General features: G+C 66.3%; 52 protein-coding genes (2 of these 52 only partly in view). 20 read left to right on the top strand and 32 right to left on the bottom strand.

The genetic code is table 11. From position 1 onward, the window contains the following. Both AC5WJ1_RS06760 and egtB read left to right on the top strand, forming a co-directional pair. Positions 1-342, top strand: partial view of an FMN-dependent NADH-azoreductase gene (locus tag AC5WJ1_RS06760; protein ID WP_494476436.1) — the 3' portion only. Its footprint begins 279 nt before the window's first position; 342 of the gene's 621 nt are visible here — the last part of the coding sequence; the start codon falls outside the window, past its left edge; it ends in the stop codon at positions 340-342. 206 nt (positions 343-548) lie between these two features. Further along, a complete protein-coding gene (gene egtB, locus AC5WJ1_RS06755) occupies positions 549-1838 on the top strand; it encodes an ergothioneine biosynthesis protein EgtB (protein WP_133096913.1) in 1290 nt (429 codons plus the stop codon). Positions 1839-1864: 26 nt separating this feature from the next. Here the strand turns inward: egtB and AC5WJ1_RS06750 are convergent, their stop codons facing one another. The 8 genes from AC5WJ1_RS06750 to mltG all read right to left on the bottom strand — a co-directional run bounded on the left by AC5WJ1_RS06750 (position 1865) and on the right by mltG (position 7577). Next, positions 1865-2272, bottom strand: a complete 408-nt coding sequence (locus AC5WJ1_RS06750; protein ID WP_135705076.1) for a YkvA family protein — start codon at positions 2270-2272, stop codon at positions 1865-1867. Positions 2273-2285: 13 nt separating this feature from the next. Further along, entirely contained in the window at positions 2286-3044 is a 759-nt protein-coding gene (locus tag AC5WJ1_RS06745; protein ID WP_494476435.1) for an ankyrin repeat domain-containing protein, read from the bottom strand. Further along, complete coding sequence (locus AC5WJ1_RS06740; RefSeq protein ID WP_494476434.1) at positions 3037-3831, bottom strand: TatD family hydrolase; 795 nt, start codon at positions 3829-3831, stop codon at positions 3037-3039. Before AC5WJ1_RS06740 ends, AC5WJ1_RS06745 begins: the two co-directional genes overlap by 8 nt. Before the next feature lie 24 nt (positions 3832-3855). Beyond that, positions 3856-4380 carry a GNAT family N-acetyltransferase gene (locus tag AC5WJ1_RS06735; protein ID WP_494476433.1) on the bottom strand — a complete coding sequence of 175 codons (525 nt, stop codon included), beginning with the start codon at positions 4378-4380 and terminating at the stop codon, positions 3856-3858. Positions 4381-4417: 37 nt separating this feature from the next. Further along, positions 4418-4822, bottom strand: coding sequence for a PilZ domain-containing protein (locus AC5WJ1_RS06730; RefSeq protein WP_135705072.1), 405 nt, complete (start codon positions 4820-4822; stop codon positions 4418-4420). A 98-nt stretch (positions 4823-4920) separates the two neighbouring features. Further along, positions 4921-5934, bottom strand: coding sequence for a DNA polymerase III subunit delta' (locus tag AC5WJ1_RS06725; RefSeq protein ID WP_135705071.1), 1014 nt, complete (start codon positions 5932-5934; stop codon positions 4921-4923). Positions 5935-5962: 28 nt separating this feature from the next. Further along, entirely contained in the window at positions 5963-6574 is a 612-nt protein-coding gene (tmk, locus tag AC5WJ1_RS06720; RefSeq protein WP_133096906.1) for a dTMP kinase, read from the bottom strand. Positions 6575-6581: 7 nt separating this feature from the next. Further along, positions 6582-7577 (bottom strand): endolytic transglycosylase MltG, encoded by a 996-nt coding sequence (mltG, locus tag AC5WJ1_RS06715; RefSeq protein ID WP_195431385.1) that lies wholly within the window; start codon positions 7575-7577, stop codon positions 6582-6584. Positions 7578-7759: 182 nt separating this feature from the next. Here mltG and ygfZ point away from each other — a divergent pair, with 182 nt between their 5' ends. The 3 genes from ygfZ to AC5WJ1_RS06700 all read left to right on the top strand — a co-directional run bounded on the left by ygfZ (position 7760) and on the right by AC5WJ1_RS06700 (position 9997). Then, positions 7760-8776: a CAF17-like 4Fe-4S cluster assembly/insertion protein YgfZ gene (gene ygfZ, locus AC5WJ1_RS06710; RefSeq protein WP_494476432.1), complete on the top strand. Its 1017-nt coding sequence runs from the start codon at positions 7760-7762 to the stop codon at positions 8774-8776. 23 nt (positions 8777-8799) lie between these two features. After that, complete coding sequence (locus AC5WJ1_RS06705) at positions 8800-9090, top strand: DUF4936 family protein (RefSeq protein ID WP_029048215.1); 291 nt, start codon at positions 8800-8802, stop codon at positions 9088-9090. A gap of 79 nt (positions 9091-9169) precedes the next feature. Further along, positions 9170-9997 carry an NRDE family protein gene (locus tag AC5WJ1_RS06700; protein WP_133096903.1) on the top strand — a complete coding sequence of 276 codons (828 nt, stop codon included), beginning with the start codon at positions 9170-9172 and terminating at the stop codon, positions 9995-9997. A 16-nt stretch (positions 9998-10013) separates the two neighbouring features. On the opposite strand, the gene AC5WJ1_RS06695 is transcribed toward AC5WJ1_RS06700, so the two are convergent. After that, positions 10014-10442 (bottom strand): GNAT family N-acetyltransferase, encoded by a 429-nt coding sequence (locus AC5WJ1_RS06695; RefSeq protein ID WP_133096902.1) that lies wholly within the window; start codon positions 10440-10442, stop codon positions 10014-10016. Positions 10443-10651: 209 nt separating this feature from the next. Here AC5WJ1_RS06695 and AC5WJ1_RS06690 point away from each other — a divergent pair, with 209 nt between their 5' ends. The 7 genes from AC5WJ1_RS06690 (at position 10652) to denD (ending at position 17652) form a co-directional block, all read left to right on the top strand. After that, complete coding sequence (locus AC5WJ1_RS06690) at positions 10652-11407, top strand: FadR/GntR family transcriptional regulator (protein WP_135705068.1); 756 nt, start codon at positions 10652-10654, stop codon at positions 11405-11407. Between the two features lie 50 nt (positions 11408-11457). Then, positions 11458-12351 carry an L-threonate dehydrogenase gene (gene ltnD / locus AC5WJ1_RS06685; protein ID WP_133096900.1) on the top strand — a complete coding sequence of 298 codons (894 nt, stop codon included), beginning with the start codon at positions 11458-11460 and terminating at the stop codon, positions 12349-12351. A gap of 12 nt (positions 12352-12363) precedes the next feature. Then, complete coding sequence (otnK, locus tag AC5WJ1_RS06680) at positions 12364-13635, top strand: 3-oxo-tetronate kinase (protein WP_494476431.1); 1272 nt, start codon at positions 12364-12366, stop codon at positions 13633-13635. Next, complete coding sequence (gene otnC, locus AC5WJ1_RS06675; protein ID WP_135706249.1) at positions 13635-14288, top strand: 3-oxo-tetronate 4-phosphate decarboxylase; 654 nt, start codon at positions 13635-13637, stop codon at positions 14286-14288. Before otnK ends, otnC begins: the two co-directional genes overlap by 1 nt. A 149-nt stretch (positions 14289-14437) precedes the next feature. Then, the gene (locus AC5WJ1_RS06670) at positions 14438-15802 is read left to right on the top strand and encodes an MFS transporter (protein WP_135705067.1); all 1365 of its coding nucleotides are present in this window, start codon (positions 14438-14440) and stop codon (positions 15800-15802) included. Positions 15803-15867: 65 nt separating this feature from the next. Beyond that, entirely contained in the window at positions 15868-16650 is a 783-nt protein-coding gene (otnI, locus tag AC5WJ1_RS06665; RefSeq protein ID WP_135705066.1) for a 2-oxo-tetronate isomerase, read from the top strand. A gap of 27 nt (positions 16651-16677) precedes the next feature. Further along, a complete protein-coding gene (denD, locus tag AC5WJ1_RS06660; protein ID WP_135705065.1) occupies positions 16678-17652 on the top strand; it encodes a D-erythronate dehydrogenase in 975 nt (324 codons plus the stop codon). Positions 17653-17767: 115 nt separating this feature from the next. Here denD and AC5WJ1_RS06655 read toward each other — a convergent pair whose 3' ends face one another. The 3 genes from AC5WJ1_RS06655 to AC5WJ1_RS06645 all read right to left on the bottom strand — a co-directional run bounded on the left by AC5WJ1_RS06655 (position 17768) and on the right by AC5WJ1_RS06645 (position 20370). Beyond that, the gene (locus tag AC5WJ1_RS06655) at positions 17768-18205 is read right to left on the bottom strand and encodes a YbgC/FadM family acyl-CoA thioesterase (RefSeq protein ID WP_063241858.1); all 438 of its coding nucleotides are present in this window, start codon (positions 18203-18205) and stop codon (positions 17768-17770) included. A gap of 111 nt (positions 18206-18316) precedes the next feature. Beyond that, the gene (locus AC5WJ1_RS06650; RefSeq protein WP_133096895.1) at positions 18317-19300 is read right to left on the bottom strand and encodes a tripartite tricarboxylate transporter substrate binding protein; all 984 of its coding nucleotides are present in this window, start codon (positions 19298-19300) and stop codon (positions 18317-18319) included. A 62-nt stretch (positions 19301-19362) separates the two neighbouring features. Then, positions 19363-20370, bottom strand: a complete 1008-nt coding sequence (locus AC5WJ1_RS06645; protein ID WP_135705064.1) for an alpha/beta hydrolase — start codon at positions 20368-20370, stop codon at positions 19363-19365. A gap of 305 nt (positions 20371-20675) precedes the next feature. Between AC5WJ1_RS06645 and gbd the strand changes: the two genes are divergently transcribed. Together gbd and AC5WJ1_RS06635 are read left to right on the top strand one after the other, a co-directional pair. Further along, on the top strand, positions 20676-21824 hold the full coding sequence (gene gbd / locus AC5WJ1_RS06640) for a 4-hydroxybutyrate dehydrogenase (protein WP_135705063.1): 1149 nt from the start codon (positions 20676-20678) through the stop codon (positions 21822-21824). 62 nt (positions 21825-21886) lie between these two features. Next, a complete protein-coding gene (locus AC5WJ1_RS06635; RefSeq protein ID WP_133096892.1) occupies positions 21887-22408 on the top strand; it encodes an O-acetyl-ADP-ribose deacetylase in 522 nt (173 codons plus the stop codon). A 63-nt stretch (positions 22409-22471) separates the two neighbouring features. Here the strand turns inward: AC5WJ1_RS06635 and AC5WJ1_RS06630 are convergent, their stop codons facing one another. The 19 genes from AC5WJ1_RS06630 to AC5WJ1_RS06540 all read right to left on the bottom strand — a co-directional run bounded on the left by AC5WJ1_RS06630 (position 22472) and on the right by AC5WJ1_RS06540 (position 47338). Further along, a complete protein-coding gene (locus tag AC5WJ1_RS06630; RefSeq protein WP_135705062.1) occupies positions 22472-23428 on the bottom strand; it encodes an alpha/beta fold hydrolase in 957 nt (318 codons plus the stop codon). Between the two features lie 32 nt (positions 23429-23460). Further along, complete coding sequence (locus AC5WJ1_RS06625; RefSeq protein ID WP_133096890.1) at positions 23461-24363, bottom strand: SDR family oxidoreductase; 903 nt, start codon at positions 24361-24363, stop codon at positions 23461-23463. A gap of 68 nt (positions 24364-24431) precedes the next feature. Continuing rightward, complete coding sequence (locus AC5WJ1_RS06620) at positions 24432-25367, bottom strand: glutathione S-transferase family protein (protein WP_133096889.1); 936 nt, start codon at positions 25365-25367, stop codon at positions 24432-24434. A gap of 81 nt (positions 25368-25448) precedes the next feature. Next, entirely contained in the window at positions 25449-26303 is an 855-nt protein-coding gene (locus tag AC5WJ1_RS06615; RefSeq protein ID WP_135705061.1) for a class II aldolase/adducin family protein, read from the bottom strand. A gap of 103 nt (positions 26304-26406) precedes the next feature. Next, complete coding sequence (locus AC5WJ1_RS06610; RefSeq protein WP_116378597.1) at positions 26407-27417, bottom strand: NADP-dependent oxidoreductase; 1011 nt, start codon at positions 27415-27417, stop codon at positions 26407-26409. Positions 27418-27505: 88 nt separating this feature from the next. Next, entirely contained in the window at positions 27506-27943 is a 438-nt protein-coding gene (locus AC5WJ1_RS06605) for a PaaI family thioesterase (RefSeq protein ID WP_133096886.1), read from the bottom strand. A gap of 106 nt (positions 27944-28049) precedes the next feature. Beyond that, positions 28050-28832 carry an SDR family oxidoreductase gene (locus AC5WJ1_RS06600; RefSeq protein ID WP_133096885.1) on the bottom strand — a complete coding sequence of 261 codons (783 nt, stop codon included), beginning with the start codon at positions 28830-28832 and terminating at the stop codon, positions 28050-28052. A 41-nt stretch (positions 28833-28873) separates the two neighbouring features. After that, positions 28874-30736, bottom strand: coding sequence for an acyl-CoA dehydrogenase (locus tag AC5WJ1_RS06595; protein ID WP_135705060.1), 1863 nt, complete (start codon positions 30734-30736; stop codon positions 28874-28876). Between the two features lie 247 nt (positions 30737-30983). Next, positions 30984-32162, bottom strand: a complete 1179-nt coding sequence (locus AC5WJ1_RS06590; protein WP_135705059.1) for an acetyl-CoA C-acyltransferase — start codon at positions 32160-32162, stop codon at positions 30984-30986. Between the two features lie 45 nt (positions 32163-32207). Beyond that, positions 32208-32852, bottom strand: coding sequence for a bifunctional nicotinamidase/pyrazinamidase (gene pncA / locus AC5WJ1_RS06585; protein ID WP_133096881.1), 645 nt, complete (start codon positions 32850-32852; stop codon positions 32208-32210). Positions 32853-32882: 30 nt separating this feature from the next. Further along, on the bottom strand, positions 32883-34964 hold the full coding sequence (locus AC5WJ1_RS06580; protein WP_133096880.1) for a 3-hydroxyacyl-CoA dehydrogenase NAD-binding domain-containing protein: 2082 nt from the start codon (positions 34962-34964) through the stop codon (positions 32883-32885). A 744-nt stretch (positions 34965-35708) separates the two neighbouring features. Beyond that, positions 35709-36734 carry an IS110 family RNA-guided transposase gene (locus AC5WJ1_RS06575; protein WP_494476430.1) on the bottom strand — a complete coding sequence of 342 codons (1026 nt, stop codon included), beginning with the start codon at positions 36732-36734 and terminating at the stop codon, positions 35709-35711. A gap of 960 nt (positions 36735-37694) precedes the next feature. Beyond that, positions 37695-39914 carry a TonB-dependent receptor gene (locus AC5WJ1_RS06570; protein WP_494476527.1) on the bottom strand — a complete coding sequence of 740 codons (2220 nt, stop codon included), beginning with the start codon at positions 39912-39914 and terminating at the stop codon, positions 37695-37697. A gap of 429 nt (positions 39915-40343) precedes the next feature. Then, positions 40344-41057 carry an ABC transporter ATP-binding protein gene (locus tag AC5WJ1_RS06565; protein WP_133098361.1) on the bottom strand — a complete coding sequence of 238 codons (714 nt, stop codon included), beginning with the start codon at positions 41055-41057 and terminating at the stop codon, positions 40344-40346. Continuing rightward, a complete protein-coding gene (locus AC5WJ1_RS06560; RefSeq protein ID WP_135705058.1) occupies positions 41057-41830 on the bottom strand; it encodes an ABC transporter ATP-binding protein in 774 nt (257 codons plus the stop codon). Before AC5WJ1_RS06560 ends, AC5WJ1_RS06565 begins: the two co-directional genes overlap by 1 nt. After that, the gene (locus AC5WJ1_RS06555; RefSeq protein ID WP_133098359.1) at positions 41827-43140 is read right to left on the bottom strand and encodes a branched-chain amino acid ABC transporter permease; all 1314 of its coding nucleotides are present in this window, start codon (positions 43138-43140) and stop codon (positions 41827-41829) included. The genes AC5WJ1_RS06560 and AC5WJ1_RS06555 overlap by 4 nt, the downstream gene beginning before the upstream one ends. 4 nt (positions 43141-43144) lie before the next feature. Then, positions 43145-44092 (bottom strand): branched-chain amino acid ABC transporter permease, encoded by a 948-nt coding sequence (locus AC5WJ1_RS06550; RefSeq protein WP_029048186.1) that lies wholly within the window; start codon positions 44090-44092, stop codon positions 43145-43147. Between the two features lie 212 nt (positions 44093-44304). After that, entirely contained in the window at positions 44305-45555 is a 1251-nt protein-coding gene (locus AC5WJ1_RS06545; RefSeq protein WP_133098358.1) for a branched-chain amino acid ABC transporter substrate-binding protein, read from the bottom strand. Positions 45556-45712: 157 nt separating this feature from the next. Further along, the gene (locus AC5WJ1_RS06540) at positions 45713-47338 is read right to left on the bottom strand and encodes a 3-(methylthio)propionyl-CoA ligase (RefSeq protein ID WP_135705057.1); all 1626 of its coding nucleotides are present in this window, start codon (positions 47336-47338) and stop codon (positions 45713-45715) included. 420 nt (positions 47339-47758) lie between these two features. Here AC5WJ1_RS06540 and AC5WJ1_RS06535 point away from each other — a divergent pair, with 420 nt between their 5' ends. The 6 genes from AC5WJ1_RS06535 to AC5WJ1_RS06510 all read left to right on the top strand — a co-directional run bounded on the left by AC5WJ1_RS06535 (position 47759) and on the right by AC5WJ1_RS06510 (position 53987). Then, positions 47759-49339 carry a protein adenylyltransferase SelO gene (locus AC5WJ1_RS06535; protein WP_135706247.1) on the top strand — a complete coding sequence of 527 codons (1581 nt, stop codon included), beginning with the start codon at positions 47759-47761 and terminating at the stop codon, positions 49337-49339. Between the two features lie 151 nt (positions 49340-49490). Beyond that, positions 49491-49955 carry a peptide-methionine (R)-S-oxide reductase MsrB gene (gene msrB / locus AC5WJ1_RS06530; RefSeq protein ID WP_063242135.1) on the top strand — a complete coding sequence of 155 codons (465 nt, stop codon included), beginning with the start codon at positions 49491-49493 and terminating at the stop codon, positions 49953-49955. A 39-nt stretch (positions 49956-49994) separates the two neighbouring features. Further along, positions 49995-50534, top strand: coding sequence for a septation protein A (locus tag AC5WJ1_RS06525; protein WP_133098356.1), 540 nt, complete (start codon positions 49995-49997; stop codon positions 50532-50534). 37 nt (positions 50535-50571) lie between these two features. Beyond that, on the top strand, positions 50572-50853 hold the full coding sequence (locus tag AC5WJ1_RS06520; protein ID WP_135705056.1) for a BolA family protein: 282 nt from the start codon (positions 50572-50574) through the stop codon (positions 50851-50853). Positions 50854-50888: 35 nt separating this feature from the next. Beyond that, on the top strand, positions 50889-51683 hold the full coding sequence (locus AC5WJ1_RS06515; protein ID WP_133098354.1) for a peptidylprolyl isomerase: 795 nt from the start codon (positions 50889-50891) through the stop codon (positions 51681-51683). Between the two features lie 1278 nt (positions 51684-52961). Continuing rightward, the gene (locus tag AC5WJ1_RS06510; RefSeq protein WP_195431447.1) at positions 52962-53987 is read left to right on the top strand and encodes an IS110 family RNA-guided transposase; all 1026 of its coding nucleotides are present in this window, start codon (positions 52962-52964) and stop codon (positions 53985-53987) included. Positions 53988-54440: 453 nt separating this feature from the next. Here the strand turns inward: AC5WJ1_RS06510 and purL are convergent, their stop codons facing one another. After that, on the bottom strand, positions 54441-56497 hold the 3' portion of the coding sequence (gene purL / locus AC5WJ1_RS06505) for a phosphoribosylformylglycinamidine synthase (protein WP_135705055.1). The gene runs 1990 nt beyond the window's last position; only the last 2057 of its 4047 coding nucleotides appear in the window; the start codon falls outside the window, past its right edge; the stop codon is at positions 54441-54443.

Here is a 56497-nt window from a genome sequence, read left to right as displayed (position 1 = left end):
CCGCAGTACAACTTCGGCATCCCGAGCCAGCTCAAGGCCTGGATCGACCGCATCGCACAGGCTGGCCGCACCTTCAAGTACACCGAGAACGGCCCGGTCGGCCTGGCCGGCGGCAAGCGCGTGATCGTGGTGTCGTCGCGCGGCGGCGTGCGCCAGGATGCAAATTCGCTGGACCTGCACGAAGTCACCGTCGACGTGGTGCTGCGCTTCCTCGGCATCACCGACATTACCTACGTGCGCGCCCACGGCCTGGCCATGGGTCCGGAGTTCCGCGAAGCCGGCCTGGCCAACGCCCGCACCGAAGTCGCGGCGCTGAACGACGCCACCCGGCTGGCCGCCTGAACGGCTTGCTGGAATGGCTGACTGAAGCCAGCGGGCAGCCGCGCGCCGTGTAGGACGACGCCTGCTCGCCCCGGCAACGGATCGGGTCTATGATGGGTTGGGGCGCTACGGCGCCCCGCGTGCCATTGGCGGCACGCTGGCGCAGCCAGCAAGGACGCGCCCGCCGGCCGCCTGCAGTCATCGATCGATCCATTCCGGGAGCCCGCATGACTTCAGCCCTGTTGCCCGCCGCCGCCCTCCATCCTCCGCACGAACCCGCCCTGCTTTCGCAGTATCGCCACGTCCGCGCCAGCACCGAGACGCTGGTGGCCGACCTGTCCGATGCCGATGCCACCGTGCAGTCGATGGATGACGCCAGTCCGGCGAAATGGCACCTGGCGCACACCACCTGGTTCTTCGAGGAATTCGTGCTGGCCGCGCGCATCCCCGACTATGAGCCGGTGGACCCGGATTACCGCTACCTGTTCAACTCCTATTACGAGGCAGTCGGCCCGCGCTATCCGCGCCCGCAGCGCGGCCTGCTGACGCGCCCGTCGCTGGACGAGGTGCTGGCCTACCGCGAGGCCGTGGACGAGTCGATGATGGCGCTGCTCGGCAGCGCCCAGACCGACGCCGAGGCCGCGCTGATCATGCTCGGCCTGCAGCATGAGCAGCAGCACCAGGAACTGCTGCTGACCGACATCCTGCACCTGTTCGCGCAGAATCCGCTGCGGCCGGCCTTTGCGCCGGAACTGCCCGAGCCGGTGATTGCCGACCCGCGCCCGGCGCCCGACTGGATCGGCTTCGACGGCGGCGTGGTCGAGATCGGCCATGGCGGCGAGAGCTTTGCCTTTGACTGCGAGGCGCCGCGCCACAAGGTCTACCTGCAGCCGTTCACGCTGTGCTCGCACCCGGTCAGCAACCGCCAGTGGTTCGAGTTCATCGACGACGGCGGCTACCAGACCGCCGGCCTGTGGCTGTCCGACGGCTGGCGCTGGGTCGGCGAGCAAGGCATCCAGGCGCCGCTGTACTGGGAAGCGCGCGAAGGCACATGGTGGCAGATGACGCTGCGCGGCATGCATCCGGTCGATCCGGACAGCCCGGTCACCCATATCAGCTTCTACGAGGCCGACGCATTCGCGCGCTGGGCCGAGCGCCGGCTGCCGACCGAGGCGGAATGGGAGCACGCCGCGCGCAGCCTGCCGGCCACGGGGAATTTCGTCGAAGGCCGCGCGCTGCGGCCGCTGCCGGACCGGCAGAACACCTCGGGCGTGCTGCGCCAGATGTTCGGCGATGTGTGGGAATGGACCGGCAGCGCCTTCCTGCCCTACCCCGGCTTCCGCCCGAACGCCGGCGCGGTCGGCGAGTACAACGGCAAGTTCATGAGCAGCCAGATGGTGTTGCGCGGCGGGTCGTGCGTCACGCCCGAATCGCATATCCGGGCAACCTACCGCAACTTCTTCTACCCGCACCAGCGCTGGCAGTTCACGGGCGTGCGGCTGGCGGACGACGTCTAGAGGCTGTGCCCGCTGTCAGCGCGCTGTCAGCGCGGCGCCAGCCAGCGCCAGGCCAGCCACGCCAGCACGCCCCACAGCAGCACGATCACCACGGCGGCCGCGCGAATGCGCGGCCGTTGCGCATGGGTGGCCTGCCAGGCCTCGGCGCGGCCGCGGCATTCCTCGGTGACCGCGGGCGGAATCATCCGCAAGGCGAGCCAGATGCCCACCGGCACCAGCACGACATCGTCGAGGTAGCCCAGCACCGGGATGAAATCGGGAATCAGGTCGATCGGGCTGAAGGCATAGCCGACCACCAGCACCGCCAGCAGCCGCGCGCCCAGCGGCGTGCCGGAGTGGCGGCTGCAGAACCACAGTGTCAGCAGGCTGGCCTTGAGCCGCCGTGCCCACTGGCGCAGCCGGCCCGGTGCGGTCGGGGCGGGGGTTGCATCCATGCCGGGGCGCGCCTTACCAGCCCTTGGTCTGCGGCGCAGCCGGCGCGGTGGCGGGACGCTGGCCGCCCGGCGTCCCGGTGGGCGCCTTCAGCGGCGGCGCCGGCACGATCGGCGTCTGCGGATACATCTTCTGCCAGCGCGACTTCAGCCCGTTGGCGATCTCGGCCTGGTTGTAGCGCTCGGCAAAGTCGATCACGGTCATGCCCTGCTGGTTCTTCAGGCGCATGTCGGCGCCTTCGTCCAGCAGCAGCTTGACGGTCTCGATATGGCCCGCGCGCGCGGCCATCATCAGTGGCGTGGTGCCGTTGGGCGACTCGGCGTCGATATACGCGGCATGGTCGACCAGGTACTTGACCACGTTGTTGTGGCCATTGGTGGCGGCGTAGTGCAGCGGGGTCCAGCCGGTCTTGTTGATCTCGGCCTCCATCTCGTCGACCATCAGCTTGACCATGTCGAGCTGGCCCTGCAGCGCCGCCATCATCAGCGGGGTCTCCCCGGCGGGGTTGGCCTTGTCGAAATCGATGTCCTTGGCGCGGATCAGCACCGTTGCCACCTTGAGCGACTTCTCGCGCAGCGCCAGCACCAGCGCCGGGTTGCCGCGGCTGTCGACGATATTGGGATCGACGCCCTTGGCCAGCAGCTTCCTGACGGTATTGGCATCGTCGAACTCGACCGCCTTGCGCATGTCGTCGGCCGGCGCGGCCTGCGCCAGCGTGGCCGCCGCCAGCACCACGGCGCCGGCGGCACGGCGGACAAACTTCAGGTCAAACATGAGCATTCCCGTCGATGTGCTTGAATAGGTTGAAGAAGTTTTCCGTGGTCTGCTCAGCCACCTGCGCCACCGGCACCCCCCTCAGCTGCGCAATGAACTCGCCTACGTGGCGCACCCAGGCCGGCTCGTTGGTCTTGCCGCGGTATGGCACGGGTGCCAGGTAGGGTGAATCGGTCTCGATCAGCATGCGGTCGAGCGGCACCTTGCGCGCGGTCTCCTGCAGGTCGGCGGCGCTCTTGAAAGTGACGATGCCGGAAAACGAGATATGGAAGCCCTGGTCCAGCGCCTGCCGGGCGACGTCCCAGGTCTCGGTAAAGCAGTGCATCACGCCACCCGCTTCGCCCGCGTTCTCTTCGCGCATCAGCCGCAGCGTGTCGTCGGCGGACGAACGGGTATGGATGATCAGCGGCTTGCCGGTCTGGCGCGCGGCACGGATATGGTTGCGGAAGCGTTCGCGCTGCCATTCCATGTCGGCGATGCTGCGGCCGTTGAGGCGGTAGTAGTCCAGCCCGGTCTCGCCGGTGCCGACCACGCGCGGGTGCGCCGACAGCTCGACCAGGCGCTCGACGGACGGGTCCTCCCCCTCTTCATAGTCGGGATGCACGCCGACCGAGGCATACAGGTTGGGATGCTGCTCGGCCAGCGCCAGCACGCGCGGGAAGTCCTCCAGCGTCACCGAGATGCACAGCGCATGCGTGACCTGGTTGGCGCGCATGTTTTCGAGCAGTTCGGGCAGGCGCGCGGCCAGCTCGGGGAAATCGATATGGCAATGGGAATCGACAAACATGGGAATTCTCTTGTCTTCGGCCGCTCAGGCCGACTGCCCGCCATCCACGCGGAGGCCGAGGATGATCAGGTCGCGCTCGACGCCGTCGAGCACGGCCACGCGCGGCAGGTCGCCCCAGCGGGTAAAGCCCATCGCGGCGAACAGGCCCAGGCTGGGGGCATTGTGCCCAAAGATGAAGCCGAGCAGCGTATTCACGCCGACCGCGGGCGCATGGTCGATGGCCCGCTGCAGCAAGTACCGGCCCAGCCCCTGGCCCCGGCGCTCGGCGTCCAGGTAGATCGAGACCTCGGCGGTGCCGCCATAGGCCGGGCGGCCATAGAAATCCGAGAAGCTCATCCAGCCGGCCATGCGGCCGTCGGCATCCTCGCACACCCATAGCGGGCGGCGTCCGGGCTGGTGGGCGTCGAACCAGGCCTGGCGCGAGTCCACGGTGACCGGCTCGGTGTCGGCGGTGACCATGCGCGACGGCACGGTGCTGTTATAGATCGCCACGATGCCCGGCAGGTCGCGGGGCTCGGCAATGCGCAGGGAAAAACGGGAAGAATTCATTAACTATCAATGGATTGCGAAGCAATCTTCGCAATCTTCATATGGTTTGCGTGGGGCGCCCGGATTCCAGCATCTTGCCCAGGATCTCCTCCACTGCGCGGCGCAGGTTGCGCCCGTTGTCGTCGTCGGGGAAGTGTACGCCGACGCCGGGGGTCTTCATCGGCGTGCCCGCCGGGGTGATCCAGGCCACCTGGCCCGCGATCTGGTACTTCTGCGGCCGGTCCAGCAGGGACAGCACCAGAAACACCTGCTCGCCCAGCCGGAACGGGCGGTTCGACGGCACGAAAATGCCGCCGCGCGCCAGGAATGGCATATAGGCCGCGTACAGCCCGGCCTGATCCTTGATCGACAACGACAGCACGTTGGGACGCGATGCCGCACCGCTGCCGGTCGGCGCGCCCAGCGGGGCGCCCGGCGGTGCCCCGGTGACTGCAGTGTTCATGGTTGACCCCCTGAATGACGATGCTGCTTGTTACTGCTTGTTGTTATGGTGTTGCCCCGAAACGGCACTGCGTAGCGGCACTGCGTAGGGGCGCTGCCTTATCGGAACAGCTGCCGGTACTCCAGGAATACTGCCTCCATCACCAGCCTTGCCGCCAGCGGATGGTTCTCGCTGCGGCGATGCGCGGTCAGCCGCGTCGCGTAGGCCTGCAGCCGGTGCGCGTCGGTGGCCCCGGCGCAGCGCGCCAGCGCGGCGCGCTCCTTGGGGAAGTAGCGCGGCGCGGTGCCGCCGGCGCCATCCAGCCGCAGCTTCAGCAGATCGTACGTCCAGCGCTGCAGGATGCCAAGCACGGCGGGCACCGGCAGCTTCTGCAGTTGTTCGGCGGCTGCAGAGGCGTCGAACGCGGCGCCCGCGCCCAGCTGGCTGACCAGCAGGCGTTGCAGCGGCTGCTCCTCGGCCTCGGCCGCGTGCAGCGCGGTCAGCGGCGAACCGCCGGCCTGCGCCAGCTGGGCCTCGGCATCGGCAACCCCCTGGCCCTGCAGCCACGCGAGCGCGGCCTCCGGCGTCGGGCGTTGGGCCGAGAACTGGCGGCAGCGCGACAGGATGGTCGGCAGGATACGGTCGAGCCGGTCGGTCACCAGCAGGAATACGGTCGACGGGGGCGGTTCCTCCAGCGTCTTCAGCAGCGCGTTGGCGCCCTCGGTCTGCAACGCATCGAGCGGATACACGACCACCACGCGCAGGCCTGCACGGTGCGTGCCGACGCCCACCGCCTCGATCAGCGCGCGCACCTGCTCCATGCGGATGATCTTGCTCGGCGCCTTTTTCTTGCCGCCTTCGTCGGTATCAGGCTCGGCCGAGGCATCCAGCGCCTCGGGGCGCACCACGGTGAAATCAGGGTGATTGCCCTGACTGAACCAGTGGCACGCGGAACACTGGCCGCAGGGCTGGCCGTCGGGCCGCGGCGCTTCGCAAAGCAGGCCTTGCGCGAAATGCAGCGCCAGGTCGCGCTTGCCGATGCCTTGCTGGCCATGGATCAGCAAGGCATGCGGGAGCCGTTCGCGCAGGATGCCGAGCCGTTGCCAGTCTTCCTTCTGCCAGGGATAGAGCATGTGAATCAGGGAGTATAGTGCCGTCAGATCAAAGGGTTGCGATAATCTGATCGAGTTCTTCTCGAATTGCGTCGATGCTGCGCGTGGCGTCGATCACGCGGAAGCGCCCCGGTGCCGCCGCGGCCCGGCGCAGGTATTCGTCGCGGGTGCGCTGGAAGAACGCACGCGATTCCGCCTCGAACTTGTCCGGCGCCCGGGCTCCGGCCAGCCGCTCGCTGGCGGTTTCCAGCGGCACGTCGAATAGCAGCGTCAGGTCCGGCTGCAGGCCGTCCTGCACCCAGTCTTCCAGCACTTCGAGCCGCTGCGTCGGCAGGCCCCTGCCCCCGCCCTGGTAGGCAAAGGTGGCATCCGTGAAGCGGTCGGAGATCACCCATTCGCCACGTGCCAGCGCGGGGTCGATGACCTCGGCGATATGCTCGCGGCGCGCCGCGAACATCAGCAGCGCCTCGGTCTCGAGGTGCATTTTCCGGTGCAGCAGCAGCTGGCGCAGGTCTTCGCCCAGCGGCGTGCCGCCCGGCTCGCGGGTGGTGACCACGGCGGGAATGCCGGCGCGCGCCCGCAGCCGTGCCGCCACCCAGTCGATATGGGTGCTCTTGCCGGCGCCGTCGATGCCTTCGAAAGTGATGAATTTTCCGCGCATGGAATGCCTATTTGCCGCGCTGGTACTTGTCGACCGCGCGGTTGTGTTCGGGTAGCGAGTTGGAGAAATGGCTGCTGCCGTCGCCGCGGGCGACGAAGTACAGCGCATCGGACGGCGCCGGTGCGGTGGCCGCCGCCAGCGAGGCCAGGCCCGGCAGCGCGATCGGCGTGGGCGGCAGGCCGGTGCGGGTGTACGTATTGTACGGGGTGTCGGCCTGCAGGTCGCGCTTGCGCAGGTCTCCGTCGAAGGCCTGGCCCAGGCCGTAGATCACGGTCGGGTCGGTCTGCAGCATCATGTTCTTGCGCAGCCGGTTGATGAACACCGCGGCGATCATCGGGCGCTCCGACGCCTGCCCGGTCTCCTTCTCCACGATCGACGCCATCACCAGCGCCTCGTACGGGGACTTGTACGGCAGGTCGGGCGCGCGTGCGTTCCAGGCTTCATTGAGCCGGCGCTGCATGGCGCGATAGGCGTGCTTGTACAGGTCGATATCGCTGCTGCCGCGCGCGAACAGGTAGGTGTCCGGGAAGAACAGCCCCTCGGGCGAGGCCTCGGCGGCGCCGATTGCCTTCATCAGCTGCGCGTCGGACATGTCGCGCGTATCGTGGCTCAGCGCCGGGCTGGCATCGACCGCCGCGCGCATCTTGCGGAACTCCCAGCCCTCGATCACGGTAACCACGTAGTGCGTGACTTCGCCGCGCACCAGCTTGCCCATCACCGACAGCGGCGTGGCGCCGGTCTCGAATTCATAGCCGCCGGCCTTCAGGTCGGGCCCGTGGCCGGTCAGGCGCACCAGCAGCGTGAACAGCCGCGGGTCCATGCCGACGCCGCCGCGCTGGATCTGGCGGCCGACGCTGGCTACGCCCGAATTGGGCTTGATCACCACTTCGACCGGCGAACGGTTCAGCGCCAGCGGGTGATTGGCCCACCACGCAAAGCCGCCGGCTGCCGCCAGCGCGAGTACCAGGAACGCCAGGCCCAGGCGAAGGAAAAAACGTTTCATGTATCAGGATCGGGGTGAGACTGCGGCGCATCGGCCGAAAATCTCGTAGCCCCATATAATAACCGGCAGCCTCGCACCGACCATGCGCGGCGGCTCCGGCGCCTCTTGCGCACCTGGCCGCGCGCGCCGCCACCGGTGCCTTTCCAACCCGATCTGTCTCGGACGATCGCCACGATTTCGCAATGCCAGTGATGAATGCCAAAGCCCCGGAACTCGCCGCCAGCCTCGAATCCTTGCAGGCAAGCGGAATCGTCTGTGCCCCCGCCGGGCTCGGACTGATCCGCGTGGCCGGCGACGATGCCGCCAGCTTCCTGCACACCCAGCTCACCAATGCGGTCGAGGACCTGACGCCGGGCTCCGCGCGCCTGGCCGGCTACTGTTCGCCCAAGGGTCGCCTGCTCGCCACCTTTCTGATGTGGCGCGATGCTGAAGGCATCGTGCTGCAGCTGTCCGCCGATATCCAGGCCGCGGTGCAGAAGCGGCTGTCGATGTTCGTGCTGCGCTCCAAGGCAAAACTGGCCGATATCACGCCCGCCAGCGCCATCGTCGGCGTCGCCGGTGCCGGTGCCGCCGATGCGTTGGCGGCCGCGAACCTGCCGGCGCCGGAAGCGGCCTTTGCCGTTGCCGAGGCCGACGGCGTTGCCGTGATCCGCCTGCCGGACGCCGCCGGGCAGCCGCGCTGGCACCTGTTGCTGCCCGCCGGGCGCGCCGAGGCCGTGCGCGCGGCGCTGGCCGGCAAGCTGCAGGACGCGCCGCCGGCGCTGTGGGACTGGCTGGAAGTGCAGTCCGGCCTGCCCCGCATCGTCGCCGCGACGCAGGAACAGTTCGTGCCGCAGATGATCAATTTCGAGCTGGTCGGCGGCGTGAATTTCCGCAAGGGCTGCTACCCGGGCCAGGAAATCGTCGCGCGCAGCCAGTACCGCGGCACGCTCAAGCGCCGCATGTGGCTGGTGCAGGGCGATGGCGAGGTGCCGGCGCCCGCGGCGGAGATCTACCGGCCGGAAGACCCCGGCCAGCCGTGCGGCATGATCGTCAACGCCGCGCCCGCGCCGCAGGGCGGCTGGGCCGGGCTGGCCGAGCTGAAGATCGACGCCGCCGGCAGCGCGCTGCGGCTGGGCAGCGCCGAAGGCCCTGCGCTGGCGACCGCCACCCTGCCCTACGACGTGCCGCTGGGCGAAGCGGCCCAGGCGGCGGGCTGACATTTCGGAACCGGGACCCTGCCATGAGCGACCACCTGTTCGTCTATTTCCGCGTGCCCGAGGCCGTTGCCGCCGAAGCGCTGCCGCTCTGGCACCGCTGGATGGAGACGGTTGCCGAGGCGACCGGAATTGGTGGTACGCTGATGCGCAGGCCCGAGACCCGAGCCGGCGTGCAGACCTGGATGGAATGCTACGCCGACGTGCCGCCCGCCTTCGATGTCACGCTGGCCGGCCTGTGGCGCCAGAGCGGGCTGGACCAGTGGGTGGACGGCGAGCGGCAGGCCGAACACTTTATCGACCTGGACGTGCTGTAGCGTCCCGGAACTGCAGAAACGCGAAGTACGCCGGAACGCCCGCGCGCCCAGCGTCCCCGGCGGCAAAGGAAGCCGAACGATGTGCCTGATCCTGGTTGCCTGGCAATCCCACCCGGACTATGCCCTGGTCGTTGCCGGCAACCGCGATGAATTCTATGTCCGCCCCGCGGCGGCCGTGCACTGGTGGCAGGATGCGCCTCAGGTGCTGGCTGGACGCGACCTGGCGGAAGTGATCGGCGAGCCCGGCACCTGGATGGGCGTCAACGCCGACGGGCGTTTTGCCGCGCTGACCAATTACCGCGCCCCTTCCGAGAAACGCACCGACGCGCGCTCGCGCGGCGAGCTGGTGGCCGGCTTCCTGCGCGGCCATGATGCGCCGTTCGATTATCTCGACGGGCTGGCCGGCGAGGATGGCTGCTACAACGGCTTCAACCTGCTTGCCTGCGACCTGCGCGAACTCTGGTGGTACAGCAACCGCTCGGCCACGCGCCAGCCGCAGAAGCTGCGCCCGGGACTGTACGGGTTGTCCAATGCACTGCTCGACACCCCCTGGCCCAAGGTGCGCAGCCGCGTGGGCGCGCTTGCCGAGGTGCTGGCGGCCGACAGCGGGCGAGCCGATGCCAGCGCCGAGCCCTACCTGCAGATGCTGGCCGACGAGCGCCAGGCGGCGGATTTCGAGCTGCCCTCCACCGGCGTCGCGCCGGAGTGGGAGAAGCTGCTGTCATCGGCATTTATCCGCTCGGCGTCATACGGCACCCGCGCCAGCACGGTGCTGCGCGTGCGGCACGATGGCCGCTTCGACCTGAGCGAACGCAGCTTCGACGCCAGTGGCCGCATCGGCGAGGTGTCCTACCACGGCAAGCTGAACCTGCCGCGCGATACGGGCATCGTGCAGGCGCCGCGGTAATGGCGGCAGCGGGCGCTCAGCCCGCCAGCCGCTTGCGCATCTCGATATGCGGGATGCCGGCCTCTTCGAACTCCTCCCCCGACTGGGCAAACCCCGCGCGCAGGTAAAACGGCGCGGCATGGGTCTGGGCATTGAGCACCAGTTCCGGGTAGCCGAGTTGCGCGGCCTTCTCCATCAGCGCCCGCAGCACCTGCGCGCCGACGCCGGTGCCGCGCGCCGCCTTCAGCACGGCCATGCGGCCGATATGGCCGTCGGGCAGCAGCCGGCCCGTGGCCACCGGGGTGCCATCCCCGGCCAGCGCCAGCGCGTGCCAGCTGGGCTCGTCCCATTCGTCCCATTCCAGTTCCACCGGCACGTTTTGCTCTTCGACAAACACGGTGTAGCGGATGGCGCGGGCACGTTCGCGCGCTTCGGACCAGGGGCAGATCAGGACGGTGACTGGCATGGCGGTTGGGTCTGGCGTGGGTAGCAATAGGTGTCCCGGCCTTCCAGGCTCGGGCGGGCGCCCATGATACGCCAGCCCGGGGCAGGCGGCGAAGCACCAAAGTGGAGCATTGGTAACTACCAACGCACCATCCTAGGGTTTTCCCGGGATCGCATCGTCCTAGCAAATTTGTATGATGACCTGATTACCGAATAACCCGGCGAATCCGCATGTTCCAGAAAGTCCCTGCCCGAGCGCTGACCGACAACGTCGCCGAACAGCTGCTGGACAAGATCCAGAGCGGCGCCTTTGCCCGCGGCGACAAGCTGCCCACCGAGGCGGTGCTGTCCGAAGAGTTCGGCGTCAGCCGCACCGTGGTGCGCGAGGCGATTTCCCGGCTGAAGTACGAAGGCGTCGTCGAATCGCGCCAGGGCAGCGGCGTGTTCGTGACGCTGCAGGCCGGCATCCGGCCGCTGCGCATCGACTACACCGACACCGGCACGCTGGAATCGGTGCTGCAGATCGTCGAGCTGCGCCGCGCGATCGAAGCCGAGGTGGCCGCGCAGGCCGCGCGCCGCCGCACCGACGCATCGATGGCCGCCATCGATGCCGCGCTGGCCCGCATCGACGAGGAAGTCGGGCAAGGCGGCGACGGCGTGGCCGCGGACGTGGCCTTCCATCGCGCCATCGCCGGCGCCACCGGCAACCCCTACTTCCTGAAGACACTGGAATTCCTCAGCCAGTACCTCGAAGCGGCCACCCGCGTGACCCGGACCAACGAGGCACGCCGCGCCGACTTCTCGCGCCAGGTGCGCGAGGAACACCAGGCCATCGTCGCGGCGATCCGCGCCGGCGACCCGCTGGCCGCGCGCAATGCCGCGCAGAACCACATGTACAACGCCGCCCGCCGGCTGGCCCAGCTGGGCGCCGACGAGAACGGCGCCGGTGACGATGAAGCCGCCGCCACGCGGGGCGCGTCGAACTGACGCCAGCCGCACCTTTCAAGCTTTCCCCGTATCAGATTCAGGAGTCCTCTATGTCCAGGAATATCGGCGTCATCGGCCTTGGTGCCATGGGCTTTGGTGTCGCGCAGTCGCTGCTGCGTGCCGGTTTCAAGGTGCACGCCTGCGACCTGCGTCCCGAAGTACTGCAGCGCTTTGCCGATGAAGGCGGCGTGCCGTGCGCGTCGCCCGCCGAGCTGGGCAGCCGCTGCGACGTGGTGCTGACGCTGGTCGTCAACGCGCAGCAGACCGAGGCCGTGCTGTTCGGCGCCAACGGCGCCGTGGCCGAGATGCAGCCGGGCAAGCTGGTGATCGCCAGCGCCACGGTGCCGCCGGGCTTTGCCGAGACGCTGGGACAGCGCCTCGCCGAAAAGGGCCTGCTGATGCTTGACGCGCCGGTCTCCGGCGGTGCCGCGCGCGCCGCCAGCGGCGAGATGACCATGATGACCTCGGGCCCCGCCGAAGCCTACGCGCTGGCAGAGGACGTGCTGGCCGCCATCGCCGGCAAGGTATACCGCCTGGGCGCCGCCCACGGCGCGGGCTCCAAGGTCAAGATCATCAACCAGTTGCTGGCCGGCGTGCATATCGCCGCCGCGGCCGAGGCGATGGCGCTTGGCATGCGCGAAGGCGTGGACCCGGACGCGCTCTATGACGTGATCACGCACAGCGCCGGCAATTCGTGGATGTTCGAGAACCGCGTGCCGCATATCCTGAAGGGCGACTACACGCCGCTGTCGGCGGTCGACATCTTCGTCAAGGACCTTGGCATGGTGCTCGACACCGCGCGCACCAGCAAATTCCCGCTGCCGCTGTCGGCCGCCGCGCACCAGATGTTCATGATGGCCTCCACCGCCGGCCACGGCGGCGAAGACGATTCGGCCGTGATCAAGATCTTCCCGGGCATCGAACTGCCGGGCACGGCCGAATAAGGAGCACCAACGATGACCGCGCTCCTTGGCTGTATCGCCGACGACTTTACCGGCGCCACCGACCTCGCCAACACGCTGGTGCGCAATGGCATGCGCACCGTGCAGACCATCGGCGTGCCTGAATCCGTGGCCGATACCGGCGCGGCCGATGCGCTGGTGGTCGCGCTGAAATCGCGCACCATCCCCGCCGCCGAGGCCGTGGCGCAGTCGCTGGCCGCGCTGGAATGGCTGCGCGCGCAGGGCTGCCGCCAGTTCGTGTTCAAGTACTGCTCGACCTTCGATTCGACCGATGCCGGCAATATCGGCCCGGTCGCCGAAGCGCTGCTGAACGCGCTGGACAGCGATTTCACCATCGCCTGCCCCGCCTTCCCCGAGAACGGCCGCACCATCTTCCGCGGCCACCTGTTCGTGGGCGATGCGCTGCTCAACGAATCGGGCATGGAGCACCACCCGCTGACGCCGATGACCGATGCCAGCCTGGTGCGCGTGCTGCAGCGCCAAAGCCAGAGCAAGGTCGGCCTGCTGCGCTATGACGCGGTCGCGCGCGGCGCGCAGGCCACGGCCGACCGCATCGCGTCGCTGCGCCACGACGGCGTGCGGCTGGCGGTCGCCGATGCGGTGTCTAACGCCGACCTGCTCACGCTGGGCGAAGCCTGCGCCGGCCTGCCGCTGATCACCGGCGGCTCCGGCATCGCGCTGGGCCTGCCCGGGAATTTCCGCCGCGCCGGCCTGCTGCCGCAGCGTGGCGATGCCGACGCGGTCCCGGCCGTCGACGGCCCGGGCGTGGTGCTGGCCGGCAGCGCCTCGCGCGCGACCAACGGGCAAGTGGCCCGCTGGCTGGAGCAAGGTCGCCCGGCGCTGCGCATCGACCCGCTCGCGCTGGCGCGCGGCGAAGCCGTGGCCGACGCCGCGCTGGACTTCGCCGCCTCGCACGACGAGCCGGTGCTGGTCTACGCCACTTCCAGCCCCGACGAGGTCAAGGCCGTGCAGGCCGAACTGGGCGTCGAGCGCGCCGGCCACCTGGTCGAGCAATGCCTGGCCACCGTCGCGGCCGGCCTGCTCGCACGCGGCACGCGCCGCTTTGTCGTCGCCGGCGGCGAGACCTCCGGCGCCGTGGTGCAGGCGCTGAACGTCCGCGCGCTGCGCATTGGCACGCAGATCGCACCCGGCGTGCCGGCCACGGTCACGCTCGGCGCCACGCCGCTGGCCCTGGCGCTCAAGTCGGGCAATTTCGGCGGCCCGGACTTCTTTGACGAAGCGCTGCGCCAGCTCGGAGGCCAATGATGAGCACCGAAAGCAAGCTGCGCGAAGAGATCTGCCGCATCGGCGCCAGCCTCTACCAGCGCGGCTATACCGTCGGCTCGGCCGGCAACATCAGCGCGCGGCTGGACGATGGCTGGCTGATCACCCCGACCGACGCCTGCCTGGGCATGATGGATCCGGCCGCGGTAGCCAAGGTCGCCGCCGACGGCACCTGGGTGTCGGGCGACAAGCCGTCCAAGACGCTCACGCTGCATCGCGCGATCTACGACAATAACCCCGGGGCGCACGCCGTGGTGCACACGCACTCGACGCACCTCGTGGCCCTGACGCTGGCCGGTGCCTGGCAACCGGACGACGTACTGCCGCCGCTCACGCCGTATTACGTGATGAAGGTCGGCCATATCCCGCTGATTCCCTATCACCGGCCCGGTGATCCCGCGGTCGCCGCGCGCGTGGCCACGCTGGCCGCGCAGGTGCGCGGCGTGCTGCTGGAGCGCCTCGGTCCGGTGGTGTGGGAGTCCAGCGTCTCGCGCGCCGCGTTCGCGCTGGAAGAACTGGAGGAGACCGCCAAGCTATGGATGATGATGAAAGACACGCCGGGCTTCGCCGCCCGCGCGGCGCTGCCTGACGGCGCACTGGCTGAATTGCGTGACGCCTTCCGGGCGCGCTGGTAGCACGGCCACCCGTTTTTCCGACTGACACGGCCATACGAATCTGACCGGCGCGGTTGCCTTGTGGCCACCGTGCGGGACACGCGCATGCCTGCAATTCGCGCGGCCGCCACCCATTACTAGACCAGACTGACTCTACCCGGAGACCACCAATGCCATCCAACCAACCGGCGGCCAGCGTGCCAGCCTTCGACAGCCTGGGCGGCAACGCCCGGCTCGACACCGACACCCAGATCGAGAAACGCGCCTACAACAAGGTGTTCTGGCGCATCATGCCGTTCCTGATGCTGTGCTACGTGGTCGCCTACCTCGACCGCGTCAACGTCGGCTTTGCCAAGCTGCAGATGGGCCAGGACCTGGCCTTTTCCGAGACCGTGTTCGGCTTGGGCGCCGGCCTGTTCTTCATCGGCTATTTCCTGTTCGAAGTGCCCAGCAACCTGCTGATGCACAAGATCGGCGCGCGCATCTGGATCGCGCGCATCATGATCACGTGGGGCATCATCTCGGCGCTGTTCCTGTTCGTGAAGACGCCGACACAGTTCTACGTGATGCGCTTCCTGCTCGGCCTGGCCGAGGCGGGCTTCTACCCCGGCGTGATCCTGTACCTGACCTACTGGTACCCGGCCAACCGCCGCGCCAAGATGATCGCGCTGTTCATGTCGGGCATCCCGGTCGCCGGCATGTTCGGCAACCCGCTGTCGGGCTGGATCATGGACGCCTTCAACGGCACGCATGGCATGAGCGGCTGGCAGTGGATGTTCCTGCTGGAAGCCCTGCCCGCGCTGGTCATCGGCGTGGTGACGATCTTCGTGCTGCGCGACGGCATCGACAAGGCACCGTGGCTCAGCGCCGATGAAAAGCGCGTGCTCAAGCGCAATGTCGAGGAAGACCAGAAGAAGGCCGGCGCCGCCGCCGGCCAGGCCCACGGCCATTCGCTGGGCGCCGTGTTCAGCGACCGCCGCGTGTGGTGGATGTGCCTGATCTACTTCTGCTTCGTCACCGGCCAGTATGCGCTGACGTTCTGGATGCCCACGCTGGTCAAGGCCAGCGGCGTCACCGGCAACCTGAAGATCGGCCTGCTGTCGGCGATCCCGTTCATCTGCGCCATCATCGTCATGAACATCCTCGGCCACAGCGCCGATGCGCGCCAGGAACGCCGCTGGCACCTGATCGTGCCGGCGCTGATGGGTGCGGTGGGCTTCGCCATTGCCGCCTCGTTCACCAACAATACGACCGTGTCCATCGCCGCGCTGTCGCTGGCCGCCGCCGGGGTGCTGACCTGCGCGCCGCTGTTCTGGTCGCTGCCCACCGCGTTCCTGTCCGGCATTGCCGCCGCCTCCGGCATCGCCGTGGTGAACTCGGTCGGCAACCTGGCCGGTTTCGTGTCGCCATACATGGTTGGCGCGCTGAAGGACCTGACGCACAGCACGCAGCTGCCGATGTACGTGCTGTCCGCGATCCTGGTGGTGGGCGCCGTGCTGGTGTGGCTGACGCCGGCTAAACTGGTCAACCGCTGAAATCCGGCCGGGCCGGTCGCGCTGGCCGCGACCGGCCCGGCTTCGTCCTACGCTCTGGAGTTCCCATGCCGCGCTTCGCCGCAAATCTCTCGATGATGTACAACGAGCACGCTTTCCTGGATCGCTTCGCCGCTGCGGCGGCGGACGGCTTCCAGGCGGTGGAGTACCTGTTCCCGTACGAGCACCCCGCCGCCGAGCTGCGCGCACGCCTCGACGCGAACGGCCTCACCCAGGCGCTGTTCAACGCCCCGCCGGGTGACTGGGCAGCGGGCGAGCGTGGACTGGCCTCGCTGCCGGGGCGCGAGGCGGAATTCCGCGACGCCGTCGGCCGCGCGCTGGAATACGCCGGCGTGATCGGCAATGACCGCGTGCACGTGATGGCGGGCCTGGTGCCGGCCGATGCCGACCGCGCGCGCTACCGCGCCACCTACCTGGAAAACGTCGCTTTTGCCGCGAAGGCGGCTGCCGCGCAGGGTGTGACCATCGTGCTGGAGCCGATCAACACGCGCGACATGCCGGGCTATTTCCTGAACCGCCAGGACGACGCGCAGGCGATCTGCAAGGAAGTCGGCGCGGCCAACCTGAAGGTGCAGTTCGACTGCTACCACTGCCAGATCGTCGAGGGCGATATCGCGATGAAGCTCAGGCGCGACATGGCCGGCATCGGCCATATCCAGATCGCCGGCGTGCCCGAGCGCCATGAGCCGGACCTGGGCGAGCTGAACTACCCGTACCTGTTCGACCTGATCGACTCGCTCGGCTACAAGGGCTGGATCGGTTGCGAATACCGTCCGCGTGCCGGCACGTCCGAAGGACTGGGCTGGCTCAAGCCCTACCTCGGCCGCTGATTACAGAACAACCACAGATCTCTTGCCATGAACGTACTGATTACCGGCGGCGCCGGCTTCCTCGGCCTGCAACTCGCCCGCCTGCTGCTGCAACGCGGCACCCTGAACCTGGACGGCCAGGCCGTCGCCTTCGACCGCCTGACGCTGCTCGACGTGGTCGCGCCGCAAGGTCTTGACGATGCGCGCGTGCGCGTGGTGACCGGCGACCTGTCCGACCCGGCGGTGCTGCGCCAGGCCATCGACCAGGACACCGGCGCGGTGTTCCACCTGGCGGCCGTGGTCAGCGGCCAGGCCGAGGCGGATTTCGAACTGGGCATGCGCGTCAACCTCGACGCCTCGCGCGCGCTGCTCGAAACCTGCCGCGAGCTGGGCCACAAGCCGCGCGTGCTGTTCACCAGCTCCGTCGCGGTCTATGGCGGCGAGCTGCCGGCGGTGGTGCAGGACGACACCGCACTGAACCCGCAATCGTCGTACGGCGTGCAAAAGGCGATCGGCGAACTGCTGCTGTCCGACTACAGCCGCCGCGGCTTCGTCGACGGCCGCGTGCTGCGCCTGCCGACCATCAGCGTGCGCCCGGGCAAGCCCAATGCGGCGGCCTCGTCGTTTGCCAGCGGCATCATCCGCGAGCCGCTGTCCGGCGTGGCAGCGAACTGCCCGGTGGCGCCGGAGACCAAACTGTGGCTGCTGTCGCCGCGCGCGGCGGTGGCCGCGCTGATCAATGGCATCGAACTGGCCGGCGAACGGCTGGGCAACCGCCGCGTGATCAACCTGCCGGGGCTGTCGGTGACGGCCGCGGGCATGGTCGATGCGCTGCGCCGCGTGGCCGGCGATGCGGTGGCGGATCGGGTGACCTGGGAACGCGAAGAGCGCGTCGAGAAGATCGTCGGCACCTGGCCGGCGGCATGGAATGCGGAACGGGCCTTGTCGCTGGGATTCGAGAGCGATGCCAGCTTTGATGCGGTGATCCGGGCTTATATGGAAGATGCGGGTGTGGGCAAGTAAAAATTTGCCGCCTTCGCTATGACGACGGCCTCCTCAGCTACTGAGAGCCTGTTCCCTCTCCCGCTAGCGGGAGAGGGGAGCAAACATGCGGGATTCAAGGCTCAGTGGCACGCCATCACCCCGCCGGCTTCACCACTTCATACCCCTCGATAATCTCCCGCACCACCCCCGGGATCGCCGCCGACTTCTGCGTCGCCGGATCCGCGCACACATAGACGATTTCACCGGTGATCAGGTGCTCGTCGCCCCGGTACATCTCCACCCGGAACAACATGCTGGATCGCCCCAGCCGCGCCATGCGCCCGCGCAGTTCCAGCTCGTCGTCAAAGCGCGCCGATGCGTGATACTCCAGCGTGGACTTGACCACAAAGATATCGACGCCATGCGCGTGCAATACGTCCTCGGGATAGCGGATCCCCAGCGCGCGCCAGTACTCCGTCACGCAGATATCGCAATAGGTCAGGTAATGCGCATTGAAGACGATCGATTGCGGATCGACTTCGGACCAGCGCACGCGCAGCGGGATGGTGTGGCGGAACTCCTCTTTGGCCATTGACGTGGTCTCCCTGTTTGTTTGTCGGAGCAATGCAAAGCATCAGGCCGCCGCCCCGCCGGCACGGGTCCGGCAGGCGCGGCGGCCTGGTTGAACGCAACTGGTGCTGGCTTACTGCGGCTTGGCCAGGCCCAGCTTCTCGATGATCGCCTTTTCCTTCTTGACGGTTTCGGCGGCGAACTGCGCGTACTGCTGGCTGTTCATGTAGAACGGCTCCATGTCGAACTTGGCCAGCGATTCGCGGTAGTTGGGCATTTCCATCGCCTTCTTGAAGGCGTCATGCAGCTTCTGCACGATTTTCGGATCCGTGCCCTTGGGCGCGACCAGGCCGAACGGCGAGGTCTGCACGATGCCCATGCCCAGTTCCTTCAGCGTCGGCACGTTGGGGAAGCGCGCCGAGCGCTTCTCGCCCCAGGTCGACAGCAGGCGCAGCTTGCCCTGCTCCACGTACGGAGCCCACGCCGGCGTGTCGGCCACCGACATCACATGGCCGCCCAGCAGCGCCTGCATCGATTCCGCATTGCCCTTGTATGGGATATGCGAGAACTGCACGCCCTGCTTCAGCGCCAGTTCTTCCATGGTCAGGTGCAGCGTGGTCATGCTGCCAGGCGACCCATAGGTGAGCTTGCCCGGATTGGCCTTGGCGTAGGCGACGTAATCCTGCATGGTCTTGATCGGCGAATCGGCCGGCACCACCAGGCCGAACGAATAGCCGGCCAGGTTGATGATGTAGCTCAGGTCCTTGACCGGGTCCCAGTTGATCTTGGTGGTGTACGGCAGGCGGTAGACCGGCATGGCGACCTGCGCCAGCGTGTAGCCGTCGGGCGCGGTGGTCTGCATCAGCTGCGCGGGCAGCACGCCGCCAGCGCCGGGCTTGTTCTCGACGATCACCGGCTGGCCCAGGATCTTGGAGGCGTTGTCAGCCAGGACGCGGAACGGGATGTCGGTGGAGCCGCCGGCGGTATAGCCGATCACCAGGCGGATCGGGCGCTGCGGGAACTTGTCGGCCTGTGCCTGGGCAGGCATGGCGGACAGGCCGATGGCTGCGGTAGCGGCGGCGAGGCCCGCGCGGGCGATAAATTGGCGGCGTTGCATTTGACTAGGTCTCCTTGTGCTGCAAGTCACTGCTGAAAAATGTCGGTGCTGCTTTTTTTTGTTCAGGGCTGGGCGAAGGCGGTCCGCAGCGCGGCGACGGCATCGGCATGCGCCTGCGCCACCGCCGGCACGAACCGGCCCAGCTTGAAGAAATCATGGATCATGCCGGGGTAGTTCGCCAGCGTGGCCGGCACGCCGGCGGCGCGCAGCTTGGCCGCGTAGGCGACGCCTTCGTCATGCAGCGGGTCGTAGCCCGCCACGGCGACCCAGGCGGGGCACACGTTGCGCACGTCGGCACCGTTGCCGCCACCGTCCAGCGGGGCGAAGCGCCAGTCGTCGCGGCTGGCTTCCTGGTCCAGGTACTGCGCGAAGAACCAGCGGATCATTTCAGCGGTCAGCAGGTACCCCTCGGCCAGTGCACGGTGCGACGGCGTGTCCTGGCGCGCGCAGGTGCCGGGGTACAACAGCATCTGCAGCACGGGCGCGAACCCGGCGTTGCGCGCCTCTACCGCGCTGGCCGCGGCCAGCGTGCCGCCGGCGCTGTCGCCGCCCAGCGCGATGCGGGCGGGGTCGGCGCCCAGCCGCCCGGCCTCGGCAAAGATCCAGTGCAGCGCGTCGAACGCGTCGTTGACCGCGGCTGGAAAGCGCCATTCTGGCCCGAGGCGGTAATCCACCGACAGCACCATGCAATCGGCCTCGCCGCACAGCAGCCGGCACAGCGCATCATGCGAATTGACGCTGCCGACCGTAAAGCCGCCGCCGTGGTAGTACACCAGCAGTGGCAGCGGCTCGGCCCAGCTGGCCTCGCGCGGCGTGTACAGCCGCGCCGGGATGGCATGGCCGTCACGCGCGGGCACGTGCAGGTCTTCGGTTGCGTGCACGGCGGGCGGGCTGATGTCGAGGATCGGCGCGCTCTTCTCGTAGGCGATCTTGGCGTCCTCCGGGTCCAGTGCGTTGATCGGCGGCCGCTTGGCGCGGGCGATCAGTTCCAGCAGCTGTGCCACCTGCGGGTCGAGCTGCGCCGACGGCAAGCCGGGCATTTGGTTGACGGAGGATGGTACGGCGGACATGAGAAATCAGTTAAATCCGAGCTTCCGCTGCGACGGCCAGCGTGTCGTGCACGCCGCCCGGGTGGAAGTTCGAATAGTGAACGATCGTTCGATTTTAGTATGATGCCAGATGTTTCTGAAACGAGGCAGTACGAGATAACCCCGAAAGCTCTCGCCAGCCCCTGCCACGCGGCCACTTTTTGCGCGATGATCGGCTGACGCGCGGCGCGGGTCACAACAACTCATTGAAACCGAAGGCAGCGCGCCTGGCCAGTGCCTTACCCTGACCCCGGTTCGCGGCAGATCCCTGCAGGAGGCAAGCAAATATGGCGTTTATCTACTATCTGACCCACATCCACCTGGATTTCGGCGCGGTAAGCCTGCTCAAGTCGGAATGCGAGCGCATCGGCATCCGCCGCCCGCTGCTGGTCACCGACAAGGGCGTGGTTGCGGCCGGCGTGGCGCAGCGCGCCATCGACGCCATGCAGGGCCTGCCGGTCGCGGTATTTGATGAAACCCCGTCGAACCCGACCGAGGCGATGGTGCGCAAGGCAGCCGCGCAATACCGCGAAGCCAACTGCGACGGGCTGGTGGCGGTGGGCGGCGGATCGTCGATCGACCTGGCCAAGGGCATCGCCATCCTCGCCACGCACCCGGGCGAGCTGACCACCTATGCCACCATCGAAGGCGGCAGCGCCAGGATCACCGATCAGGCCGCGCCGCTGATCGCCGTGCCGACCACCTCGGGCACCGGCAGCGAAGTGGCGCGCGGCGCCATCATCATTCTCGACGACGGGCGCAAGCTGGGCTTCCACTCGTGGCACCTGCTGCCCAAGTCGGCCATCTGCGATCCGGAGCTGACGCTGGGCCTGCCGGCCGGGTTGACCGCGGCCACCGGCATGGACGCGATCGCGCACTGCATCGAGACCTACCTCGCCCCCGCCTTCAACCCGCCCGCCGACGGTATCGCGCTCGACGGGCTGGAGCGCGGCTGGACCCATATCGAGCGCGCCACCCGCGACGGCCAGGACCGCGATGCGCGGCTGAACATGATGAGCGCATCGATGCAGGGCGCGATGGCCTTCCAGAAAGGGCTGGGCTGCGTGCATTCGCTATCGCACCCGCTGGGCGGCCTGAAGATCGACGGCCGCACCGGCCTGCATCACGGCACGCTTAACGCGGTGGTGATGCCGGCGGTGCTGCGCTTCAACGCCGACGCGCCCACGGTGGTGCGCGACAACCGCTACGCGCGCCTGCGCCGCGCCATGCATCTGCCCGACGGCGCCGATCTCGCGCAGGCCGTGCACGACATGACCGCACGCCTTGGCCTGCCCACCGGACTGCGCCAGATGGGCGTCACCGAGGACATGTTCGACAAGGTGATTGCCGGCGCGCTGGCCGACCATTGCCACAAGACCAACCCGAAAGAAGCCAGCGCGGCGGATTATCGGCGTATGCTTGAGCAATCCATGTAGTGCATAGCAGCAAGGTGGCCCGCCGGCACCGCGGCGGGCGCGCTCTCAAACCAGGAGACGACATGACCGGCGAGCACCTGCAGGTAGTCCATGGCGACATCACCCGGATGGAAGTCGATGCCATCGTCAACGCGGCCAACAGCGGGCTGCTGGGCGGCGGCGGCGTCGACGGCGCCATCCACGGGGCCGGCGGCCCCGCCATCATGGAGGCCTGCCGCGCGATCCGCGACGCGCAGGGCGGCTGCCCCACCGGCGAGGCGGTCATCACCACGGGCGGGCGCCTGCCCGCGCCGTACGTGATCCACGCGGTCGGCCCGGTCTGGCATGGCGGCGGCCAGGGCGAGGACGAACAGCTCGCCGACGCCTACCGCAACAGCATCCGCGTGGCCACGCAGCACCACCTGCGCACGCTCGCCTTCCCCAACATCAGCACCGGCATCTACGGCTTTCCGCGCGAGCGCGCGGCGGATATCGCCATCGCCGCGGTGCGCGAAGCGCTGGCGGCAGCGCCCGAGATCGAGCAGGTGACCTTCGTCTGCTTCGACGACGAGAACTACCGCCTGTACCGCGAGCGCCTGACCTGACGCTGGCCGCCGGGCCTGCGTCAGAACCTGTAGCGCAGGCCTTCCGGATGCCGCAGGGCGCAGCTAAACCGCAGGCAATGCGCTGCGGATCAGCAGGTTGACGTGCTCCGGCTGCTCGTGCACGACCCAGTGGGTGCCGTCCGGGATGCGCTCCAGGCGCAGGTCCGTGACAAAGTCCTCCAGGCCATTGAGCAGGGATTTCGGCAAGGCGCGGTCGCGTTCGCCCCAGATCACCAGCGTCGGCACGCGGATGACGAACCTGGCCGGATCGAGCTTTGACAGATCCGGCCCCGCGTCGCCGTCGGCCGGCGGCCGCATCGGCGACGCGCGGTAGAAATTGACGCCGCCGGTCAGCGGATGCACGCCCCCTTCACCCTCTCCACCCTCTTCGCCAGGCTGCGACCACGCGGCGTGGTAGCGCTCGCGTGTCTGCGGCGTGTACCACGCGGCCGGCTTGCCGTCGGCATCGGCAAGCATGCGGTCCAGCAGCGCAAAGTCGTTGGCGGCCAGTGCCTTCTCCGAACCCGACTTGCGCAGCCAGTTCATGTAGGCGGAGGCGGCCTGCTGCTCCGGATCGGTGGCCAGCGCGCGCGCGAACAGGTACGGGTGCGGCGAGTTGATGATGACGAGCTGGCGCACGAGCTGCGGGAACTGGATCGCCAGGTTCCAGCAGATCGCGCCGCCCCAGTCGTGCGCGACAACGATGGCCTGGTCATAGCCCAGCGCACCGATGAACTGCACCAGGTCTTCGACGATATGGCGCGGCCGATAGGACTCTACGTCGCCCGGCTTGCTCGACAGGTTGAAGCCGCGCAAGTCCGGCGCGACGGCGAAATGCGTGTGCCCGAACTCGGCCAGCTGGGCTTCCCACTCGTACCAGAACTCGGGGAATCCGTGCACGAACAGCATCAGTGGTTTGCCGCGCTCGCCTGCGCTGGCGTAGTGCAGCCGGGTGCCGTTGGGCAGGCTGGCGTACTGCAGGTGCCGGATGACGGCGGGGGCGGCCATGGTGGTCTCCATGTGCGTGGTTCCTCGTTGGTGGCGTTGGCGCGTCAGCCGCGCAGCGCGGCCACGAGGCCCGCACGGACTTCGGGCTTGTCGGCAAAGGGATCGCCGGGGTTGCGCGGCCCGACGATGTCCTCGAAGCGCTGGCGCACCGGCGCCAGTGCCTGCGGATGCGAATAAATATAGAAGCTATCGGCGCGGATGGCATCGAAGGTTTTCTGCGCCACCTCGGCCGCGGTCACCTTGCCCGAGCCGACGGCCTTGTCCGACAGCGCCTGCGACACCAGCTGCGAACGCGTGGGCGGCGCCTGGTTGGCCAGCTCCGCCGGCCGGTTGCGCTGCGACTGGTTGATGCCGGTCGGCACGAAATACGGGCACAGTACCGAGCAGCGCACCTGCTCGCTGACCAGGCCGAGGTCCTGGTACAGCGTTTCCGACAGCGACACCACGGCGTGCTTGGACACGTTGTACACGCCCATCGCCGGCGGGTTGAGCAAGCCCGCCATCGACGCGGTGTTGACGATATGGCCCTGGTACGACGGGTCCTTCTCCGCGGCGGCCAGCATCAGCGGGGTGAAGATGCGCACGCCGTGGATCACGCCGTAGAGATTGACGCCCAGCACCCACTCCCAGTCCTGCAGCGAGTTTTCCCAGACCAGTCCGCCGGCGCCCACGCCGGCATTGTTGAACAGCAGGTTGACCTGCCCGAACGCCTCCATCGCCGCGTCGGCCAGCGCCTGCACCTGCTCGGCGCGCGACACGTCGGTGCGCAGCCCGATCACCGGGACGTTGCGCGCCTTGAATTCGGCCACGGTCGCGTCCAGCGCGTCTTCCTGCACGTCGGCCAGCACCAGCTTCATGCCGAGATCGGCGCCGATGCGGGCGAATTCCTTGCCAAACCCCGAAGCACCACCGGTGATGACGGCTACCTTGTTGGAAAAATCCTTCATGTCGTCTGTCCTGTCGCGTGAAATCAATAGGAGAAGGGCCGCGCGCAGCGGCGCAGCGCAGCACCGGTTCAGGCGGCGCGCTGTACCTGGTAGCCCTGCCGCGGGAAGTGCACGTTGAGCGCGCCCGCGCGCGGGTCCTGCCGGCGCAGCGTGACGCGGTGCGGGCCCAGTGCCAGCAGCACGCCGGCCACGGGGTCGCGCGCGTAGTCGGTGGGCGTGACCGTGACCGGGTCGCCCGGCTGCAGGCCTTCGCCCTCGCGCACGCCTTCGTCGAGCGCCACCGGATCTGCGCTACGCGCCATGCCGATGGCCTGCTCGCCATCGATCACGCGCGGACGCCCGTGGCCGAAGGTATTCATGCGCGCATACCAGGCCTGCAGCCTGGGATAGGCCTCCAGCATCTGGGCCAGAGCGCCGGCGCGGCGGATAAACCAGAGGTTGTGGTACAGCGAGAAGTCCGCCACGGACAGCAATGGCCCGGCCACATACTCAACGCCCGCGGCGAACTGCGTTTCGACCCTGCCAAAGGTCTCGTGCAACTGCGCGGTGGCCTCGGGCAGCGGCATGCGCAGCGCGTTGGTGTCGCCGCGCATGGCCTTGCGGTCGGCGACAAACGCCTGGATCTGCGCGGGCGACAGATGGCCCAGCATGCTGGCGACGCCGGCCGGCTGGAACACGTAGGTCGCGGCAGCGGTGAACAGCGCACTGTCGAACCACGCCGCCATCATGCGTGCCGCCGCGGCCTGCGTGGGCGGATACAGCGGCGTGGCCGGGGCCAGCTGGTCGATGACTTCGCAGATCAGTGCCGTGTCGCAATAAATGTCGGCGCCGACCTGCATCACCGGCGTGCGACGGTAGCCGCCGGTCAGCGCCAGCAGGTCGGGCTTGGGCAGGATGGCCGGGATTTCCACCGCCTGCCACGCCAGGCCCTTGGCGCCCAGCAGCAGCCGTACCTTTTCCGAGAACGGCGAGGTTGCGTACTGGTGAAGGATGATGTCTGCCATGCGTGCCACCTCACGGTTGTTGATCGACTGCAGGGATGGCCGCCATGCGGCGGCCGCATTGCAATGCCTTCCGCAGGCCGCTCAGTCCAGCAGGTCGGGCTGTTCCTTGACGATGCGCGCGTACAGCGGCTGGAACTGGAACCAGCCCGCCTGCGCCGTGCCGACGATCGAATACGCCTGCCGTGCGGCAGCGTCGGCAATCACCTTCAGCGGCGCCTGCGTGCGCGCCGCGGCCGCTTCGGCCAGCAGCTGCACCTGGCAGGAGCGTTCCATGGTGATGAACCACCACGCCGCTTCGTCCACGGTCTTGCCGACCGTCAGCAGGCCGTGGTTCTGCAGGATCGCCGCCTTGTTCTGGCCGAGCGCGTTGGCGATGCGCTGGCCTTCGTCCAGCTCGACCACCACGCCGCCAAAGTCGTCATAGACCGCGTGGTCGTTGTAGAACGCGCACACGTCCTGCGTCAGCGCATCGAGCGGGCGGCCGAGCGTCGACCAGGCGCGGCCATAGGTGCTGTGCGAGTGCGCGGCGGCGACCGCGTCGGGGCGGGTCTGGTGCACGCGCGAATGGATCGCAAAAGCCGCGGCATTGACCGGGTAATCGCCCTCCACCACGTCGCCATGGTGGTCGCAGCGGATCAGGTTGGACACCTTGACCTGGCTGAAATGCACGCCGAAGGGATTGACCCAGAAGGTGTCGGGAAACTCGGGATCGCGCGCGGTGATATGGCCGGCCACGCCCTCATCGAAGCCGAATTTCGAGAACAGCCGGAAGGCGGCGGCCAGGCGCTGCTTGCGGTGCAGGCGCTCCTCGCCCACGGTGGCGAACTGCGGCGGCCGCGGCAGGTTGCGGTAGCGGGCCTTGACCTCTTCAGGCAGGCCGGCGCCGATATCGTCGCTAGTGTCTTGCTGGACTTGCGGAACTTGCGGGGCATTCATGGGTGTCTCCTCCTCTTTCTTGCCTGCGCTGTCTTGCCTGCACTGTCTTGCCTGCGTTCGCTGCGCGGCACGCCCGTGGGGACGCGGCGTGCCGGTGCTGCATTCAGACCAGCTTGACCAGCTGCTTGCCGAAGTTCTTGCCCTTGAGCAGCCCCATGAAGGCTTCCGGCGCGCTGGCCAGGCCTTCGGCAATGCTCTCGCGGAACTTCAGCTTGCCCTGCGCGACCGCGGTGCCCAGCTCCTTCAGCGCCTGCGGCCAGACTTCCATGTGCTCGGATACGATAAAGCCCTCGATGGTCAGGCGCGAGACCAGGATCAGCTGCGGGTTCTTCAGCGGCAGCGGCTGACCGTCATAGCCGGCGATCATGCCGCACATGGCGATGCGGCCGAAGGCGTTCATGCGCGACAGCACTGCGTCGAAGATCTCGCCGCCGACGTTCTCGAAATAGCCGTCGATACCGTCTGGCGTGGCTTCCTTGAGCATGGTGTAGAGCTCTTTCGGGTCTTTTGCCGCCTTGTAGTCGATACAGGCGTCGAAGCCCAGCTCATTGACCACGTAGTCGCACTTGTCCTTGCCGCCGGCAAAGCCCACCGCGCGGCAGCCCGCCAGCTTGGCCAGCTGGCCCACCACGCTGCCGACCGCGCCCGACGCGGCGCTGACCGCGATGGTCTTGCCCGCCTTGGGCTGGATGATCTTGTTCAGGCCATACCACGCGGTCACGCCCGGCATGCCGACCGAACCAAGGTAGGCCGACAGCGGGATATGCGTGGTATCGACCGGCTGCAGGCCGGTGCCGTCGCTGACGCCCATTTCCTGCCAGCCGAACATGCCGACCACCTTGTCGCCCGGCTTGAACTTGCTGTTTTTGCTTTCCACCACTTCGCCGACGGTGCCACCGATCATCACTTCATTAAGCGGCTGCGGCGCGGCATACGACTTGCTGTCGTTCATGCGGCCGCGCATGTACGGGTCGAGCGACAGGTAGTGGTTGCGCACCAGCACCTGGCCGTCGGCGATCTGCGGCACGGGCACCTCTTCCAGCCGGAAATTGGCCGGCGTCACCGCGCCCTCGGGACGCGAGGCCAGGACGATGCGCTTGAATGTGTTGGACATGGTCGGGTTCCTTCCAATGGGAGATGGAAACTGCATGGAAACTGCTAATGCGGGGCACGAACCGCCCCACATGTCCTGGCGCCGGCGCTCAGCCGTCGGCGCCGGTATCGGTTTCGCCCGGGCGCTGCGGCGGCATGCGCCGGATGTACTTGAACGTGCCCGAGCCGCGCGCCACGGTCTTGCCGTCGGCATCGACAATCTCCGCCTCGCAGAACACCATGGTGGTGGTGCGGTGCACGGTGGTGCCGCGCGCGGTCAGCTGGCCGCGGCCCGGCGCCATGAAGCTGCTCTTCATCTCGATGGTCACCACGCCACGGCCATCGGCATCGCTGCTGCGGCCGGCCACCGCCATGGCCACGTCGAGCAGCGTCATGATCACGCCGCCGTGGGCCATGTCCCAGCTGTTCTGGTGGCGTTTTTCAACCGGCAGCGAGATCTCGCTGCGCCCGCTCTCTGCAACGCTACAGGTCACGCCGAGGTCGGCAAGGAAGGGGATATGGCTCAGGGAGCCGGTGTACTGGTTCATGGCAATGCGAGTCGAAGTGGGGGCTGGAGAGGCGCCGGCGGCAGCTTGCCCGCCGGCGCCGATCCCGCATTATTGCCGCAAACGCCGGCAGTCGTTCAGACCGCGCTCAAACCGCGCTGACGCCGCCGTCGACCGCCAGGATCTGCCCGGTGATGTGCTTGCCGGCATCGCTGGCGAACAGCAGCGCCGCGCCCTTGAGGTCTTCGTCGTCGCCCAGGCGGTGCAGCGGCACGCCGGCACACATCGCTTCGACGCCCATGCGCTCCAGCGAGCCCTTGGTCATCTTGGACGGGAAGAAGCCCGGCGCCAGCGCGTTGACAGTGATGTTGTGCTCGCCCCACTCGCCCGCGAGCGTGCGGGTGAAGTTGACCACCGCTCCCTTGGACGTGTTGTAGGCGATGGTCTCCATCGATCCCGGCGGATTGCCGGCCAGGCCCGCGATCGACGCCACGTTGATGATGCGGCCGTAGCGGCGCGGAATCATCGACAGCTTGCCGATGCGCTGGCTCAGCAGGAACAGGCCGCGGATATTCAGGTTCATCACCTTGTCCCAGGCCTCCACCGGATGGTCTTCCGCCGGGGCGCCCCAGGTGGCGCCGGCGTTGTTGACCAGGATGTCGACGTGGCCAAGCCTGGCGATGGCTTCGTCGGCCAGGCGGGCAATCTCGGACTCCTGCGAGCCATCGGCGGCGATCCAGTCGGCCTCGATGCCGAGGCCCTTCAGGTGTTCCTGCGCCGCGCGCAGCTCGTCGGCCTTGCGTGCCGACAGCACGATACGCGCGCCCTGCTCGCCCAGTGCCTCGGCGATCTGCAGGCCAAGGCCGCGCGAGCCGCCGGTGATCAGCGCGGTCTTGCCCTTCAGGTCAAACAGTTGCTGGATGGTGCGCATGTGTCTCTTCCTCGGTTGTCTTTGAATGATGTAGTCAGCGGTCAGAACCAGGCGTCCTGCATGTCCAGCGTGGTTCGGTCGAGCGATGCCAGCAAATCGAGCTGAGGGCCGACCCTGGGCAGCTCGAAGCGGAAGAAGTACGCCGCCGCGGCCAGCTTGCCGCGATAGAAGTCCTGGTCTTCCTTGCCGCCCGCCTGCGCCAGCGCGGCCTGTGCCAGCAGTGCCTGCTCCAGCCAGATCCACGCGACCACCACGTGGCCGAAGGCTTCGAGGTAGACCGAGGCGTTGGCCAGCGTCACATTGGAGTCGCCGGCGCTCCACAGCGTCTGCGTCACTTCGGCCAGGCGCCGGGTTGCGGCGCCGAGCGCGCGCGCCTGCCGCGCCAGCTCGGCATCGTCCGCGGCGAGCGCGCGGCCGATGGTGGCCTGCACGCGCTCGCCCAGCAGCTTGAACGCGGCGCCATCCTTCATCACCACCTTGCGGCCCAGCAGGTCCAGGCCCTGGATGCCATGCGTGCCCTCGTGGATCGGGTTCAGGCGGTTGTCGCGGTAGAACTGCTCGACGTTGTATTCGCGGGTGTAGCCATAGCCGCCATGCACCTGGATCGCAAGGTTGTTGGCCTCCAGGCACCATTGCGATGGCCAGCTCTTGGCGATCGGGGTCAGGATGTCGAGCAGCAGCGCCAGGCGCGCATGCGCTTCCTGGTCGCCCGCGGCGGCCGCGGCTTCTTCCTCGTCCACCAGCCGCGCGCAATACAGGTTCAGCGCCAGGCCGCCCTCGACATAGCTCTTCTGCGCCAGCAGCATGCGGCGGATATCGGCGTGCTCGACCAGCTTCACCTGCGGGCTGGCGGCATCCTTGCCGCCGGGGCCGACGGGGCGGCCTTGCGGACGGTTGCGCGCATAGTCCAGCGCGTGCAGGTAGCCGGTATAGCCCAGCATCACCGCGCCCAGGCCCACGCCGATGCGCGCCTCATTCATCATGTGGAACATGCAGGCCAGGCCCTTGTGCGGCTCGCCCACCAGATAGCCGATGGCACCGGCCTTGCCGCCCGGCTTGTACTTCATGCCTTCGCCGAAATTCAGCAGGCAGTTGGTGGTGCCGCGATAGCCCATCTTGTGGTTCAGGCCGGCCAGCACCACGTCGTTGTGCTCGCCCAGCGAGCCGTCTTGGTTGACCAGGTACTTGGGCACGATGAACAGCGAGATGCCCTTCACGCCCGGGATCAGCTTGCCGTCCCGGCCGGGGATCTTGGCCAGCACCAGGTGGACGATGTTGTCCGACAGCTCGTGCTCGCCCGCGGAAATCCACATCTTGTTGCCGCGCAGGCGGTATTGCGCGCCCAGCGGCGATTCGCCCTCATACTCGGCGCGCGTCGTGATATCCGACAGCGACGAGCCGGCCTGCGGCTCCGACAGGCACATGGTGCCGAAGAAGCGCCCTTCCATCTCCGGCTTGACGAAGGTCTCGACCTGCGCCGGCGTGCCGTGCGTCAGCAGCAGGTTGGCGTTGCCGATGGTCAGGAACGGGTAGGAGCTGGTACCGACGTTGGCGCCCTTGAAGTAGGCGAAGCCGGCCTTTTCCACTACCACCGGCAGCTGCATGCCGCCCAGTTCGTAGTCCTGCCCGGCGGCCATCAGGCCGGCCTCGCAGAAGGCCTTCAGCGCGGTGCCGACCTCGGGAATGATGGTGACGGTCTCGCCGTCGAATTCGGGTTCCTGCTGGTCGTTCTTCTTGTTGTGCGGCGCGAACAGGTCGGTGGCGATCTTCTCGCAGGTGTCCAGCGCGGCGTCGAAGGTCTCGCGCGAGTGGTCGGCGTAGCGCGGGATGCGGGTCAGCTCGTCGACCTTGAGCCATTCATACAGAATGAAGTTCAGGTCGCGACGGGAAAGGATCATCGACATGGTGTCTCCATGCGGCGCACTGCTTGGTGCGCCGTGAATTCTTGTTGCCTTCTTGTGCGAACCGCCCCCGCATTGAATCGCACCGCATGTGTGCTCCCTCTCCCGCTTGCGGGAGAGGGTTGGGGTGAGGGCCGGCGGGACGACGAAGTAGAGGCCGGTGGTATGCCACCGCCTGCCCTCACCCCCTGCCCCTCTCCCGCAAGCGGGAGAGGGGAGCAAACCGGCAGCGTGCCGGTTTTGTCGGCAGTTACAGGACTTCGAACAGACCAGCAGCACCCTGCCCGCCGCCGATGCACATGGTCACCACCACATACTTCACCCCACGGCGCTTGCCTTCGATCAGCGCATGGCCGACCAGGCGCGCACCCGACACGCCGTACGGGTGGCCCACCGCGATGGCGCCGCCGTTGACGTTGAGGCGATCCATCGGGATGCCGAGCTTGTCGGCGCAGTACAGTACCTGCACCGCGAAGGCTTCGTTCAGCTCCCACAGGCCGATGTCCTCGACCTTCAGGCCAGCCTTCTTCAGCAGCTTGGGCACCGCAAACACGGGGCCGATGCCCATCTCGTCCGGCTCGCAACCGGCCACGGCAAAGCCGCGGAACACGCCCAGCGGCTGCAGGCCCTTGGCCTCGGCCACGCGCGCGTTCATCACCACGGCCGCCGAGGCACCGTCCGAGAACTGCGAGGCATTGCCGGCGGTGATCACGCCACCCGGCACCGCGCTGCGGATCTTGGCCACGCCTTCCAGCGTGGTGTCGGCGCGGATGCCTTCGTCGCGGTCGATGGTCACTTCCTTCGTCACCAGCTGTCCGGTGGACTTGTCGGCGACGCCGGCGAGCACCGTCATCGGCACGATCTCGTCCTTGAACTTGCCGGCTTCCTGCGCGGCGGCGGCGCGTTGCTGGCTGCGCACGCCATATTCGTCCTGGCGCTCCTTCGAGATGCTGTAGCGCTTGGCCACGTTCTCGGCGGTCTGCAGCATGTTCCAGTAGATTTCCGGCTTGTTCTTCACCAGCCAGCTTTCCTGGATCATGTGGCGGTTCATTTCCTGCTGCACGCAGGAGATGCTTTCCACGCCGCCGGCGACGAAGATGTCGCCTTCATTGGCGATCACGCGCTGCGCGGCCATGGCGATGGTCTGCAGGCCCGACGAGCAGAAGCGGTTGACGGTGGCGCCGGGGACGGTGACCGGGCAGCCGGCGCGCAGTGCGATCTGGCGCGCGATGTTGGCGCCGGTGGCACCTTCCGGGTTGGCGCAGCCCATCAGCACGTCTTCCACTTCGGCGGCGTCGATCTTGGCGCGGGCGATCGCATGCTGGACCGCATGGCCGCCCAGGGTGGCGCCGTGGGTCATATTGAAGCCGCCCTTCCAGCTCTTGGCCAGGCCGGTCCGTGCGGTAGATACGATGACTGCTTCGTTCATGTGTTGCTCCTCGGAATCTTGTGTCGTTCAGTTCGGTGGTTTGGTTCAGCCCTGGCCCTTGAGCACATCCGCGGACATCACGCGCGCGACGCCGGCGGCGCCGAGGTCCTGCCATGCTTTCGCCAGCGACCCTTGCAGGTCGATGGCCCGGCACGCATCCTCGATCACCGCGGCCTCGAAGCCGGCGGCGCGCGCATCGAGCGCGCTCCATGCCACGCAGTAGTCCGTCGCCAGCCCGGCGCAGAACACGCGCTTCACGCCATGCTCGCGCAGGTAGCCGGCCAGCCCGGTACGCGTGGTGCGGTCCGCCTCAAGGAAAGCGGAGTAGCTGTCCACGTCGGCATGGTGGCCCTTGCGGATCACCAGCCGCGCGTGCGGCACGTGCAGGCCCGCATGCAGCGCGGCGCCGGGCGTGTCCTGCACGCAGTGCACCGGCCACAGCACCTGCTCGCCATACGGCAGCGTGAGCATCTGGAACGGCTGCGTGCCGGCATGGTTGGCCGCAAACGAGACGTGCGCGGCCGGATGCCAGTCCTGCGTCACCACCACATGCCCGAACGCGCGCGCCAGCCGATTGATGACGGGCACCACCTCATCGCCGTTGGGCACGGCAAGCGCGCCGCCCGGCATGAAGTCGTTCTGCACGTCGATCACCAGCAGGCAATCGTCCGGTCCGATGGTGGTGTTCATGGCCGCTCCTTGCTGAACCCTCTTGGCAAATTAACCGTTGAAACCCTTGCCTTCGTCCGCCAGCTTCTGCAGCAGCGGCGCGACCTGCCAGGCTTCGCCGTGGTAGCCCTTGGCGTAGCGCTTCATTGCCAGCGCCACGTTGTACAGGCCGACCTGGTCCGCATACAGCATCGGGCCGCCGCGGAACAGCGGGAAGCCGTAGCCGGTCAGGTACACCATGTCGATATCCGAGGCCTTGGAAGCAATACCCTCTTCCAGGATCTTGGCGCCTTCGTTGACCAGCGCGAACACCAGGCGCTCGACGATCTCTTCGTCCGAGATCTTGCGGCGCGTCAGCCCCAAGTCCTTGGAGTGCTGCACGATCATGTCGTTGACCTGCTGGTTCGGGTACGGCTTGCGGTCGCCCGCCTTGTAGTCGTACCAGCCCGCGCCGGTCTTCTGGCCGTAACGGCCCATCTCGCACAGCAGGTCGGCGGTCTTCGAGTACTGGATCTCGGGCTTGTCGACGGCGCGGCGCTTGCGGATGGCCCAGCCGATGTCGTTGCCGGCCAGGTCGCCCATGCGGAACGGGCCCATGGCGAAACCGAACTTCTCGATGGCCTTGTCGACCTGCTCGGGCAGCGCGCCCTCGTCCAACAGGTAGCCGGCCTGGCGGCTGTACTGCTCGATCATGCGGTTGCCGATAAAGCCGTCGCACACGCCCGACACCACCGCGGTCTTCTTGATCTTCTTGCCGATCTGCATAACCGTGGCCAGCACGTCCTTGCCGGTCTTCTCGCCGCGCACCACTTCCAGCAGCTTCATCACGTTGGCCGGGCTGAAGAAGTGCATGCCGACCACGTCCTGCGGACGCTTGGTGAACGAGGCGATCTTGTTCACGTCCAGCGTGGAGGTGTTCGAAGCCAGGATCGCGCCCTGCTTCATCACTTCGTCCAGCTTCTTGAAGACGATTTCCTTGACGCCCATTTCCTCGAACACGGCCTCGATGACCATGTCGGCGTCCTTGATGTCGTCATAGGACAGCGTGGTGCTCAGCAGGCCCATGCGCTGCTCTACCTTCTCCTGCGTGAGCTTGCCCTTCTTGGCGCTGTTTTCGTAGTTCTTGCGGATGATGCCGACGCCGCGGTCCAGCGCTTCCTGCTTGGTTTCCAGGATCGTGACCGGGATGCCGGCGTTGAGGAAGTTCATGCTGATGCCGCCGCCCATGGTGCCGGCGCCGATCACGGCAACCTTCTCGATCTTGCGCACGGGGGTGCCTTCGGGCACGTCGGGGATCTTGCTGGCGGCACGCTCGCCAAAGAAGGCGTGGCGCAGCGCGCGCGATTCCGGCGTGGTCACCAGGAACAGGAAGCCCTCGCGCTCTTCCTTCAGGCCTTGCTCGAACGGCTTGAGCGAGCCGGCCACCGCTTCCAGGCACTTCAGCGGCGCCGGGAAATTCTTGGCCATCGCGGCCACGGTGTTGCGGGCGAAGCCGAGATAGCCTTCGGGGTTCTCGTGGCGCACCTTCAGGTCGCGCACCTTCGGATGCGGGCCGCTGGCGGCGCCGACGTTCTGCGCGAACTTGACCGCCGCGGGCAGCACGTCACCCTCGACGATTTCATCGAACAGCTTGGTGCCGGCGAACTTCTCGGACAGCACCGGGGTGCCCGACACGATCATGTTGGCGGCGGCCTCCAGGCCGATCACGCGCGGCAGGCGCTGGGTGCCGCCGGCGCCGGGCAGCAGGCCCAGCTTCACTTCCGGCAGCGCGATCTGCGCGCCCTTGGACGCCACGCGGTAGTTACAGCCCAGCGCCAGTTCCAGCCCGCCACCCATGGCGACCGAGTGCACGGCCGCGACCACGGGCTTGGACGACGCTTCCAGTACGCGGATCACCGAGTGCAGCGTCGGCTCCTGCATGGCCTTGGGGGTATTGAATTCACGGATGTCGGCGCCGCCCGAGAATGCCTTGCCGGCGCCGGTAATGACGATGGCCTTGACGGCGGCATCGTCCAGCGCACGGGTCATGCCTTCGACGATGCCAAGACGGGTGCTGTGACCCAGGCCGTTGACAGGGGGATTGTCGAGCGTGATGACGGCTACACCGTCCTGAACCTGATACTGCGCTGTCATGCTGGTTCCTTTTACAAAAGTTTGTCTCGGGATTCGAATTCTCGAATTATTGTTTTGCTGCTGGGTGCAGGGGTGATTGGCACAGGGTTAACCCGCCGCGGTTACCGCTTGCCACAAGCCTTCCGGGGCTTGGGCGAAACAAGCATACACAAAATAGCACGGTCGTTCAATTTCAATTTCACGGGTTTTTGTGGGGCATGCGTGGGGCGAATTTCGGCCTGTAGCGTGGTGCATGGAGGCGGGAGCTTGGGCGTGCGGGAGACCGTTTGCTGATGGCGCATCAGGCACATTGGTGAATGTAGCGAGCGCTGGCTCTAGATTAGTATGGGATTTGGAAATGGGGATTTGGGGTTGGGCGCTGGGGTGGCTGCTGGCGGCGGCGGGTGGCGGCTGGCGGCGGCGGGGGCTGCTGGTGACATGCTGTTGGCCGTTGAACCGCCTGGTTCCGCCCTCCTGGGCGGGTCACTTATATGAACGCGCCCCGTTTGCAAGGTAAGACGACCATTCTGGCTTGAGCAGGACTGGTTGCAGACTTATATCCGGCCTTGCGGTGCAGGCGAGCCTGCGGGCCTTCATGGATATGCGCCGGGAGCGTCCCTATCTTTTTGTCGTGCTTTGAGGCACCTGTTACCCGTTGGGCTTGCGCTCCCGCGGTCCGACCTGTCTTGCCATGAGGTTCATCTAACCGTCGCAACCTGTGGGACGGGTCCTGCCTTCTTTCCTCCTTGCCAGCCCGGCCTGCCATCAGGCAGGCCTGACCGAGACGTAGTCTCGGTCATAAGCCCGGTCATGCGCCAGCAGGGCCCAGAGCGTGCGGGCCATCTTGTTGGCCATGGCGACGGCCACGACGTTGCCAGGGCGGCGCTGCGCGAGCGTCAGAGGCCAGCCGGGCTGGTTCTTTCGACGCAGATGGCTCAGCACGGCCCGGGCACCGTGAATGAGCAAAGTGCGCAAGTAGGGGTCACCGCGTTTGCTGATGCTCCCGAGCCAGACCTTGCCGCCGGTGCCGGTCTGTTTAGGCACCAGTCCCAGATAGGCGGCCAGTTGCCGGCCGGACTTGAAGGTGCGGACATCGCCAATGGTGGCGACCATGGCCGTGGCGGTGAGCATGCCGATGCCAGGGATGGCGAGAATGGTCTGGCAAGCCTGGTTCTGCCGCCCCCAGGCGTCGATCCGCTGGTCGAGGCGGGCGATTTCGGCATCGAGCCGCTCGATGCTCTGCAATTGCTCACGCACGAACTCGAACAGCAGGGGCGGCACGCTCTGCTCGATGTCGAGCATGTGCTGCACGATCTCGTGCAGGCCGGTGCGCAGTCCACGGGGGAAGTGGACGCCGAATTCGAACAGCGTGCCGCGCAGCTGGTTGACCAGCATGGTGCGCATCTTCACGCGCAGCCGGCGCATGGCGTGCAGACTGAGCACGCACTGCTGCGGCTCGGTCTTGGGCGCCACGATCGGCATGCCGGGCTGCTGCGCCGCGGTCCAGATGGCCTTGGCGTCGGCGGCATCAGTCTTGTTGGTTTGCACAAACGGACGCACGTAGTTGGCGTGCAGCAACATTGGCTCGTGGCCGAGGCTGCAAAGTTGGCGGGCCCACCAGTGAGCGCTGCCGCACGCTTCGAGCGCCACCCGTGCAGGCTGCCGCTTGGCGAGGAACTCGATCAGTTGCTGCCGGCTGAAGCGGCGATTAACACACTTGCCGTCGGACTCGACCCAATAGAGCTGGAATACAGTCTTTGCAATGTCCAGGCCGTAAGTCGTAGTATTCATTTCGGGTCCCTCCATCCTGTGTGGACTGTGAGAACTTCCACTCTGGCACATTGATGCCGTTTCGCGATGGGGGCCCCCCTTTCCTCAGACACCTCCCCGCATGCTCTCACTGAACTACGCTCTCATTGACGGCAGGTAGGGGGAACGGGGCGCGTTCATTCCATCTTTTTGGCCGAGCGCCAAAAAGTAACCAAAAAACGCGTCGCCTGAGCGGCTGGCTATCAAGTTGGCGGCGTGGGTGGTTCGGGCGGTGGTGATTTCCGCTTGGGCTTGGTGGCCGTTCGACCCTGCTAACGCCAGGTGATTCAGGGCCTGTGCCTGACGTTAACCGGTTATTGAACGATCTCCATGCCGGGCGTAGGCCGCCTGCTAGAAGCCTCATCGGTGGGACGCCTTCGGCTGCGCTACGCGCGGGCCCAAGGTGGCAGAGCGGCCGAAAGCGCTCTGGTCATTGCCGTCGCCGCCCAGCGAGCGAAGCAATGCGGGTTCGGGCCAGGACACCTCACCCGCGAAACTGAGCCGCGCGCAGCGCAGCCGTAGGCGATGACGCGATACCGCAGGCAGCAGGCGGCCTACACCCGTCCTGGGGATGGTTCAAAAGTCGGGAATCGTCAGGCACCCACACTCACTCACCTGGCGTAGCAGGCTGGCACCGCGACCACCTCTCACTGAGACCAATAACGCCCATACATCAAGAAGCGCCAAATTGGCCCAGCCAGCCGCTAGGCGACGCGCTTTTTGGTTACTTTTTGTCGCTCGGACAAAAAGTGACCCGCCCAGGAGGGCGGAACCAGGCGGTTCAAAAGCCGACAGCATGTCACCAACAGCGACAGCGCGGCGCCTCAAAACCCGACAGCATGTCACCAACCGCGACATAGTAGGCACAGAGCACTGGCACCAGCGAAAACAGCCCGCCTCCCATAAATCACAGGAAACGGGCCGCATTGAATTATCAAAAAATTAGAACTTGAAGTTAGCCGTCAACATCCCAAACCGCCCAGCACCCAGCGCACCGTAGTGGTTATGCGCCTTGGTGTAATAGGTCTTGTCAAACAAGTTCTGCACATTCAACTGCAACGACAGATTCTTGTTGACGCGATAAGCCGCCATCAGGTCAAACCGCCAGTACGACGGCACATACAGCGAGTTGGCCGGATTGGCATACACCTTGTCGACATAGTACGCACCACCGCCAACCGTCAGCGCCGGCAGCACCTGATAGGTCGTCCACAGGCTGAAGCTGTTCTTGGGCGTATTGGGGAACTGGTTCCCGTTGTTGGCCGCGTTCGCAGCCTGCGGGCCGTTATCGATCAGTTCGCTGTTCAGGTACGTATAGCCGCCGAACAGGCCCCACTTGTCCGTCAGGTTGCCGGCAAAGCCCAGCTCGAAGCCCTTCACACGCTGCTTGCCGGCATTGACGGTCGTGTTGGCATCAACCGCCACGCGCGCATTGTTCTTCTCGATCTGGAAGATCGCACCAGTCAGCGACAGCCGCTTGGCCAGCAGATCCCACTTGGTGCCGATTTCCACCGAGCGCGCCGTTTCCGGCTCCAGGTTGCGCTGCGCCGCCGTGATGTTGTCGGCGCCGTCGCCGTTGGTCGAACCCGGCGGCGTCGACGAGGTGCCATATGACACATAGATGCTGCCGTACTCGACCGGCTTGTAGACCACGCCCGCCTGGTAGTTGAAGAAATTCGACTTGTTGCGGATGTCCACCTGCGCCACGGCCGCGCCCGTGTTCGGGTTGGTATAGGCGTTGGTGAAAGCGTGCGTGTCGTAGCTGTCGTAGCGAACGCCACCGTTGATCATCCACTGCTTGGTGATCTCGACCGTATCGAACAGGTAGACCGAGCGGGTATTGGTCGTAGTGGTCGTGGTGAAGGGCATCTTGGTGATGGTGCCGCGCCACGGGTCGTTCGGGTTCGGGTTGGCCAGCGACGTGCAGTCGAAGCTTGCCAGCAGCGACGCGTTGCAGATGCCCGGGACAGTCGGCAAACTCCGCGTAGGATTGCTCGCAGGATTGGCCGAAAGGACGTTGTACGGCGTGTTGTCGGTATCGTCGCGGCTGAACTCGAAGCCGAACAGCACGCTGTGCTTCAGGCTGCCGGTCTCGAACTTGGCGGTCAGGTCGGTCTGGTTGGTCAGCGTCTCGGTGGCGGAGTCGCGGTTCTTGGTGTTGCGCCAGACAAAGCCGCGCGGCACGTTGCCGCGGCTGTCGTCAGGGTTGGTGACGATGTAGTCGTTGGTGGCGCGGCCCCAGCGCGTGGTGTTGCTGAAGACCAGGCCGTTGCGGAAATCATGCTGGACCGTGGCCGTGGCGATATTGCTCTGTGTCTTCTGGAAATCGCGGTCGGTCAGGCCGTAGAAGTTGTTGCGGTCAACGTTTGCGGGCTGCGACGGGTTGGCCTTGGACGACTGGCTGGCCGGGCGCGAGTACGGAATGCTGTAGTCCGGCATGCCGTTGCCCTGCAGATGGTAGTACGACAGCGTGACCTTTGTATCGGACTTCATGCCGAACGTCACCGACGGCGCAAAGCCCCATGAGTTCTGGTCGACCTCGTCGCGGCCCGGCACGTTGGCGGTATAGCCCAGCGCGTTCAGGCGCACGGCGGTGTTGTCGTTGATCACGTAGTTGCCGTCGGCCGTGGCGCGGAAGTACGAGTCCGTGCCCACGCCGATCGAGCCCTGCGCGAAGTTCTCAGCCTGGGGCAGCTTCGACACGATATTGATCATGCCGCCGGCCGAGCCCTTGCCGCCGTAGGCCGAGCTGGGGCCCTTGATGACTTCGATGCTTTCGATGTTGAAGGTGTCGCGGGTCTGCGAAGCGGTATCGCGCACGCCGTCGACATAGATGCTCGACATCGAGTCGAAACCGCGGATGAAAGGACGGTCGCCGATCGGGTTGCCGCCTTCGCCGGCGCCGAAGGTAATGCCGGGCGTGGTGCGCAGCGCGTCCTGCAGCGAGTTCGAGCCCGACTGCCGGATCACCTCGGTCGGCACGACGGTCACGGACTTGGGCGTGTCGAGCAGCGGCGCGGTGAACTTGGGCGACTGCGCCTCTTCCACCTTGTAGCCATCGTCGCGCTTGCCGGTCACGGTGACCCGTTCCAGCGTCACCGGCGCAGCCTGGCCGGTGGCGGCGACGACAGGCTGGCTCCCCTGCGCCGATGCACCCTGCATGGCAAACGCTGCGACGGCGCCTGCCAGTGCAGCGGCGAGCGGGGTCAATTCAAACGACTTCTGGTTTCCTTTCACGGTCTTGCCTTCCCTGTGTTGTCTTGTAGTTCTTGACGCGAACAAGCGTGGTCAATGAAGACAAGCTCAAGGAAGCGCACCACCGTCGCCCGTGAATCAAGTCGTCCATCCCCGGCGGGCGATTATAGGGAGGTAGGAATCGAAGTACAAATGCGAATCATTCCCATTTTTGTGTTAAGACAAATTTACAACAGTGTTGCAAAGTGGCTTGTCCTCGACTGGAAATTTGAGTAGTCAACGACCTGAGAAGCACTAGTGACGCTCGGAGTTGAAGGAGCGCCTTTCCCGCGGCTGTCGTGAAACATGAAGTGACGCCGACGCTACGGGTGGCACCCGCAGCGCCGGCGGAAACGCTTAAACCTCCAGCCACTCCTTCCGGATCTGCGAGTTCGCCTTGAGTTCGCCGGGCGTGCCCTCGAACACGATATGCCCGTGCCCCATGACGTAGACCCGCTGCGAGATATCCAGCGCAATCGCCAGCTTCTGCTCGATCAGCAGCACCGAGACGCCCCGCTCCTTCAGCGTCTTCAGGTAGTCACCCACCAGCGCCACGATCATCGGCGCCAGCCCTTCGGTGGGCTCGTCGATCAGCACCAGGTCGGGATCGCCCATCAACGTCCGGCACAGCGTCAGCATCTGCTGTTCGCCGCCTGACAACACGCCCGCGGAGGTGTTCTCGCGTTCCCTGAGCCGGGGGAACATGTTGAACATGTCTTCCACCGACCAGCGCGGTTTGGGCTGCCGCGGGTTGCGCTTCTCGCCAAGCAGCAGGTTCTGCCGCACCGTCAGCGTCGGGAAGATGTCCCGGTTCTCCGGCACATAGCCGATGCCCAGGTGCGCGATCTCGAACGTGCGCCGCCCCAGGATCTCCTCGCCGCGGAACTTCACCGAGCCCTCGGCCTTGACCATGCCGAGGATGGCCTTGGCCATGGTCGAGCGCCCCACCCCGTTGCGCCCCAGCAGCGCCACGATCTCGCCTTCGTCGATATGCGCATCGACGCCATGCAGGATATGGCTCTTGCCGTAGTAGGCATGCAGGCCCGTGACTTCCAGCATCCGCTTGCCCATCAGTGCGCTCCTTCGGTGGTGTCTTCGTCCAGCGTGGTCCCCAGGTAGGCTTCCTTGACCTTGCGGTTGTTGCGGATCGCCTGCGGGGTATCGGTGGCGATCACTTCGCCGTAGACCAGCACCGAAATGCGGTCGGCCAGCCCGAACACCACGCTCATGTCGTGCTCCACCATCACCAGTGTCTTGCCGACGGTGACCTTGCGGATCAGTTCGACTGCATGGTCGGACTCGGAGCGGCTCATGCCCGCGGTAGGCTCATCCAGCAGGATCACCTCGGCACCACCGGCGATGGTGATGCCGATTTCCAGCGCGCGCTGCTCAGCGTAGGTCAGAAGGCCCGCCTGTGTATTGCGCCGGTGCTGCATGCCGATCAGTTCCAGCACCTCGTCGGCCCGCTCGCGCGCATCGCGCAAACCCGTCAGCCGGTGCCAGAACGAGTACTTGTAGCCAAGCGACCACAGCACCGCGCAGCGCAGGTTCTCGAACACCGACAGCCGATGGAAGATATTGGTGATCTGGAAGCTGCGCGACAGCCCCATGCGGTTGATCACGAACGGCTGCAGCCCGCCGATCTCATGCCCGTTCAGGCGCACCGTGCCGCTGGTGGGCGCAAAGCGGCCCGAGATCAGGTTGAAGGTGGTGGACTTGCCCGCCCCGTTGGGCCCGATCAGCGCGTGGCGCTCACCCTTCGGGATGCTCAGGTTCACGCCGCGGATAATCTCCGTCTGGCCGAACTTCTTGCGTACCTCGGTCAGTTCCAGTGCCGCCGTCATGCCGTGCCTCCCGCGATCTCCGCCTGCACCTTGTCCCATTCGGCGCGCGACGCGCGCACCGTCAGCCGCCATGCGGCCAGCCCCCCGGCCCACAGCACCGCCGCCACCGCCCATGGCGTCCACGTCGCCGCATCGAAGCCGACGCCGAACAGCTTCATGGCCGTGCCATTGGCGCTGTCGACCTGCACCTTGTAGACGAGTTCGACCGTCACGATCATCGCCACCAGCAGCACCACGCCGGCCGCGCCCGCCTTTGCATAAGAGGGCAGCATGCGGCGCAACCTGCCCTTCGCCGCCAGCGGCAGCTGCATCAGCAGCAGGCTGGCCAGGCCGCCCGGCACGAACATCACCATCAGCACGAAGAACAGGCCCAGGTACAGCAGCCACGCCTTGGTCAGGTCCGACAGCGCCACCGCGAACAGCACGAACACCACCGCCCCGATGATCGGCCCGAAGAACACGCCCGCGCCGCCGATGAACACCGCCAGCAGCACGCCGCCTGATCGCACCGCGCTGACGTTCTCGGCCGAGACGATCTCGAAGTTGATCGCCGCGAGCGCCCCGGAGATCCCGGCGAAGAACGCCGACAGCACCAGCACCAGGTAGCGCACGCGCTGGGTGTTGTAGCCGATGAACTCGACCCGCTCGGGGTTGTCGCGCACGGCGTTGGCGATACGGCCCAGCGGCGTCTGCGTCCACGCGTACATGGCCACCATCGACACCAGGCACCACACCGCGATCAGGTAGTAGACCTGGCGCCCGGGCCCGAAGGTGAGCCCCAAAAACGGGTCGCCGACCACGCGGTTGGTGGAGATGCCGCCCTCGCCGCCGAAGAACTCGGGGAACATCAGCGAGCTGGCGAACACCATCTCGCCGATGCCCATGGTGATCATGGCAAAGGTGGTGCCGGCCTTCTTGGTGGTGACATAGCCGAAGATCACGCCGAAGAACGCGCCGGCCAGCCCGCCCACCAGCGGCAGCATCGACACCGGCAGCCAGACCGTGCCGGCGCCGACCATGTTCAGCACGTGCACGGCAATGAAGGCGCCCAGCCCGGAATACACCGCATGGCCGAACGACAGCATGCCGGTCTGCCCGAGCAGCATGTTGTACGAGAGCGCAAAAATGATCATGATGCCCATCTGCGACATCAGCGTGATGGCGAAGCCCCCGGTAAACACCAGCGGCAGCACCAGCATGATGACGATGGTCAGGCTCCAGATTACCCAGCGCGCCAGGTTCAGCGGGCGGTAGCGCAGGGTGCGGCCGGTCGACACCGGCTCGCGCGGTTGTTGCATCGCTTGCTCCATGGCCTCAGCTCTCCCGGGTTCCCATCAGTCCACGCGGGCGGAAGATCAGCATCACCACCAGCAACAGGTACGGCAGCACCGGCGCCACCTGGGCCACCGTGAGCTTCCACAAGGCGTAGAACGGCGTGGCTTCGCTGACTGCCATGCCAAGGCTGCGCAACAGCCCCGCAAGCGAAGCGTCGATCGTGACCGCAAAGGTCTGCAGCACGCCAATCAATATTGACGCAATGAAGGCCCCCACCAGCGACCCCATGCCGCCGACCACCGCCACCACGAATACGATCGACCCGACCGCCGCCGCCATCGACGGCTCGGTGACGAAGGCATTGCCGCCGATCACGCCGGCCAGCCCCGCCAGCGCGGCGCCGCCGCCGAACACCATCATGAACACGCGCGGCACGTTGTGGCCCAGCGCCTCGACCATCTCCGGATGGGTCAGCGCGGCCTGGATCACCAGGCCGATGCGGGTGCGCGTCAGCACCAGGTAGATCGCCACCAGCATGCCCAGCGACACCAGCATCATGAAGGCGCGGTATTTGGGGAACGTCGAGGTGAACACCTGGAACAGCGGGCCTTCCAGTTCGGCCGGGATGCGGTAAGGCACCGCGGCCAGTCCCCACACCAGCTTGACGCCCTCTTCGATCAGGTAGGCCAGGCCGAAGGTGAACAGCAGCTCGGCCACGTGGCCGTACTTGTGCACCGTGCGCAGGCCGAAGCGCTCCACCAGCGCGCCCGCGCCAGCGACCAGCAGCGGCGCGAAGATCAGCGCCGGCCAGAAGCCGACCTTGCTGGCGATGGTGTAGGCGAAATACGCGCCCAGCATATAGAAGCTTGCGTGCGCGAAATTGAGCACGCCCATCATGCTGAAGATCAGGGTCAGGCCTGATGACAGCATGAACAGCAGCAGCCCGTAGCTGATGCCGTTGAGCAGGGAGATGACAAAGAATTCCACAGCGTGTCCTTCAAGCTGGTGCCGCCGCAGTGGGGTGCGTTGGCATCCGTCCGGTTGGATTTGGGGTGAGCGTCCCCCTCCGCAGGGCGCATGGCGCCCCGGACGCTACCGCTATCGATCCAGAAAGACCGAGAGTATGCAGGATCGGGCCGCCACGCTGTCACGCTGCATCACCTGCGCGTGTCATCGTGGCCGGCCCGACATGGACAGGATCAGCCCGGCCGCTTCATCTGGCAGGACGTCGGCTGCGCGGACACGTACTGGTCCATCTGCGCGTTGGTCTTCCAGCCGTACCCGGTGTTCTCCTGGTCGTACTTGATTTCCTTGCCGTCGATCTTGGTCCAGGTGGCCACCACCAGCGGCTGCTGGGCCTGGTGGTCGGTATTGCGCATCTCGACCAGGCCGTTCATGCTCTCGACCTTGATGCCTTCCAGCGCCTTGGCCACCTTGACCGGGTCGGTCGAGTTGGTGTCCTTGAACGCCTTGGACAGCATGGCGATGCCGGTGTAGGACGCCATCACGTAGAAGTCATCGTTGTACTTCTTCTTGAAGCCCTCGATGACGTCGGAGCCCTTGAACCCCTTGTTGTTGGGGTTGTAGTAGCCCACGTACTTGACGTGCTCGGCACCGGCCGCGCCCATGGCGGTCGGCACGCCGGTGGTGCCGGCGTAGTAAGTGTAGTAGTTGGTGGTCAGGCCGGCGTCCTTGCCCGCCTTGATCAGCAGTGCCAGGTCGCTGCCCCAGTTGCCGGTGATCACGGTATCGGCGCCCGAGGCCTTGATCTTGGCCGCATACGGCGCAAAGTCCTTCACCTGCGCCAGCGGGTGCAGGTCTTCACCCACGATCTGGATATCCGGGCGCTTGCGCTTCAGGTAGTCCTTGGCCGCCTTGGCCACCTGGTGCCCGAACGAGTAGTTCTGGTTGATCAGGTAAACCTTCTTGACGCCGGGATCCTTGGCCAGGAAGGTGGTCAGCGCCTCCATCTTCATGTCCGAGTTGGCGTCGAGCCGGAAATGCCAGTAGTTGCACTTGGCATTGGTCATGTCCGGGTCCACCGCGGCGTAGTTCAGGTAGATGATTTCCTTGCCCGGGTTGCGCTCGTTGTGCTTGGCCACCGCATCCTGCAGCGCCAGCCCGACCGACGAGCCGTTGCCCTGCACGATATAGCGGATGTTCTGGTCGATCGCCTGCTTCAGGATGGTCAGGCTCTCCTGCGGCGAGAGCTTGTTGTCAAAGCCCACCACCTCGAACTTGTGCGCGCCGGCCCAGCCCTTCTGGTTGGCCACGTCGGCCACGAACTGCCAGCTCTTGAGCTGGTTCTGTCCAACGGGGGCCATTAGCCCCGAAAGCGGATCGATGAAGGCGATCTTCACCGTATCCGCGAGTGCCGAACCCGAAACCAGCGCAGAACCCATTGCGGCGAACATGGCCACACCAGCCACCAGCGGACGCATCTTGGTCATACTGTCTCCTTCACTCTTGTCGTTGGCTTGTCGTTGATTGCAGTCGTTGATTGCGGCCGGCGGCGTGGCGCCCTCCTGTCCGCGCCATGCAGCCGGGCCCCGGGCGGCGCCATGCCGCAAGCAGGCGCGGCGCACCGGATGCTGCCCTGTGCCGGCTTCAGGCCGCCGGCAGCTTGTAGTCCTTGAACTGTTCGCGCAGCTTGAGCTTCTGCATCTTGCCGGTGGCGGTCAGCGGAATCTCGGTGACAAAGGCGACATCGTCCGGGATCCACCACTTGGCGACCTTGCCCTCGAAGAACTGCAGCAGTTCCTCGCGCGTGACTTCGGCGCCGGGCTTCTTCACCACCACCAGCAGCGGGCGCTCGTCCCACTTGGGGTGGTAGGCCGAGATGCAGGCCGCCATATGCACCGCGGGGTGCGCGGCGGCGACGTTCTCGATGTCGATCGACGAAATCCATTCGCCGCCGGACTTGATCACGTCTTTGCTGCGGTCCGTGATCTGCATGAAGCCGTCTTCATCGATGGTGGCGACGTCGCCGGTCGGGAACCAGCCGTCGACCAGCGGGTTGCTGCCGTTGCGGTAGTACTGGTCGATGATCCATGGCCCGCGCACCATCAGGTCGCCGAAGGCCTTGCCGTCCCACGGCAGTTCCTTGCCTTCGCCGTCGACGATCTTCATGTCGACGCCGAAGATCACGCGGCCCTGCTTCTCCTGGATCTTGTGGCGGTCGGCATCGGACAGTTCCTCATGCTTGGCCAGCAGCTTGCACGAGGTGCCCAGCGGCGACATCTCGGTCATGCCCCAGGCGTGGATGACGTCCACGTCCAGCGCCTCGAGCGCGCGGATCATCGCTGGCGGCGCAGCGGAGCCGCCGATCACGGTGCGGCGGAAGGTGGAGAACTTCAGGTTGTTCGACTGCACGTATTGCAGCAGGCCAAGCCAGACCGTCGGCACGCCGGCGGAGAAAGTCACCTTCTCCTGCTCGAACAACTCATAGAGCGAGGCACCGTCCAGCTTGGCGCCCGGGAACACCAGCTTGGCGCCGACCAGCGGCACCGAGTACGGCAGGCCCCAGGCGTTGACGTGGAACATCGGCACCACGGGCAGGATCACGTCGCGCGCCGAGCAGCCGAGCGCGTCGGGCAGCGCCGAGGCGTACGAGTGCAGCACGGTGGAGCGGTGCGAATACAGCGCGCCCTTGGGATTGCCGGTGGTGCCTGAGGTGTAGCACAGGCTCGACGCGAGGTGCTCGTCGAACTGCGGCCATTCGTAGTTGCCATCCTGCGCGTCGACCAGTTCCTCGTAGCAGAGCAGCGGCACCTTGGACTCGGCCGGCATGTGGGCGCGATCGGTCATCGCAACCCAGCCTTTCACGTTGGGGCAATGCGGCGCGACGCCCTCTACCAGCGGCAGGAAGGTCAGGTCGAAGAAGACGTAGCTGTCTTCGGCATGGTTGACGATATAGGCAATCTGCTCGGGGAACAGGCGCGGGTTGATGGTATGGCAGACGGCGCCCATGCCCGACACGCCATAGTAAACCTCCAGGTGGCGATAACCGTTCCACGCCAGCGTGCCGACGCGCTCGCCCTGCTGCACGCCCAGCGCGCCGAGCGCCTGCGCCACCTTGCGGGCGCGCAGTTCGCAATCGCGGTAGGTATAGCGGTGCAGGTCGCCCTCGGTGCGGCGCGAAACGATTTCCGTCGACCCGTAGTAACGGGCGGCGTGCTTGATGATGGAGGAAATGAGCAGCGGCGCGCTCATCATTTGACCCATCAATGCCATGAAACTGCCTCCTGAAGTCTGGTGGATTCGTCAAAAAACGAACAACCGTACTATTTTTGGGCGGTTGTCCGCGTGCCTCGAAACAGCGTCACTGCGATTCTGTTGTGCACTGCCGTACTGCTGTGGTTAAGCCGTGTGGTGAAGCGTGGTAATCGGGGCCGCAATTCTGCGAAATCCATGCACCGGATTCATGTGCGCATTGAAGGAGGGAAATAACTGCGCGGTGCGTGGCGGTCTCACCGGATGTGAGCCGTTGAGGACGTACAATACTGCGTGGCATGTTGCACCTCAACATGTCGTTTTCCCTAGCCATCTACGCATTCCCGTGCCCTCGTCATGCGGCGCCCGCACCGCCCCAGAAGCGGCTTTGCGCGCCGCACCCGAACCCGCGGATTGCGCTTGCCGCGCGCCCCTATCGCGATGCCAGACACGCCCCAGTCCAACGCCTTGCACGACTTCGATACCTACGGTGCCAACGGTGCCTCGGCGCTCGCCGTACCGTTCGACACCACGCCCGGCTTCTCCGTGCTCGGCGAGAAATTCTTCACGCGCCTGCAGCCAACGCCGCTGCCCTCGCCGTACCTGGTAGGCGTGGCGCCGGCCGCCGCGGCGCTGCTTGGCTGGGATGGCGGCGTGGGCGCCGAGCCCGGCTTTGTCGAGACCTTTGTCGGCAACCAGGTGCCCCGCTGGGCCGATCCCATTGCTACGGTCTATTCCGGACACCAGTTCGGCATCTGGGCCGGGCAACTCGGCGACGGCCGCGCGATCCGGCTGGCACAGGCCGACACGGCCACGGGCCCCTGGGAAATCCAGCTCAAGGGCGCCGGACTGACGCCCTACTCGCGCATGGCCGATGGCCGCGCGGTGCTGCGCTCGTCGATCCGCGAGTACCTGTGCTCGGAAGCAATGGCCGCGCTCGGCGTGCCGACCACGCGCGCGCTCAGCATCGTGGGCTCGGATGCACCGGTGCGGCGCGAAACCATCGAGACCTCGGCGGTGGTCACGCGCCTGGCGCCGACCTTTATCCGCTTCGGGCATTTCGAGCATTTCGCCGCGCATGACGACGTGGCCTCGCTGCGCCAGCTGGCGGACTTCGTCATCGACAACTTCATGCCGGCGTTGCGCGACGAGGCACAGCCATACCAGGCGCTGCTGCGCGAAGTCTCGCTGCGCACTGCCGACCTGGTCGCGCACTGGCAGGCCATCGGCTTCTGTCACGGGGTGATGAACACCGACAATATGTCGATCCTGGGACTGACCATCGACTACGGCCCGTTCGGCTTCCTCGATGCATTCGACGCCAACCATATCTGCAACCACTCCGATACGCAGGGCCGCTACGCCTACAGCCAGCAGCCGCAGGTGGCATTCTGGAATTTGCACTGCCTGGCACAGGCGCTGCTGCCGCTGTGGCTGCCGGCGGTGGACGCCGACAAGGAAGGCGCCCGCGATGCCGCCATCGAATCGGCGCGCACGGCGCTCGATCCGTTCCGCGACCGCTATGCTGCCGCCTTCTTCCGCCACTACCGTGCCAAGCTTGGCCTGCGCCCGCCGGCCGGCGGCGATGACAAGGTTGACGAGCCCCTGCTGACCAGCCTGTTCCAGCTGCTGCACGGTCAGCGCGTCGACTACACGCTGTTCTGGCGCAAGCTGTGCGGCATCTCGTCGCACGATGCCTCGCGCGATGCGCCGGTGCGCGACCTGTTCCTGGACCGCGCGGCCTTCGACGCCTGGGCCGTCGACTACCGCGCGCGGCTGCGTGCGGAGCAATCGGACGACGCCGCGCGCGAGCTGGAAATGCTGGCGGTGAACCCCAAATACGTGCTGCGCAATCACCTGGCCGAGACCGCGATCCGGCACGCGCGAGAAAAGGATTTCAGCGAAACCGGGCGCCTGCTGGCGGTGCTGTCGCGCCCCTTCGACGAGCAGCCCGAGGCCGACCACTATGCCGCGCTGCCGCCCGACTGGGCCGCCGGGCTGGAAGTCAGCTGCTCGTCGTGACCGGATTGCTCATGTGCCCGAGCCTGCACGCCGGCGCCATCCGGTGTAAGGTTCGCGCCAGTGCGCCGACCAACGAAGGTTCCGGGGCCAGGAGTTCCGAGGCCAGAAGTTCCGAGGCCATTATCCCGGGCAAGACCGTGAGGAAACGACAATGACCACCACCAAGACCGACGCCGAGTGGCGCGACCAGCTCTCCGACATCGAATACCGTGTGACGCGCGAAGCCGCGACCGAGCGCCCCTTCACCGGCCGCTACTGGGATCACTGGGAACGCGGCATCTACAACTGCGTCGGCTGCGGCACGCCGCTGTTCGAGTCCGCCACCAAGTTCGATGCCGGCTGCGGCTGGCCCAGCTATTTCCGCCCCATCAACGGCGAGGTCATTGCCGAACATGCCGACCACACCCACGGCATGGTGCGGGTAGAAGTCCGCTGCAAGGAATGCGGCAGCCACCTGGGCCATGTGTTCGAGGACGGGCCGGCCCCGACCGGCCTGCGCTATTGCATCAACTCGGCTGCGTTAAAATTCGACGATCGCGACCCGGCGCAGCGTGAGGCGGATCATGCCCACGATGCCGGCAGCGGCAACGAACCCCGGCGCGACCCGCAGCGCTGACAAGCGCCGGCCATCGGGCCGGCAACAACCTGGTACCGCATGAAATTCCTGTTCGACCTGTTCCCGGTCATCCTGTTTTTCGCCGCCTTCAAGCTGGCCGACATTTACACCGCCACTGCCGTGGCCATTGCCGCCACGGTGGTGCAGATCGGCTGGGTCTGGTTTCGCCACCGCAAGGTCGAGCCGATGCAGTGGGTCAGCCTGCTGATCATCGCCGTATTCGGCGGCGCCACGCTGGTGCTGCACAACGAAACCTTCATCAAGTGGAAGCCGACGGTGCTCTACTGGATGTTCGCCGTGGCACTACTGGGCTCGGCGATGGTCTGGCGCAAGAACCTGATCCGCGCCATGATGGAAAAGCAGGTCACCCTGCCCGATCCGGTGTGGGCGCGCCTGAATGCCGCCTGGGCCGGGTTCTTCGCGGCCATGGGTGTGCTGAACCTCTACGTGGCCTATCAGTTTTCCACCGACGTCTGGGTCAACTTCAAGCTGTTCGGCAGCATGGGGCTGATGCTGGTGTTCATCGTCGCGCAGAGCGTCTGGCTGTCGCGGCACATGCCCGAGAACAGCCAGGACTGACGCTTCTGCCGTTTTATCCCCGATAAGGAAACTACCGATGGCAGCCAATCCCGCCACGATCGAGGCACTGCTGCGCGAAGCGCTCGCCCCCAGCTACCTGGCCGTGCGCGACGACAGCGCACTGCACGCCGGACATGCCGGCGCCGCATCCGGAGGCGGACATTACGACGTGACAATCGTCAGCGAGCGCTTTGCAGGTCACAGCCGGGTTGCGCGACACCGCATGGTGTATGATGCGCTGCGCAGTCTGTTCCCCGCGCAGATCCACGCCTTGGCCGTGACTGCGTACACCGACCAAGAGTACCAATCGCGCGCATGAGCGCGCTTCTTTCAGCAACTCTCAGACCAGATTCCATGAAGACCACCGTCCTCTCGTTCAGCCTGGCGGCTGTGCTTGCAGCTGGCAGCTTGCCGGCCATCGCCCAGAATGCCGCCGTCGTGAATGGCAAGGCCATTCCGTCGACAAAGCTGGACAAGTTGATCGCCGGCACCGGCCAGCCCGACAATCCGGAGCTGCGCAAGCGTGGCCGCGACATGCTGATCGACCGCGAACTACTCGTGCAGGAAGCCAACAAGCGCGGCCTGACCCAGCGCGACGACGTGCAGGAGCAACTGGAACAGGCACGCCTGAACGTGCTGGCCGGCGCGGTATTTGAGGACTACGTCAAGACCCACGGCGCCAGCGACGCCGAGCTGCGCAAGCAGTACGACAAGATCAAGTCGCAATTCGGAAATGGCAAGGAATACCATGCCCGCCATATCCTGGTGGAGAAGGAAGCCGACGCCAAGGCGATCATCGCCAAGATCAAGGGCGGCGCCAAGTTCGAAGACCAGGCCAAGGCCGCCTCGAAGGACCCGGGCTCGGCTGCCAACGGTGGCGACCTGGACTGGGCCAACAGCGGCAGCTACGTGCCGGAGTTCTCGGCGGCCATGACCGGCCTGAAGAAGGGCCAGATGACCGATACGCCGGTCAAGACGCAGTTCGGCTGGCACATCATCGAGCTGGTCGACGTGCGTGAAGCGAAGATCCCGTCATTCGAAGAGGTCAAGCCGCAGCTGATGCAGATGCTGATGGGTGACCAGAACTGGCAGCGCGAGCAGTTCCAGGCCATGATGAAGTCGCTGAAGGACAAGGCGAAAATCCAGTAATCACGGACCGGTCGCCCCCACCGGTCCTGCAAGGTTGAACGATGCAGCGTGTGGAGACGACCGCCCCCTACTGGCAACTGTGGCATCTCACGTCCCGGGGCATGTGCTATTGCGCGTTGGCCTGGGCGACTCTGGACGGCGCCGCCCCTGGCTGGCGCCAGCTCCACCCCTACCTTCCCCTGCGTGACCGTTATGCGCCCGAGAAGATCCTGCACGCCGTGGTGGCGTACAAGGAGGCTCGGGGTGAAATCAAGCCTGCACCTGGATTTGAATCGGGGCGGATGTTGACTTATGCGTATGCGTCTTGGAGTTCTAGGTTGATGGCGTAGGTTTTGGGGTGAATCGGCTTTAGTAGATTATCGACGGTCCTCGCAGCTGGTGACATGCTGTCGGCCGTTGATGCGTCGCTGTCGCTGATGGTGACATGTTATCGGCCGTTGCTGCGTCGCTGTCGCGGTTGGTGACATGCTGTCGGCCGTTGAACCGCCTGGTTCCGCCCTGCTGGGCGGGTCACTTTTTGTCCGAGCGACAAAAAGTAACCAATAAGCGCGTCGCCTGCGGCTGGCTGAGCCAATTTGGCGCTTCTGGCTATATGGGCGGCGTTGGTCTCAGTGAAGCGTGGTCGCGATGCCAGCCTGCTACGCCAGGTGAGTGAGTGTGGGTGCCTGGCGAATCCCCACTTTTGAACCATCCCCAGGACGGGCGTAGGCCGCCTGCTACCAGGGGGATCGCGTCATCGCCTACGGCTGCGCTGCGCGCGGCTCAGTCTCGCCGGTGAAATTCTCGGGCACGGACCTGCGTCGCTACGCTCGCAGGGCGCTGTTGGTGACCAAGTCGAAATCAGCCGCCCAGCCACCTTAGGGCCCGCGCGTAGCGCAGCCGAAGGCGTCCCACCGATACGGCATGCAGCAGGCGGCCTACGCCCGGCATGGGGATCGTTCAATAGCCGGTTAACGCCAGGCACTATCCCTAACTCACCTGGCGTTAGCAGGCTCGAACGGCCACCCAAGCCAAAACGGAAATCACCGCCGGCCGAACCACCCACGCCGCCAACTTGATAGCCAGCCGCTCAGGCGACGCGCTTTTTGGTTACTTTTTGGCGCTCGGCCAAAAAGATGGAATGAACGCGCCCCGTCCCCCTACCTGCCGTCAATGAGGGGCGTAGTTCAGTGAGCATGGCGGAGAGGTGTTTGAGGAAGGGGGGTCCCCCAACGCGAAACGGCATCAATGTGCCAGAGTGGAAGCTCTCACAGTCCACACAGGATGGAGGGACCCGAAATGAATACTACGACTTACGGCCTGGACATTGCAAAGACTGTTTTCCAGCTCTATTGGGTTGAGTCCGACGGCAAGTGTGTCAATCGCCGCTTCAGCCGGCAGCAACTGATCGAGTTCCTCGCCAAGCGGCAGCCTGCACGGGTGGCGCTCGAAGCGTGCGGCAGCGCTCACTGGTGGGCCCGCCAACTTTGCAGCCTCGGCCACAAGCCAATGTTGCTGCACGCCAACTACGTGCGTCCGTTTGTGCAAACCAACAAGACTGATGCCGCCGACGCCAAGGCCATCTGGACCGCGGCGCAGCAGCCCGGCATGCCGATCGTGGCGCCCAAGACCGAGTCGCAGCAGTGCGTGCTCAGTCTGCACGCCATGCGCCGGCTGCGCGTGAAGATGCGCACCATGCTGGTCAACCAGCTGCGCGGCACGCTGTTCGAATTCGGCGTCCACTTCCCCCGTGGACTGCGCACCGGCCTGCACGAGATCGTGCAGCACATGCTCGACATCGAGCAGAGCGTGCCGCCCCTGCTGTTCGAGTTCGTGCGTGAGCAATTGCAGAGCATCGAGCGGCTCGATGCCGAAATCGCCCGCCTCGACCAGCGGATCGACGCCTGGGGGCGGCAGAACCAGGCTTGCCAGACCATTCTCGCCATCCCTGGCATCGGCATGCTCACCGCCACGGCCATGGTCGCCACCATTGGCGATGTCCGCACCTTCAAGTCCGGCCGGCAACTGGCCGCCTATCTGGGACTGGTGCCTAAACAGACCGGCACCGGCGGCAAGGTCTGGCTCGGGAGCATCAGCAAACGCGGTGACCCCTACTTGCGCACTTTGCTCATTCACGGTGCCCGGGCCGTGCTGAGCCATCTGCGTCGAAAGAACCAGCCCGGCTGGCCTCTGACGCTCGCGCAGCGCCGCCCTGGCAACGTCGTGGCCGTCGCCATGGCCAACAAGATGGCCCGCACGCTCTGGGCCCTGCTGGCGCATGACCGGGCTTATGACCGAGACTACGTCTCGGTCAGGCCTGCCTGATGGCAGGCCGGGCTGGCAAGGAGGAAAGAAGGCAGGACCCGTCCCACAGGTTGCGACGGTTAGATGAACCTCATGGCAAGACAGGTCGGACCGCGGGAGCGCAAGCCCAACGGGTAACAGGTGCCTCAAAGCACGACAAAAAGATAGGGACGCTCCCGGCGCATATCCATGAAGGCCCGCAGGCTCGCCTGCACCGCAAGGCCGGATATAAGTCTGCAACCAGTCCTGCTCAAGCCAGAATGGTCGTCTTACCTTGCAAACGGGGCGCGTTCATATAAGTGACCCGCCCAGCAGGGCGGAACCAGGCGCTTCAACGGCCGACAGCATGTCACCAACCGCGACTCCAACGCTTCAACGGCCAACAGCATGTCACCAACTGCGACAAAGCGCTTCAAAAGCCCGACAGCATGTCACCAACCGCGAGGTCCCTAGGCGCAAGACAGATCCCAAGCCTTACCCCACCCACTTCCTGGCATTCCTGAACATCCGCATCCACGGGCTACCACCATCGCCAACCTGCTTCCAAGCATCCGGCGCCCAGCTCATCGTGGCAGCACGGAACACACGCTCAGGATGCGGCATCAGCACGGTAAAGCGCCCATCGACAGTAGTCACCGAGGTGATGCCCTCAGGCGAACCATTCGGATTCAACGGATAGCTCTGCGTCACCGCGCCGTAGTTGTCGACGAAACGCAGCGCAACGTTGGCCTCGCCGATATTCCCCTGCTGCGAAAAGTCCGCATACCCTTCACCGTGCGCAACCACGATAGGAATGCGGCTACCTTCCATGCCAGCAAAGAAGATCGACGGCGACGACTGCACCTCCACCGTGACATAACGCGCCTCGTACTGCTCCGACTGGTTACGCGTGAACTGCGGCCACGCCCCCGCCCCCGGAATGATCGGCGCCAGGTTGCTCATCATCTGGCAACCATTGCAGACGCCCAGCGCAAACGTGTCCTCGCGATTGAAGAACGCCGCGAACTGCTCGGCCATCTGCGCATTGAACAGGATGGTCTTGGCCCAGCCCTCGCCCGCGCCCAGCACGTCGCCGTAGCTGAAGCCGCCGCAGGCAACAAAGCCCGTGAAATCCGCCAGGTTGGCACGCCCGGCGATCAGGTCGCTCATATGCACATCATGCGTATCGAAGCCCGCACGATCCATGCTGTAGGCCATCTCGATCTGCGAGTTGACGCCCTGCTCCCGCAGGATCGCCACGCGCGGACGCGCGCCGGTAGCGATGAACGGCGCGGCGATGTCCTCCGCCGGATCGAACGTCAGCACCGGGCTGATGCCCGGATCGGCGGCGTCCAGCAGGCGGTCATACTCGCTGTCGGCGCAGGCCGGGTTGTCGCGCAGGCGCGCGATGCGCCAGCTGACCTCGCTCCAGTTGCGCTGCAGGTCCGTGCGCGACGCGCCGAACACCTTCTTGGCATCGCGGTAGATCTCGACCTGGTCGGTGGTGTTGGGCTTGCCGACCACGTGACTGCATGCGGACAGGCCAGCCTCGCGCAGCACCGCGAAGACCGCGTCGCGGTCCTGCAGGCGCACCTGCACCACCGCGCCCAGTTCTTCCGAGAACAGTGCGCGCAGGGTCTGGTCGTTGCGGCGCTCGGCGATCTGCTGGGCCCAGTTCTTGGCGTCGCCGTAGTCCTGTTCCTGCTGCGGATCGAGCGCCAGCATGTCGACGTTCAGCGACACGCCGCAGTGGCCGGCAAAGGCCATCTCGGCCAGCGTGGCGATGAAGCCGCCATCGGAACGGTCATGGTAGGCCAGCAGCTTGCCCTCGCGGTTCAGGCGCTGGATGACGTTGAAGAAGTTCTTCAGGTCTTCAGCGCTGTCGACGTCCGGCGCGCTGTCGCCCACCTGCTGCGTGACCTGCGCCAGGATGCTGCCGCCCATGCGGTTCTTGCCGCGGCTCAGGTCGACGGCGATCAGCACGGTGTCGCCGGCGTCGGTGCGCAGTTGCGGCGTCAGCGTGCGGTTGACGTCGTCCACCGCGGCAAAGGCCGAGATGATCAGCGATACCGGCGCCACCACTTCCTTGTCGACGCCCTCGTCCTGCCACTTGGTGCGCATTGACAGCGAATCCTTGCCCACCGGGATGCTGATGCCCAGCGCCGGGCACAGCTCCATGCCGACGGCATGCACGGTGTCGTACAGCTTTGCATCTTCACCTTCGACGCCGCAGGCAGCCATCCAGTTGGCCGACAGCTTGACCTTGCCCAGCTCCTTGACCGGCGCGGCCGCCAGGTTGGTCAGCGCCTCGCCGATCGCCATGCGGCCGGAAGCCGGTGCATCGATCACGGCCAGCGGCGTGCGCTCGCCCATGGTCATCGCCTCGCCGGCATTGCCCTTGTAGTCCAGCGTGGTCACGGCCACGTCGGCCACCGGCACCTGCCACGGACCGACCATCTGGTCGCGTGCGTTCATGCCGCCCACGGTGCGGTCGCCGATCGAGATCAGGAACGACTTGCTGGCCACGGTCGGATGACGCAGCACGTCGCGCA

The organism is Cupriavidus sp. MEYA8 (genome assembly GCF_059278825.1).
The sequence above is the reverse complement of the archived record's forward strand: the minus strand, read 5'-3'. Positions and strand labels throughout refer to the sequence as shown.

Coding starts and splice junctions, on each gene's coding strand:
- AC5WJ1_RS06750 (WP_135705076.1), bottom strand. CDS start 2,272: ATGGATGCAACCCCCGCCCCGACCGCACCGGGCCGGCTGCGCCAGTGG.
- AC5WJ1_RS06695 (WP_133096902.1), bottom strand. CDS start 10,442: ATGCCAGTCACCGTCCTGATCTGCCCCTGGTCCGAAGCGCGCGAACGT.
- AC5WJ1_RS06705 (WP_029048215.1), top strand. CDS start 8,800: ATGAGCGACCACCTGTTCGTCTATTTCCGCGTGCCCGAGGCCGTTGCC.
- AC5WJ1_RS06610 (WP_116378597.1), bottom strand. CDS start 27,417: ATGTCCAACACATTCAAGCGCATCGTCCTGGCCTCGCGTCCCGAGGGC.
- AC5WJ1_RS06570 (WP_494476527.1), bottom strand. CDS start 39,914: ATGCAGGGTGCATCGGCGCAGGGGAGCCAGCCTGTCGTCGCCGCCACC.
- gbd (WP_135705063.1), top strand. CDS start 20,676: ATGGCGTTTATCTACTATCTGACCCACATCCACCTGGATTTCGGCGCG.
- AC5WJ1_RS06575 (WP_494476430.1), bottom strand. CDS start 36,734: ATGAATACTACGACTTACGGCCTGGACATTGCAAAGACTGTATTCCAG.
- ltnD (WP_133096900.1), top strand. CDS start 11,458: ATGTCCAGGAATATCGGCGTCATCGGCCTTGGTGCCATGGGCTTTGGT.
- AC5WJ1_RS06595 (WP_135705060.1), bottom strand. CDS start 30,736: ATGTCGATGATCCTTTCCCGTCGCGACCTGAACTTCATTCTGTATGAA.
- AC5WJ1_RS06510 (WP_195431447.1), top strand. CDS start 52,962: ATGAATACTACGACTTACGGCCTGGACATTGCAAAGACTGTTTTCCAG.
- AC5WJ1_RS06525 (WP_133098356.1), top strand. CDS start 49,995: ATGAAATTCCTGTTCGACCTGTTCCCGGTCATCCTGTTTTTCGCCGCC.
- ygfZ (WP_494476432.1), top strand. CDS start 7,760: ATGCCAGTGATGAATGCCAAAGCCCCGGAACTCGCCGCCAGCCTCGAA.
- AC5WJ1_RS06555 (WP_133098359.1), bottom strand. CDS start 43,140: ATGGAGCAAGCGATGCAACAACCGCGCGAGCCGGTGTCGACCGGCCGC.
- AC5WJ1_RS06580 (WP_133096880.1), bottom strand. CDS start 34,964: ATGACAGCGCAGTATCAGGTTCAGGACGGTGTAGCCGTCATCACGCTC.
- otnI (WP_135705066.1), top strand. CDS start 15,868: ATGCCGCGCTTCGCCGCAAATCTCTCGATGATGTACAACGAGCACGCT.
- AC5WJ1_RS06630 (WP_135705062.1), bottom strand. CDS start 23,428: ATGGAGACCACCATGGCCGCCCCCGCCGTCATCCGGCACCTGCAGTAC.
- AC5WJ1_RS06540 (WP_135705057.1), bottom strand. CDS start 47,338: ATGGCATTGATGGGTCAAATGATGAGCGCGCCGCTGCTCATTTCCTCC.
- AC5WJ1_RS06745 (WP_494476435.1), bottom strand. CDS start 3,044: ATGTTTGACCTGAAGTTTGTCCGCCGTGCCGCCGGCGCCGTGGTGCTG.
- AC5WJ1_RS06615 (WP_135705061.1), bottom strand. CDS start 26,303: ATGAATGCCCCGCAAGTTCCGCAAGTCCAGCAAGACACTAGCGACGAT.
- AC5WJ1_RS06735 (WP_494476433.1), bottom strand. CDS start 4,380: ATGAATTCTTCCCGTTTTTCCCTGCGCATTGCCGAGCCCCGCGACCTG.
- AC5WJ1_RS06690 (WP_135705068.1), top strand. CDS start 10,652: ATGTTCCAGAAAGTCCCTGCCCGAGCGCTGACCGACAACGTCGCCGAA.
- AC5WJ1_RS06600 (WP_133096885.1), bottom strand. CDS start 28,832: ATGCGCACCATCCAGCAACTGTTTGACCTGAAGGGCAAGACCGCGCTG.
- denD (WP_135705065.1), top strand. CDS start 16,678: ATGAACGTACTGATTACCGGCGGCGCCGGCTTCCTCGGCCTGCAACTC.
- AC5WJ1_RS06645 (WP_135705064.1), bottom strand. CDS start 20,370: ATGTCCGCCGTACCATCCTCCGTCAACCAAATGCCCGGCTTGCCGTCG.
- AC5WJ1_RS06725 (WP_135705071.1), bottom strand. CDS start 5,934: ATGCTCTATCCCTGGCAGAAGGAAGACTGGCAACGGCTCGGCATCCTG.
- tmk (WP_133096906.1), bottom strand. CDS start 6,574: ATGCGCGGAAAATTCATCACTTTCGAAGGCATCGACGGCGCCGGCAAG.
- otnC (WP_135706249.1), top strand. CDS start 13,635: ATGAGCACCGAAAGCAAGCTGCGCGAAGAGATCTGCCGCATCGGCGCC.
- AC5WJ1_RS06740 (WP_494476434.1), bottom strand. CDS start 3,831: ATGTTTGTCGATTCCCATTGCCATATCGATTTCCCCGAGCTGGCCGCG.
- egtB (WP_133096913.1), top strand. CDS start 549: ATGACTTCAGCCCTGTTGCCCGCCGCCGCCCTCCATCCTCCGCACGAA.
- AC5WJ1_RS06670 (WP_135705067.1), top strand. CDS start 14,438: ATGCCATCCAACCAACCGGCGGCCAGCGTGCCAGCCTTCGACAGCCTG.
- AC5WJ1_RS06515 (WP_133098354.1), top strand. CDS start 50,889: ATGAAGACCACCGTCCTCTCGTTCAGCCTGGCGGCTGTGCTTGCAGCT.
- AC5WJ1_RS06590 (WP_135705059.1), bottom strand. CDS start 32,162: ATGAACGAAGCAGTCATCGTATCTACCGCACGGACCGGCCTGGCCAAG.
- pncA (WP_133096881.1), bottom strand. CDS start 32,852: ATGAACACCACCATCGGACCGGACGATTGCCTGCTGGTGATCGACGTG.
- AC5WJ1_RS06535 (WP_135706247.1), top strand. CDS start 47,759: ATGCCAGACACGCCCCAGTCCAACGCCTTGCACGACTTCGATACCTAC.
- AC5WJ1_RS06605 (WP_133096886.1), bottom strand. CDS start 27,943: ATGAACCAGTACACCGGCTCCCTGAGCCATATCCCCTTCCTTGCCGAC.
- mltG (WP_195431385.1), bottom strand. CDS start 7,577: ATGAAACGTTTTTTCCTTCGCCTGGGCCTGGCGTTCCTGGTACTCGCG.
- AC5WJ1_RS06635 (WP_133096892.1), top strand. CDS start 21,887: ATGACCGGCGAGCACCTGCAGGTAGTCCATGGCGACATCACCCGGATG.
- AC5WJ1_RS06700 (WP_133096903.1), top strand. CDS start 9,170: ATGTGCCTGATCCTGGTTGCCTGGCAATCCCACCCGGACTATGCCCTG.
- AC5WJ1_RS06560 (WP_135705058.1), bottom strand. CDS start 41,830: ATGACGGCGGCACTGGAACTGACCGAGGTACGCAAGAAGTTCGGCCAG.
- msrB (WP_063242135.1), top strand. CDS start 49,491: ATGACCACCACCAAGACCGACGCCGAGTGGCGCGACCAGCTCTCCGAC.
- AC5WJ1_RS06565 (WP_133098361.1), bottom strand. CDS start 41,057: ATGGGCAAGCGGATGCTGGAAGTCACGGGCCTGCATGCCTACTACGGC.
- AC5WJ1_RS06545 (WP_133098358.1), bottom strand. CDS start 45,555: ATGACCAAGATGCGTCCGCTGGTGGCTGGTGTGGCCATGTTCGCCGCA.
- AC5WJ1_RS06730 (WP_135705072.1), bottom strand. CDS start 4,822: ATGAACACTGCAGTCACCGGGGCACCGCCGGGCGCCCCGCTGGGCGCG.
- AC5WJ1_RS06650 (WP_133096895.1), bottom strand. CDS start 19,300: ATGCAACGCCGCCAATTTATCGCCCGCGCGGGCCTCGCCGCCGCTACC.
- otnK (WP_494476431.1), top strand. CDS start 12,364: ATGACCGCGCTCCTTGGCTGTATCGCCGACGACTTTACCGGCGCCACC.
- AC5WJ1_RS06625 (WP_133096890.1), bottom strand. CDS start 24,363: ATGAAGGATTTTTCCAACAAGGTAGCCGTCATCACCGGTGGTGCTTCG.
- AC5WJ1_RS06620 (WP_133096889.1), bottom strand. CDS start 25,367: ATGGCAGACATCATCCTTCACCAGTACGCAACCTCGCCGTTCTCGGAA.
- AC5WJ1_RS06655 (WP_063241858.1), bottom strand. CDS start 18,205: ATGGCCAAAGAGGAGTTCCGCCACACCATCCCGCTGCGCGTGCGCTGG.
- AC5WJ1_RS06520 (WP_135705056.1), top strand. CDS start 50,572: ATGGCAGCCAATCCCGCCACGATCGAGGCACTGCTGCGCGAAGCGCTC.